Genomic DNA, 56902 nt, shown 5'->3' with positions numbered 1-56902 from the left:
TATTTCTGGGGATCCCTCAGATCGTAGGGTCGCCATTCATGACGACCATAACTTACAAACCCATTAAATCATCACGTTACATCACTATGTGAACCACAATCCAAAATTCAAAACTGTTCAATATTAAGCCAAAATTTATATTCGTGATCGCTAATTTATTAATTATGATTGGCCCTGTTTTTTTTAAATGGATATCAGTAACAGGGAGCAACAGAATGCAATCAGCTAGCTTTCATACAGGTATTTTTGGTTCACATAGCACCTGTCCCCATTCCATACAAACCCTCATCAGAGGAAGATGAACTGCTAGTACGACAATATCATCGCGACGATCTGACTAAACAGCAGCGCAACGCCTTGGGTTCGGCGCTGAACGTGATTAAAAAGGGGCTGAGACATGACTGAACGCGATATTTTCAGTGAACTGATGACGGGAATGCAGGAGCTGAAAGATTATAAGGACGGAAAAATCACGCTCAAGACCTACAAGGTCAGCAAGCGCGCGCCCGTTACCATCGCGCCACAGGAGCTGCGTGATGTACGCGAAAAACTCAACCTTTCTCAGGCCGTTTTTGCGCACTACCTTCACACGGGTGAAACCACCTATCAAAACTGGGAGCAAGGCAGGTCCAGGCCTAACGCCCAGGCTGTTTTGCTTATACGCATGGTTCAGCAGAATCCTGAAACCCTGAAAACGCTCGCACAGCTTTAACGCACGCGGTTGGTACTCATCGTACCGTCAAAGTTTGAACCTATTGCACGAGGCAAAAAAGCGTTTGAATAATGACTACCATTACGAATAAAAGATAAATCCGGGCCAATAGTCAGGCCCGGATTTATTAATTTTTACTTCTTATCCAGCGACCAGGTCGCGCTGCGCACATCCACTTTCACTGGCAACAGACCCACGCGCGTAAAGGTATCTGCTAACGCCTGCTGCTCATCAAATACCTGTGGCGACATGCGCGACGCGCCATAAGGCAGACGTTTAATAGTGGTTTGCCAGATGGCTTTATCCAGGCCGGTCGATTTCGACAGAATCGCTGCCGCGTCATCCGGGTTCTTGTTGGCCCAATCGCTGAGTTTACTCAACTCATCAACAACCTGTTTCGCGGTATCAGGATGGCCTTCGGCAAACGGACGGCTGGCGAGATAGAAGGTGTAATGCGGCACCAATCCTTCCGCATTGCGGATTTCACGCGCTCCGGCGTTGGCTTCCACTTCTGCCAGGTAAGGATCCCAAATCACCCACGCATCAATCGCGCCTTTCTGGAAGGCCGCGCGTGCATCGGCGGGCGGCAGATACACCGGCGTCACGTCTTTGTAGTTAAGTCCCGCATCTTCCAGCGCTTTTACCAGCAGATAGTTAACGTCAGAACCTTTGTTCAGACCGACGCGTTTACCTTTCAAATCCGCCACGCTCTTAATCGTGGAATCTTTCGGCACCACGATGGCTTCGGTTTTTGGGTTAGCCGGGGAATGACCGAGATAAATCAAATCGGCTTTCGCTGCCTGCGCGAAGGCCGGCGGCGCATCGCCGGTTGCCGCCAAATCAATGCTGCCGACGTTTAAGCCTTCCAGCATCTGCGGACCCGCCGGGAACTCCACCCAGCGGATAGCGATGCCTTCCTTCTTAAAGGTTTCATCCAGCGTGCCGCGATATTTCAGCAGGGCAAAGATGTTGGCTTTCTGATAGCCGATGGTGACGGTTTCTGGGTTAGCGGCAAAGGCGTATGTGGAGAGCAGGCCAAAGCTGAGAGCTAAAGCGCTCAGGACAGGAAGTTTTGCTTTCATGATGATTCTCGCGTGGTTTTTTTGCCACCTTAGCAAAGCCCTTATATAACCAATAAATAACTAATTTCGATCGCTTATAACTATTATCTATGTGATCTGGATCATTCACTGTAATCAGCAATCGCGATCGGAATTTCCATAGATGCCCATATAATTAGCACGGTAATAATTTGTATAACAAATCAAAATGCCATTGCCAAAAGCTTCTGTCAGGATAAGCAATTCCGCTGCCTGCATAAGGTTTTACCCGTTCTATGAAGTGGTTTTCACGAAGCGCAGTGCTGTTTTCTGCCAAAACCTGTCTTGCTGCCTTTCTGGCTTTTTACATTGCTCTGGAACTCAATCTCGATAAACCGGCCTGGTCACTGACTACAGTGTACGTTGCCTCGCAGCTCTATTCGGGATCGACGGTATCGAAATCGGTTTTCCGTTTCTTCGGCACCCTGCTGGGCGGGCTGTTTACCTTGCTGATCTATCCCGCCACGGTGCAGGATCCGCTGCTGTTCAGCCTGTGCATCTCGCTGTGGGTCGCGGTTTGTCTTTATCTGTCGCTGCACGACCGCACGCCGAAGAGCTATGTGTTTATGCTGGCGGGCTACAGCGCGGCGATCATGGGTTTTCCCGATGTGGTATCGCCCTCGGCCATCACCTACACGGTGATCTCGCGTGTTGAGGAGATCACCGTCGCCATCGTCTGCAGCAGCCTGGTGCATCGCCTGCTGTGGCCGGTCTCGATGCGCAATCTGTTAGAGCAGAGTGTGAACCTGTGGTATCAGAACGCGCGCAAGCTGTGTAGCGAACTGGTCACGGCGATGCCCGCTGAGAAGTCGGTGGAGCGCGAAGATATCCTGATTCAGATGGCCAACTATCCGCTGAACGTCGAAACGCTCATCACGCACTGCGTGTATGAAGGCGATGCTGCACGGCGTCTGGTGCGCTTAGTCAGCGTGCAGTATCAGCATCTCTCCTATTTCATCCCGACGCTGACGGCAATCGAATCGCGCCTCAATCTGCTGGCGCAGCAGCAAATCCGTTTTCCCGACTATATCGCCGAGGTGTTTCAGCAATTTTTGCTGTGGCTAAACGGTGAAGAGCAACTGCCGGTGCGCGACCAGCTCAGCCACGCGCAAGAGCAGCTGAAACGGGCGTGGCAACAGGGCAGGCTCAACAGCGAAGAGAGCATTCTGCTGATGGGATTGCTGGAGCGCTTGCTCAATTTTGTGCGCATCGTCGATGCCTATCAAAGCGTTAGCGAACGCGTCAGTGAATGGACGCCCGCGGTCAAAGCCGGAAAAATGGCGCGCGCGCATAAACACGTCGATAAGGGTTTGTTGCTGCTGTCGTCGTTTACCGCGTTTATCGCCACCTTCGTCACCTGCGTATTTTGGATTGGTAGCGGCTGGGTAGATGGCGCCACCGCGCCGATGATGGCGGCGGTGCTGTGTTCCTTCTTTGCTGGCATGGACAGCCCGATTGCGCCGATGAAACTGTTCCTGAAAGGTGTGCTGATCTCCGTGGTGATCAGCCTGCTGTATATCACCTTGCTGATTCCGCAGGCGGTGACCTTCGAAGCTCTGGTGATCTGCCTTGCGCCGGGCTTGCTGGCGTTGGGATTGGTTATCGCCAATCCGTCGACTAACCTGATTGGCCTGATTGTCGCCACGCAGATTCCCGGTCTGATTGGCATGAGCCACAACTTCAAGCCCGATCTACAGCTTATAGTGAACGCTATTCTCTCGACGCTGGTGGGCATTACCTTCGCGGTGGTGATTACGGCGCTGATCCGCAACAAGCGTCCGTCGTGGACCGCCAAACGCGCGGTGCGCAAAGGTATCCGCGAGCTGCTGCAGTTTATCGCGACGGTGCGGCTCAACAGCGTCACGCTCACCGCGCGTCAGCAGTTTGTTTCGCGCACGCTGGATAAGGTCAACATTATTCTGCCGCGTAAGCGTGTCGATCCGGTGCCGGAGTTGGTCTCCGGCGGCAATCTGATTGCGGAAGCCTGGCTGGGTGCAAACTGCTATGACTATTACACGCGTCATCGTCAGCTGCTGCTGGCGCATCACATCGAAAGCGCGGCGATGTTTCATGAGCTGAGCCAGTTTCTTAAGCGTCGGTTAAAATCGCTGCAAACCACGCCGCAGCCGGAATTGCTGGCGGAACTGAATACATTGTTGCTGCGGCTGGAAGCGGCGGCGATGCAGGAAAATACGCTGTTTGCGCCGATGTTCCACCTGTTCAATATCCGCTTATCGCTGTTTCCTGCGGCGCGCTGGCCGGAAAAGTTTGCGCAATAAATTGCGCCACTACACGAACATTGCGCGTTTCCGTAGCGGCGCGATTTATCGCGCGGTTTAGCGTTTTCGCTTACAGTGCTGAGCAGCATGTTTAAAACGGAGTTAAGCAGATGAAAATGATCGGTTTGATTGGCGGGATGAGCTGGGAATCCACTGCGCTCTATTACCGTATTATCAATGAGCAGGTAAAGCAGCAGCTGGGCGGTTTGCACTCCGCGCGCAGCCTGATGTACAGCGTTGATTTCCATGAAATCGAAAAGCTACAGGCCGCAGGCGAGTGGCAAAAAGCGGGCGAAATTCTGGCAGAAGCGGCTGTAAGTCTGGAAAAAGGCGGCGCGGATTTTATCGTGCTCTGTACCAACACCATGCACAAAGTCGCGCAGCAGATCATCGATGCGGTCAGCATTCCGCTGCTGCATATCGCCGATGCCACCGCGCAGCGCATTCGTCAGGCGGGCGTGAAAAAAGTCGGTTTGCTGGCGACGGCGTTCACCATGGAGCAGGAATTCTACAAAGGCCGACTTAATCAGTCTGAGATTGAGGTGCTGGTGCCCGATGCAGCCGGTCGCAAAGTGGTGCACGACATCATCTATCAGGAACTCTGTCTTGGCGTGATCCGCGATGAATCACGCGCGCAATACCGCAAGATTATTGCCGAACTGGTGGAGCAGGGCGCAGAGGCGATCATTCTCGGCTGCACCGAAATCACCTTGCTGGTGAAGGCGGAAGATGCCAGCGTGCCGCTGTTCGATACCACCTTGATCCACGCAGAAGACGCGGTAAAACTCGCTCTGTCGTAGGGTCGCCATTCATGGCGACCAATGGCGCACCTCGCCTAATTTATGAGGTGCGCTTCAACTTGCGCGCCAAAACCTGCAACTGCTGCGCAATCTCTGCCACATCCACCTCATCCTGCTGCGGTGCCGCGGTGGTTTCCCGCAACACCAACTCGGTTTCCAGCGTCTTCTCGGCGACATCGCCGCCTTCCAGCTGCGCCAGCAAGCGATCAACGCTCACCGCGCCCAACTGCTGCAGATCCTGACGCACGGTGGTTAACGGCGGCTGATACCACGCGCTTTCCGCCGTATCGTCGTAGCCAATCAGCGATATCTCCGCCGGGATCTTCACGCCGTGCTGATGCAGCGCACGCATCGCGCCGAGCGCCATCTGATCGTTAGCCACCAGCAGCGCCTGCGGCAGATTGTTGGGCAACTGCGTCAGCAGCGCCTGATAACCCGAAGCCGCGCTCCAGTCGCCGCTCAGCACGCAGAATGGCTTGAGCTGATGCGCCGCCAGCGCCTGTTGCCACGCGGCGAAACGCGCGCGCGCCGACGCAGAACTTGCCGGACCATTTAACACGCCAATCTGACGATGGCCGAGCGCCACCAGATGATCAACCGCCTGCTGCGCACCGGATTCGCTCTGATACTGGCATTGCGCCACTTCAGCGCTGCGCTCCACATCGAGAAACAGCACCGGCTTGTTGTCGCACTGTTGCTGAATCTGCGCGGCCTGCGCCGCATCCAGCGGCAGGTTAATCAGCAGCGCATCCACGCGCTGCGCCAGCAGTTCATTCACTGTATCCTGCGGCGCGCTGTCGGGATTCGCCATGGCGATCACCAGATGATAACCCTGCGCCGCCGCCCGTTGCTGAATCGCCGAAGCGATCTGCGCCGGCGCCATCAAGGCTAAATCGCTGGTGGCGAGACCGAGCGTGCGGGTGTTTTTGCCCGCCAGCTGCTGCGCCACGCGATTCGGCACATAGTTGAGCTGCTGCATCGCGGCTTCTACTTTGGCGCGGGTGCGCGGCGAAACCTGTTCGGAATGGTTGAGGACGCGGGAAACGGTTTGATAAGAAACCCCAGCCAGATGAGCAACATCGTCGAGGGTTACGGAGCGCGCAGTCATGAATCTCTCCTGAAGATTAAGCTGCGAGTGTAGCAAATTTTTCCCTGCCGACACGCACTTAAGCCGCTACACTGCCAAAGGTAAAAAGAGGAGAACCGGATGCAGCTCAATAACCATCAGATTCAGGATATCAATACTTTGGCGGCCTGGCTGGCGCTGGATCAGATGCCACAAGATGGCACGCTCGACATCGATTTAGCCATTCTCGCTGGTCACGCGGTACTGCCGAATGTGGAAGCGGTGATTGCCGTGGCGAAAAAGTATCAGCTGCCGTTATTGATCAGCGGCGGCATCGGTCACTCAACCTCGCTGCTGGTGGAGATGCTCGCCGCGCATCCGCTGTATCGACAAATCGACAGTAAAGGCAAAAGCGAAGCCGAGTTGTTAGGCGATGTCGCCCGCGTATTTGCCGCGCTGCCGGACGATCTGCTGCTGCTGGAAACCGCCTCACGCAACTGCGGGGAAAACGCCGCCTTCAGCCAAAAGCTGCTGGATGAGCACAGCTGGCAGCCGCAGCGCGTGCTGCTGGTGCAGGATCCGCTGATGCAGCGTCGCACCTGGGAAACTTTCCGCTATCAATGGCGCGAGCGTGCGGATGCACCGGAATTTATTAGCTGGCCGGTGTTTGTGCCGCAGGTGAAGATGGACGCGGGCATGCTGCGCATCATCGGCGCACCGCCGCAGGGTTTGTGGTCGATGGAGCGTTTTCTGTCGTTGCTGATGGGTGAAATCCAGCGCCTGCGCGACGATGAAAACGGCTACGGCCCGCGCGGCAAAGGTTTCCTCGGCCACGTCGAGGTGCCAGAAGCGGTGGAAGCCGGCTGGCAACGCCTGAAGCAGTTGCCAGGCGTGCAGTCACGATTGTAACAAACGCCGCTAACCTGTAGCGGCGCAATTTATTGCGCCATCTCTGTGCCGCCATGGATATGCGCGATAAATCGCGCCGCTACGATAGGTGCCTTTTTACGTAATGGCGATCAACCTTATCGATTCTGCACATACACCTGCAAATTGACATACACCGCGTTCAGCAACGGCGTCACCACGCCGCTGCGTGCGCCGCGCACCAGCAGATCGCCAATCACCTGATCGGCCTCAATCTCAAAGCCCTGGGTTAAATCGCGATACATCGACGAGGTCATCGCCGCTTGAGGATTGTTCAGCGTCTCATAAATCTTCGCCGTCACCGCCGGACGCTGCTGGTAACCTTCCGCACTCAGCACCGCCAACACTTCACCAAAAACGCTTTGCAGCAGCGCTTCGCCACCTTGTGACGTCAGCACCTGTTGCGTATTGCCGCGTGCGATACAACACACCGCACCCAACGTGCTGAGCAGCAACCATTTTTCCCACAGTTCGCTGATGATGTTGTCAGCAAACACCGTATCAAACTGCGCCGCACTCAGCGCTTCATCCACCCGCTGCAAACGCGCATCGTTGTGAGCGTCCAGCGCGCCGTAATAGAGAATATGCAGCGGCGTCATCTGCATCACTTCGCCGTTTTCACCCAGCGTGGCGTTGATTTTGCACAAGCCGCCAATCACTTTGTCGCCAAAGCGCGCGCGCAGCGTATCGATATGCCGCATGCCGTTGAGGATCGGCATGATCAGCGTGTCCGGACCGACAGCGGGCGCGATGTCGTTCATCGCCTGATCCAGCGCGAAGCTTTTCACCGTCAAAATAATCAGATCGTAATGGCCATCAAGCGAACCGGTCTGTGCCAATTGCGGCTGAATCACTTCGCTGCCGGTGGGGGTTTTCAACACCAGACCGGTTTGCTGCAACTGCTGAAAGCGGCGCTCGCGCACCAGAAAAGTCACATCACGTCCTGCTTGCGCCAGACGCGCACCGAAATAGCCGCCGGTGGCGCCGGCGCCGACTACCAGAATACGCATGGTCAATTTTCCCGTTGAGAGTGAAAGCCTTACCTTAAAGTGACCGGCGACGGCTTTCCAGCCCGTAAATGCTGAATCACATACAAGATTTTAACGATGTTTAAAAAAGGCTCAAACTGTTCGTATTTACTCGTACAATAGGTTTAGGCTGTTGCGCAGCGGCGGGCAATGGTGCGCGCCGCATAATCAGTCGAATGACTAAGGACGCATCATGCCCCGAACCCTCCCCATCGAACGTTATCGCAACATCGGCATCTCCGCGCACATCGATGCCGGTAAAACTACCACCACTGAGCGCATCCTGTTTTACACCGGAATGAGCCACAAGTTAGGTGAAGTGCACGATGGCGCGGCAACCACCGACTGGATGGCGCAGGAGCAGGAGCGTGGGATCACCATTACTTCGGCGGCGGTGAGCTGCTTCTGGCCAGGCATGGACGGCAGCTTTACGCCGCACCGTATCAACATCATCGATACGCCCGGACACGTCGATTTCACCATTGAAGTTGAGCGCTCAATGCGCGTGCTCGATGGCGCGGTGATGGTGTATGACGCGGTTGGCGGCGTGCAGCCGCAGTCAGAAACCGTGTGGCGCCAGGCCAACAAATATCATGTGCCGCGCATCGCCTTCGTCAACAAAATGGATCGTCAGGGCGCGGACTTCTTCCGCGTGGTGCAGATGATGAAAGATCGCCTGCACGCCAATCCGGTGCCGATTGTCATTCCCATCGGCGCGGAAGAGCACTTCAGCGGCGTGGTCGATCTCAACAAAATGCGCGCCATTTACTGGGATGACGCCAGCCAGGGCATGAGTTTCAGCTATGCGCCGATTCCTGCTGAGTTACAGGCACTCGCCGCCGAGTGGCGCGAGAACATGGTGGCAGCGGCGGCAGAAGCCAGCGAAGCATTGATGGATCGCTATCTGGAGCAGGGCGATCTCAGTGAAGAGGAGGTGGTTGCCGGATTGCGTCAGCGCACCTTGCTCGGTGAAATTCAGCCGATGCTGTGCGGCAGCGCGTTCAAAAACAAAGGCGTGCAGCGCATGCTCGACGCGGTGATTGAACTGATGCCTTCGCCGCTCGACGTACCGGCGGTGAGCGGCGTCAACGAGCAGGGCGAACACGATGAACGTCATGCGGATGACAGCGAGCCGTTTTCGGCGCTGGCGTTCAAGCTGATGAGCGATCCTTACGTGGGCCAGCTGACTTTCGTGCGCGTCTATTCCGGCGTGCTGCGCAAAGGCGATAGCGTGTGGAATGCGGTTAAAGGGCGCAAGGAGCGCATCGGTCGCATCGTACAGATGCAGGCCAATGACCGTATCGAGATCGAAGAGATTCGTGCCGGCGATATCGCCGCCTGCGTGGGTTTGAAAGAGGTCACCACCGGCGAAACGCTGTGCGATCCCAATGCGGTGATCACGCTGGAGCGCATGGAGTTTCCCGATCCGGTGATTTCGCTGTCGATTGAGCCGAAAACCAAGAGCGATCAGGAGAAAATGGGTCTGGCGCTGCAGCGGCTGGCGGCCGAAGATCCGTCGTTCCGTCTGCACACCGATGAGGAATCGGGCCAGACGATTATTTCCGGCATGGGCGAGCTGCATCTGGAGATTATCGTGGATCGCATGAAGCGTGAGTTTGGCGTGGAAGCCAACATCGGTCGGCCGCAGGTTACCTATCGCGAAACTATCCGCAAAACGGTGCGCGACGTGGAAGGCAAGTTTGTGCGCCAGTCGGGCGGTAAAGGTCAGTACGGCCATGTGGTGCTGACGCTGGAACCGCAGCAGGCGGGTGGCGGATTTGCCTTTGAAGACGCCACCAAAGGCGGCGTGGTACCGCGCGAGTTCATTCCTTCGGTGGAGAAGGGGATTCGTGAAGCGCTGAACAGCGGCGTGCTGGCCGGTTATCCGGCGGTGGACATCAAAGCCACGCTGACGTTTGGTTCGTACCACGATGTCGATTCGTCGGAAATGGCATTCCGTATGGCGGCGATCTTTGGCTTTAAAGCCGCCGCGAAACTGGCCGATCCGGTGATCCTCGAACCGCTGATGCAGGTGGAAGTGGAAACGCCGGAAGAGTATGCCGGTGGCGTGATGGGCGATTTGTCGGCGCGGCGCGGTACGCTGCAAGGCATGGATGAACGCTTTGGTGCGCGCATTATTCGCGCCGAAGTGCCGTTGTCCGAGATGTTTGGTTACGCCACCACGCTGCGATCGATGTCGCAAGGCCGCGCCACCTACAGCATGGAGTTTGCACATTACGCGGAAGCTCCACGCAACGTGGCTGAAAGCATCATCGCCGCGCGCGCCTAGGTTGTAGAGTGAAATCAGACCGGGCACAGAGGTAACACTTTGTGCCCGATCTACGTTTAAATCGACCTGTCGATCGCGTGAGTCATTTAGCACCAAAAATGGACAGTTAATTTCCGCCAGGAAGCCGATAGTATTCGCAGAATCAGGGATATTTATCGGAAATTAATCATGGATGTCATTTATCTGGATCAGTCTTGCTATCACCAGCAGGGCTTAATTGCGCTTCTGCAACATTCAAATCTCACTTGCTGTAATACGCTTCGTGAAATGAAGACGCTGATGAGTGACAGGGAAAAAACCGCCAGTCTTTCACCGATCATTATTTTTGATTTGCCGGAAAACTTCCGCACGGCGCTGGCTCAGATAGATTATCTGACCAGACTAAAAATCACCCGCAATGCGACGCTGATTTTCTTTACGGATTCAGTGAAAAACAAGATTAACTACAGCAGCCATGCCATTACAGCCGATTGTTTTATCGATAAAAAATCTCCAGTTGGCACCATCAGCACCAAGCTGGCGATGATGCTGTGCCAGCATAAAAACGGCCAGCTGTTGGCTGCTCCCGCAGTCAACAACCATTTAACCAGGAAGGAGTTTAATTTCCTGCGATGTTTATTCACTTACGAATCGATTGAAGACGTGGCGAAAATAACCGGGATAAATAAAAAAACGCTCTATAGCCATCAGAATAAGATCGTTAAAAAACTCAATCTGAAAAACAGCCTGCATCTCTATCAGCGTTTTACCAATAATTTTTAAACCACCAATCTATACCGTAATGCCGATAATTTGATAATCGCATCAAATTATTGCACATTCCGTAGCGGCGCGATTTATCGCGCAATAAATTGCGCCGCTACCGTGTGTGCGCTCGGTAATTTCGGTTTTTATGACATCACTACTGGCGCCATTACTGCGTCGTCGGGGTATAAATAATTCTCAACGTACCCTGATAACGGCCCGCTGTTTTTGATGATAACGTGAAGGCCGGTGTAATAAGCTGCATCGGCGCGGGAACGCACAGCACCGAATTGCTCTGGCCCGGCAACACCACACGCCTTAGCACTCCTCTGTTGGTGCCGCTCCAGATAATTTCACTGCCATTCTCAACCACCTGGCGCGCTTTGGTCAGCGGGTTGATCACTTCGACCGCATAATCGAGACGATTTTGTGCCAGATTTTTGTCCGCGCCTGTGCGATATAACGAAAACAATCCCGTGGATCTGTTGGGCGCGGCTGCGCCTTCGTCCTGAAACAACAGGCTCACCCGGTTGCTGTCAGAGTTATTGCCGTCGTACAGGCACATATCCAGCGAACGGCTGCCGCTGACGCTGGTGGTGGCGCGCGCACCGGGGAAGGTTTTTAAACCGAGATCCACAGTGGCGGCCGCATTGCCAAACTCTGGCAGATAGATCTGCTGATTGCCGTAATCCGTTACCTTAAAGGTCATGTTGGCGATCCAGTCACCCATCTTCGTCACGTTGGTACAACCCACGTTCACGTTTTGCGAATTTCCGGTACAGGAGGTCACGGGCCACTGCATCAGCGACATTTTCAGCGTTGCGCTCCAGGTGCCCGCCGACGGGAATTTACTCAGCTCGGAAGAGGGAAGATAGGCCGAATAATCGGTGCCATCGCCACGCGGCGTGACGGCACCGCCAAAGGCATTCATCGGCACCTGGTTGGTCGCCACCACCACATTATTCAGCGAGCGCCTTTTGGTAAGATAGACATTCAGTACCAGCGTCTGTTTGGTGCTGCTTTCGGTAAACAACAGCGGCACGGGATAGGGTGACGGCGACGCTTCCAGCCAGACCGGTAATGTCAGGCAGGCACCATATTGATTGCTGGTGCGCGACTGGCAAACCAGCGTGTTGCGGCCCCATTTTGCCGCATCGTTGGTATCATAACCGCCGTTTTCATTGGTCCAGATCGGCAATTGCGCCGGCACTGACATGCGGTCAAAGCTCACGGCAACGCTGGTATTGCGCCCTGAAGGCGTGAGCATGGCGGCCTGCACCTGCATGCCCGCTAACATCCCTAGCAGCGTCAGCGCGCTAAGAAATCTACTTTTCATCCAAAATCCCTATTGTTGTTGCGGCGAAGAAGGCGCGGTGCGTGCCAGCGGAACTTTATCCGCCTGGCGGGTGACAATCAGCATTTTTGCCCGCTGCTGCACCTCCTGCGGCACTGAAGCCAGTTCGATGGGTTGGCAGTCGCTGTCGCCAACGTAACGCACCACGTCATGGGTGCTTTTCACCTTCATTTCACAGCGGTACATCTGCATGCCGCGCACCATGTACAGATTTTTTATGCGGTGATCGGTCTCGGCGCTGAATCCGCCCTGGCCTAAACCGGACCAGCTGGCGACATTCAGCGGCGTGGCGCCTTCCAGTGGAAGCTGTTGATTGATCATCAGCCTGCCAAGCCAGGTGTAGCGCGAGACAATATTCACCTTGCTGACCAGCATGCGGCCAGGCGCGATAAACAGCGTGCGTCGTCCGGCACCTTGGGTGATTTCACTGCGCATGCCGTCGGTGGATTCGATGGAATCGTTGATGCTGATCGCGCTCTGGGTGTAAGCCGGTACGCTGAATAACGTGCGGCCGGTGCCGCGCAGGCTGGCGCTGCCTGCGCCATCGACAGAAACATCCACGCGGGTATCGCGGCTTTCATCGCTGCTTGCCACATGCAGACCCACCGCCGCACCGGGCAGGCCGTTGCCCCATTTGCCCCAGTAGAGGCCGGAACGCGCCACGGCCAATGAGGAGTTGTAGCTGCCGCTGCTGCTGAAGCGTTGAGCGGATGAACCTGACGATGCCGAACTGAATGCCAGGCTGCCGCTGCCGTATTCGCCGCCGGTTTTGCCATAAACCGAGGCATTCAGTGTGTTTTCCTGATTACCGTTGAGGTTCACGCCAATTTCCTGCTGATTCTGCGCATCGAAATACCAGTTTTGCGCCACGTTATAGCCAATTTGATCCTTGTTGTTGCGATCGGTTTGGTAGGTCATACCGATCGAACTGTAACTCGAAGTTGAATTGACGGTCGGCGTGCTTACGCGCGAGAGTGAGACTGAGAGGAAGCCGCCGTTATCGCGCTGAGTTCCGCTGCTGCTGGTGCGGGTAAAGAGATTGGCGCTGGTATTAATATTGATGCCGTTGACGCTGAAGCCGCGCCCCAGGCCAGCCTGCCAGGTGGTGGTCTGCGTTTTGCTGTAGAGGTTACGCCGCGCCCACTGCGGCACGACCGCATTATCATCCAGCTGCACCGGAAGCACATTGCGGCCCTCATTCTTGCTGGCGCTGTAACCGGCATTCAGATACCAGCTTTTCACCGGCACGCTGAACATCAGGCTGCTGCTCTGGTAGCATCCGCTAAAGCCGTATTGCCCATCGTTGTTGCTGTAGCAATCCTGCGCATACAGGGCGCTGCGATAAAAACTGAGGGAGAATCCGTCGTTATAAGCAACCTGCTGGATATTGCCGCGCGAGCCTTCGCTGCCTTTCAGGTAGCTAAAGCGGGTAGTGAGGATGCCGTCGAGCAGCGGATTATCAAATCCGTGGCTCCAGTCGAGCGCGCTTTCGATAAAGCGGTTGCGGTTGGTCACGGCGATACCGCCGGTCAGCGCAGCGTCTTGCATCACCGGCACTTTGATGCCCGCCTGCATCACACGGCGGTCTGCGCCCTGTTGCGACGCTGCGCCGTTGCCCTGCATCTCGCGATCGGGAATGGAGCCGCCTTGCACAAACCATTCAATGTTCTGGCTGGTGGCATTGCCGGTACGGCTAAAAGGAACCTGTTCGGTACGCGACAACTGATTATCTTCATAGATGCGCAACGTCACGCTGTAGCTGCCATTAGGAAAGGCGCTGGTATCGAGGTTTTGCGTGCCGGCATTGAGGTAAAAGGTGCCAAGCAGTTGCTGCCCACGATAAGCATCTATACGCGACGGACGCGTAATAAACACCGTCACCGGCGTGCCTTGCGCCGCCTGTGCACGGTTCATCCAGGCGAGCGTCGAACCGACGCGCGCACCTTCGATGGTGCTGAGTGGCAGTTGGCTTAAGGTAATGTTGCCGCCGGCGTTACTGAAGATATCGCGCGAATCCATGCGTCCGGCCTGCACGTAATAGCGTTTGCCGAGATCGCGGCGCAGAAAGACATTGTTAAAGCGCACTTCCTGATGACTCTGCTGACGGTATTTTTGCGCGAGATAGTCCCAGTCGATACCGGCATAGCTGTTTTCAGTCAATCCAAGCGCGCCCGCACCCTGCAGCGATAACGTCTGGTCATCGCGATTGGTGACGAAATTAATATTCTGCTGATGAATAAACGCCGCTTCCGTTTCGGCGGTCTGCTGGTAATAGGGCGATGCGTTGTCTGCGGCAAGCGGCACAAATTCCGGGCCGAGAAACAGCGCCACTTTGGCATTATTTTCGTCATAGATCAGCGCGAGGGAATCGGTTTCCAGATAGTCGCAGCCCGCTGCACCACCGTTGCTGCTGCATGCCTTGTTGCCGTTGCGTGCCAAAGGTTCACTGATCAGATGGTCTAAGCGCTTTTCCTGCTGCGGGTTCTTTTGATAATGCTTCATCACCGCCCGCGCAACCTGATGCGGTTTTAAGAACGTGACGGTATCCAGCGAAACAGAGGCTTCAAACAGGCCGAGCGATTGCCCGTAAACAGAAAGGTTGACCCACAGCGTCTGGCCGGTAACCAGCGATTCAAATCCAGGCGGAACCTGCGTGGCAGCGCGAGGTGCAAGAGAGGGGATCAGGGTAATGAAAGAGGTTATTAAGACGACGCGAATATTGACCTTCATTACAGCATCCTGCTGAAAAAGAATAATAAGGGGGGCGAATGGCCTAATGCCGCTCACTTAAGCAATAAATTGCCTGGGTATATAGGTGCGCATGAATGCGCACCCTACGAAAACCTCGCCAACTGCGGTAGGGTCGCCATTCATGGCGACCGATTTACGCTTAATTGACGTGCATTAGGGGCGAGCGCCCCCGAAATAATTGATCAGTCAATGCCGACAAATTAGCTCTGCGTGGTGGCCTGAGTAATTAACAGACTTACTACGCCGGAATAGGTGCCGGTTGCCAGCACGCCCGGCGTGGTCTGCGAGATTTTCAGTGGCAAAACTGATGAACCGTTGGCGGTGCCCGCCGGGAACAGCGAGGCGTAAGTCAGCGCCGTGTTAGTGGTGGTGATCGGTTTTAAATCCGCACCCAGCGTGACGGTCAAAGGTACCGCAGTACCGGTAACGGTTTCGTTTAACTGGGCGGCACTCACCAGCGCCACGTTAATATTTGCGGTTTGCGAGTTCGACCAGATTTTGGTGTCCAGTGAATAGGTAGACAAACCACGGCCCGGAATATATTGCATATTAATGGTGCCCGGTAATGCGGTTCCGTCCGCCTGCGTCATATCCACCGTCGAATCGACATTCGCATTCACCGTAATATCTTTCTGCACCGCCTGTGCATTAAATACAGCCGTTAACGCAGCAGCGATGACAAGTGGTTTGATTAATTTTTGCATTTGTAGCTCCGTGAAAATCCTTGTACTGGCCGTAAATGACCGTCTCATGGTAGTGAACTGCTTTATAACAAACAGGTTGTTATTCCTTTAATATCTGTTGATCACTGTCCGATAACGTACTCAGCGATATTCCGCGTGTTGAGATCAACATATTTTATTCTGACTTCCTGAGCAGCGATTAATTCTGCCGAACTCCAGGCTTTAAAGCGCAGCGCCTCATCCGGATAAACCGTGGCGTGTTCTTTTTTCCACTGACAGCTGCTGCTGATATGTTGTTTTGAACAAACCGCGACCTCACGAATCACTACGCGAACCGTGCCTGAGTTTTTGACTTCGCCCGATGCGGATGAACTGAGCGATAATCTGGCATTGCGCGGCGGAATATGCACCAGCACGCCCCAGACTAAATTGATGCCGACCTGGTTGCTGATGTTATTATTCGTTGGCGATTTATCTTTCAATTCATCCGGCGCAGCCACGGCCTCAAAGTAGACGCGCCAGGCGGTCTCTTTTTCCGGCGGTTGTAATGAAATCAGCCGAATAATGCGTTGTGAACCGGAAGCGAGCGCGAACTTATCCGGTGTGGCGATAAGCGAGCGCGAAACGGCATCTTCAACCAATATTTCTTTTTCAAACGGTGTCGCAGGGCGTTCAATTCGCTTGATGCTGACGCGAATAAACTGCGCTTCACCGCTCTGCGATAATGTCTGCACCTGTGCCGCACCCTGATTATTCAGGGTGACTTCCATTGGATAGACACTCATATTTGCCCACGCTGATGGGATAGCGATAAACCCCATTATTATCAGTGGGTAAATGAGTTTTTTTACAAGATGGTTACTGGAGAAAATACCCAGCGAAAAGCCGTGGTGCAGCGTCTTTTGCGGTGAATCGTCCATGATAAATCCTTATGAAATCCATTAAAAACGTGGCGGATATTCCCTTTAAAAGTCGGCATGTCTATAAGCCAGCATGGCTTTATCAACCGGAATAACCGTTCGTTAAGAAAGTTCTCATGGGGGCTTTGTTAAGTCACTGTCCATTTTTGTGGTTAATTTTTTTAAGCAATGTTACAAAGCGAATACTTGCTAAAATGTCGCAAGCTAACTTAATGAAATAACTATAAAAAAAATAAATAAATTTACAGGCTTTGCAATGAATTTGTCAGGTCAGAATAAAATCAGTCTTTACAATAAATAGTCCATTGATGGTAAGATCGTGCTCAGAAGGGCAAAAAGACCCCTATTGATACTGAAAGTATTAACCTCAGAAATAATGCCTCCATAAAGCATCATCAACCGCTTCTCAACAAGCTTTAAATTAACAAATGAGAAGGTGGGTGGTTTTTTGAAAGTTTATAATTGATAACCAGGCACACAACACAGCAATATGAAAAGCAAACAGCAACTCACAGCATTACTTTATCATCGTGCAGCAGAGATTAAGTCAAATAAAAATATCGCGTTAGTTATGCAGAAGCATTACAAACTGTTGTTCAGACTGTATCTGACTAAGCCGCTCTATTTTAAAGTCATTTTCAAAGCTAATCGCTTTATTATCGGCTCGGCCATCATGGCGTACTCCTTCACATCAGCAAACCCAACGCTGCGTGAGGTAAAAGACTTTTGTAAGAAAACCGGCCTGATTAGCGATAACACCATTGACTCTTTTCTGCTCTTTGTTCGGGTAGGTGGACGTATGGAGGTTAAAAAGGACGCGCAGGATAAACGAAAGTTAACCTACACGGTGACCCACAAAGCGCTGGATGAAACCAGGGCTTTAATTAATACCATGATGATCCCTTACGGCATGTTGTATGACGATTTCGACGTTTCGGCTTGCCTGAAAATGGAAAATTTCCATGCCGAATACTTCAAAAAATACGCTGAAATCACCCTCAAACATGTCTACTTGTTTGAGATGGTGCCAGAGAGTAAAGCCTTCATTTTCAGGGATGCCGGGCATATGCTGCTGATGGATCTATACATCGAAAGTCTGCAACAAAAAACCCGCGTTATTGAGTACAACTACCTGAAAGCGTCAGTGAAATGTGGGGTTTCGCGTTCACACATAAAACGCTGCCTGCAGGACGCTGAAGCGGCGGGATTGCTGACGCTGGATAAAGCCAGCAACACGCTCATTTTGCATCTCTCCTTTATGCATATGGCGCTGGATTATTTTGCGGTTTATATGGCAATGGTCGAGTACGGGTTGCGCGGTTTATCGGGCGTGCCTCCGCTACCGGCAAGCCTGTCACGATAATCTGTTTTTTCGCTTATTCGTGAATTGCCAAATTCAACAAATCGATTGCCACTATTGTCGTTTTACATTTATTTGTCCGGGTTTTAATAATTCAGCGGGAATTAATACAGGCCAGATTAAGGTCATACATAATATTTACCTGCAATCACCAAGGACAATATGAAATTAACTTCAATAGCTTTGGCATTAGGTTTTAGCCTCCTGGGAAGCGCGATTAACGCCGTGGCCGCCGATCAACCGGTTAGCGGCGGCACTCTGACGGTCGGTGTTGAAACCGAACCGACCACTTTTAACCCGCAGCTTAATGGTCAGGACAAAGCGGAAATCACGCTGCGTAACTTTTGGGAATCGCTGCTGGCGCGCCGTCCGGACGGCAGCTTTGTGCCGTGGCTGGCGCAAAGTTATGAGGCCAGCCAGGATGGCAAAGTGATTCGCTTTAATCTGCGTCAGGACGTCACCTTCTCCAACGGCGAGAAGTTTGATGCCAACGCGGTGGCTGATAACTTCCGTCAAACTCAGGTCGCGCAATATTGCGCCGGCACCAGTTTGTGCCTGATGGGTTCGCACATCGAGAAGATTGAAACGCCGGACGATCACACCGTGGTGATCACCCTGAAAGAGGTTTACTCACCGTTCCTGTCCTTCGCTGCGGGCTTGCAGATTCTGGCACCGGCCAGCTGGAAATCACCGCAGCTGAAATCGGGCGGCAAAGATCTGGCGGGCACCGGGCCGTTTATTCTCGAAAGCTATGAGAAAGGCCAGCAGGTGACCTACGTTAAAAACCCGAAATACAACTGGGCACCGGCAACCGCGAAGCATCAGGGACCGGCATATCTCGATCGCGTGACCTATCGCTTCCTGTCGGAATCTTCGGTGCGTACTGGCGCGCTGCTGTCTGGTCAGGTTGATGCCATTGAAGGCATATCCGGTAACGATGCCGGTGAATTCAAAGACAATCCCGACTTTACCTATCAGCATGCGCTGAATACCGGTACGCCATATTCGCTGTTCCTCAACGTGGAATATGGTCCGACGCAGGATGTAAAAGTGCGCCAGGCGTTACTGCAAGGTCTGGATATCGATCCGCTGCTGAAGTCGGTGTATCGCGGCGAGCGTACCCGCGCGTGGGGCATCACTTCGCCCATCGATCCGCTTTACAACAAAGAGCTGGAAGGCAAATACGGCAACAATCCGGCTGCGGCCAACAAGCTGCTGGATGAAGCGGGCTGGAAAACCCGCGATGGCGAAGGCTTCCGCACCAAAGAGGGTCAGCGTCTGCGCATTGAGCTGATTCAGGCACAGGCGACGGTGCGCGACCAGCGCGATGTGCTGCTGCAGGCGATTCAGGCGCAGGCGCGTCAGCGTCTTGGCGTGGATCTTAAACTGAACTATGTCGATTCCGGTACGTATGCCGATGTGCGTAAAAGCGGCAAGTTCGGCACCATCGCCAACTCCAACACGCCAACCGATGGCGTGGATATCGAAAACCACTATCGTCCGATCGCCCAGGGCGGCGCAATTAACTACAGCCGCGTCAACGATGAGAAGATCAATGGCTTGCTGGATAAAGCCGCCAGCACGCTGGATCTTAAGCAGCGCCGCGATTTCTACAGCCAACTGCAGCAAGTCGCGTTACCGCAGCTGGCATTGGCAGTGCCGCTCTACGAACCGGAAGATCAGTTAGCCACCGCCAGCTACGTGCATGGCTACGGTTTCCGCAGCTATAAGCAGATGCCAGAAAGCGTTTACGATGTGTGGGTGAGCAAGCACTAAAAAACCGCACATATCCGTAGCGGCGCGATTTATCGCGCTCAATTGATTTAAAAAGTCAAAACAGCGCAATTAATTGCGCCGCTACGATATGTGCATTAATTAAATACTTTCATCTCCCGCTAATTATTGCATTGCCATATTCAACAAATCGATTGCCGTTATTCTCGGTTTACTTTAATCCGCCGGATTTTAATACTTTCGGCAGGATTGAATAAGGAAACGGTCACCATGAGTCAGCTAATTGAAGTTGCCAAGCCCGACGATGCGGAAGAAATATTTGCGCTGTTGCAACGCGCCTATGCTGCGTTGGTGGCGCTGGATGTGCATTTCACCATTTCACAGGGCAACGTCGAGCAGGTGCGCCGCGTCATCGAGCAGGAAACCGTGCTGGTGCTGCGCAAATGGAAACGCGCGGTGGCGACCGTCACGGTGCGTTTTCCGTGGCAGCAGGATGAACACGCGCCTTCGTCGCTGCCGTTTATCCACTGGTTCGCCGTCGATCCTGATTACAAAGGGCAGGGCTACGGCCGCGACATCATTACCTACGCCGAAGAAACCCTGCTGAAAGAGACGCTGAAAGCGCCGGGCGTCTATCTCGCCACCGCCATCAAGCATCCGTGGCTGAGCGAGCTCTATCTGCGTCGTGGTTATCAACCGTTCCATCACCGCACCAATCCATTAGGCGAAGCGCTGGTGTTTCTGAAAAAGGAATTCAACCCGCCAGCCGATCAACCCATCGCCAAAATCGCCTGAACAACTAAAAAAGCACCTGCAACCACCAAGGATCTTATGAAAGCGAATTCAATCACTCTCGCGCTGGGTGTGACCTGCCTGCTGGGAAGCGCATCACTATTGGCCGCTGAGGAACCGCGCAGCGGCGGCAGCTTAACCTTCGGCGTCGAAACCGAACCCGTGCCGTTTAACCCGCAGCTGAATGGGCAATCCAAAGCGGAAGTGACGCTGCGCAACGTGTGGGAATCGCTGCTGGCGCGCCGTACCGACGGCAGCTTCGTGCCGTGGCTAGCGGAGAGCTATCAGGTCAGCCCGGACGGCAAAGCGTATCGCTTTAACCTGCGCCGCGATGTCACCTTCTCCAACGGCGAGAAGCTGGATGCCAACGCGGTGGCCGAGAATTTCCGCCATGTGCAGGATGCGAAGTATTGCGCTGGCAGCAGCATCTGCGCGTTGGGCGCGAGAATTGCCAGCGTGGCGACGCCGGACGATCACACCGTCACCATCACGCTGAAACAGGGCTATTCGCCGTTCCTGTCGTTCGCCGCAAAATTGCAGATTCTGGCACCAGCCAGCTGGAACTCACCGCAACTCAAAGCCGGTGGCAAAGAGATTGCGGGCACCGGGCCGTTTATTATCGAGAGCTACGAAAAAGGCCAGCAGGTGACATTGGTACGTAACCCGCACTACAACTGGGCGCCCGCCACCGCCAAGCATCAGGGTCCGGCGTATCTGGAACGCGTGACCTATCGCTTCCTGCCGGAATCCTCGGTGCGCACCGGCGCGCTGCTGTCCGGGCAGCTGGATGCGATTGAAGGGATTTCTGGCAATGACGCCGGTGAATTCAAAGACAATCCCGACTTCACTTATCAGCACGCGCTGAACACCGGCACGCCATATTCGCTGTTCCTTAATGTGGAATACGGCCCGACGCAGGATGTGAAAGTGCGTCAGGCGTTACTGCAAGGTCTGGACATCGATCCGCTGCTGAAATCAGTGTATCGCGGTGAACGCACCCGCGCGTGGGGCATTACCTCGCCGGTTGATCCGCTCTACAACAACGATCTCGAAGGCCAGTACGGTAACAATCCCGCTGCCGCCAACACGCTGCTGGATGAAGCGGGCTGGCAAACGCGCGACAGCGACGGTTTCCGCACTAAAGACGGTCAGCGTCTGAGCATTGAGGTGATTCAGGCGCAGGCAACGGTGCGCGATCAGCGCGATGTGCTGCTGCAAGCGGTTCAGGCGCAGGCGCGCCAGCGTCTTGGCGTGGACATCAAACTGCGCTACGTCGATTCTGGCACCTACACCGATGTGCGCAACACCGGCCACTTCGGCTCGATTGCCAACTCGAATACCGAAACCGACGGCATCGATATCGAAAACCACTATCGCCCGGTGAAAGCTGGCGGGCCGATTAACTACAGCCGCGTCAACAGCCCGCAAATCAACGGCTGGCTCGATCAGGCGGCAGCGACGCTGGATATCAATCAGCGCCGTAAATTCTACAGCCAGCTGCAGCAATACGCGCTGCCACAGCAGGCGCTGGCGATCCCGCTGTATGAACCAGAGGACCAGATCGCTACCGCCAGCTACGTGCACGGTGCCGGTTTCCGCAGTTTTAAACAGATGCCGGAGAACGCGTACGACATCTGGCTCAGCGACCACTAATCAGGAGGCGAAGATGAGTCTGGAAAGCATTGTCACCCGCACGCCACGCGCGCGTCGGCCATCGGTGTGGCGCAGCGACCTGACGCGCCGCATCGTCAGCCGCTTGCTGGGCGGCGTACTGGTGCTGTGGGCGGCGGTTTCGCTGGCCTTTCTTGGCGTGCATCTGGCGCCGGGCGATATCGTCAGCCTGCTGATCGGTGAGCAGCTGCGCACGCCAGCCATTGAGGCGGCGATCCGCGCCGAATGGGGCCTGAACGAACCGCTGTGGTGGCAATATCTGCACTATATGTGGCGCGTGCTGCACGGCGATTTTGGTCGTTCTTACATGCTTAACACCGAAGTCAGCCATCTGCTGGCCACGCAGCTGTGGCCAACCATCAAACTGACGCTGGCGGCGCTGCTGGTCAGCATTATTTTTGCGGTGGTGATTGCCGTCGGCACCGCGCATCGTCGCATTGGTCGCCGCGTGGCTAACGGCGTCGAGCTGCTGCTGGCCTCCACGCCCTCTTTCTGGATGGGCATCGTGCTGCTGTTTATTTTCAGCTTCACGCTGCGTTGGTTCCCGGTGGCGGGCGATCGCTCGCTGTCGTCGCTGGTGCTACCGGCGCTGGCGCTCGGTCTGGCGCAGGGCGCGGTGATCGCTCAACTGCTGCGCCGCGAGCTGGAGCGCGCGCTGGATGCGCCATTCACCCTCACGCTGCGCGCGTGGGGCGTAGGGGAAACCACCATTCGTCTGCGCCACGCGCTGCGTCATGCGGCGCTGCCCGCCGTCACCTTAACCGGCTGGCTGGTGGGTGGATTGCTGAGCGGCGCGGTGATTACTGAACAGGTATTTGGTCGTCCCGGCCTTGGCAAACTCACCGTCGATGCGGTGCTGGCGCAGGATCTGCCGGTGGTGCTGGCGGTGGCGATTCTCTCGGCGCTGATCTACGTGGTGATGAGCACCTTAGTTGACATCCTGTCGCTGTGGATTGATCCGCGTCTGCGCGGGGAGAGCAAATCATGATTGCCGCACTGCAACGTCTTCCAGTTGCGCTGCCCGCCGCGGTGTGGGCAGCGATTCTGTTTCTCATTGTATTGGCTATCGCGGTGATCGCGCCGCAGTGGCTGGCGCACAGCGATCCGCTGCTGGCCGATCCGGTTAATGCGCAGCTGCCGCCGTCAGCGCAGCACTGGCTGGGCACCGATCAGCTGGGACGCGATCTGCTGACGCGCGTGATCTACGGCAGCCGCTATTCGCTGCTGATCAGCGTGGCGGCGATGGCGCTGGCGGTGGTGTTTGGCACTTTGCTGGGATTGGCGGCGGCGCTGGCACGTGGCGTGATGGATGAGCTGTTGAGCCGCGCGGTGGATGTGATCTCCGCCTTTCCCGATCTGCTGCTGGCGCTGATGCTGATCGCCTTTACCGGGCCCGGCACCAATAACCTGATTATCGCGCTCGGCGTCGCGTCGGTGCCGCGTTTTGCCCGCGTGGTGCGGGCACAAACCTACAGCGTGATGACCTCCGGCTACGTTGAGCAGGCGCGTACGTTTGGCCTGTCACGCTTTACGCTGATCACGCGCCACATTCTGCCGCACGCCATTGCGCAGGTGCCGGCGCTGGCCACGCTGGGGCTCGGCACCGCGATTATCGGCACCGCCGGATTGAGTTTCCTCGGCATGGGGCCGCAGCCGCCGACCGCCGAATGGGGCCTGATGCTGGCGGAAGGACGCAATTATCTGCGTAACGCGTGGTGGATCGCCGTGTGGCCGGGCGTGTTTATCACGCTGACGGTGATTGCGGTGAATACGCTGGGTCGTTACTGGCAGGCACGTTTTGAAGGACGATCCGCATGAGCCAGCCGTTTATTGATATCCAGAATCTCTCGATCCGTTTCGGGCCGCAGCAGGTGGTGAAAAACCTCAACCTGCAGGTCGCGGCCGGCGAATCGGTGGCGCTGGTCGGGGAATCCGGTTCCGGCAAAACCCTGACCGCGCGCAGCCTGCTTGGCCTGCTGCCGGAAGGCGCGGTGTTAACCGCCGACCGTTTCACCATCGATGGCCGCGATATGCGCCACGCCAGCCGCAGCGACTGGCGTGCGCTGCGCGGTCGCCGCATTGGCTATGTGTTGCAGGACGCGCTGGTGTCGCTTGATCCGCTGCGCCGCATTGGTCAGCAGCTGAGTGATGCCCTAAGCGCTGCCGGTCATCGCGGCAATTTGCAGGACAAAAGCCTCGCACTGCTGAAGGCGGCGGGCATTCACGATGCCGAAAGTCGCCTCGAACGCTATCCGCATCAACTTTCGGGCGGCCAGCGCCAGCGTGCGTTAATTGCTACCGCGCTGGCCGGTACGCCAACCTTATTGATCGCCGATGAACCGACCACCGCGCTGGATATGACGGTACAGCGCCAGATCCTGCAACTGCTGGCGCAGCGCCGCCGCGACGGCCACGGCCTGCTGCTGATCAGCCACGATTTGGCGGTGGTGGCGGAACTGGCGGATCGCGTGCTGGTGATGCGCGATGGCGAAGTGGTGGAGCAGGGCAACAGCGGCCCGCTGCTCAATCGTCCGCAGCACGCCTGGACGCAGCGCCTGCTGCGCGCGGTGCCAACGCCCGCCACGCGCGGTTTGCGCCTTAGCGCGGCTGAACCGACGCCGCTGCCGCCGCGCCCGACTCGCAGCAGCGCACCGCTGCTGGAAGGCATCGGCCTGCATAAAGCCTACGGCGATCGTCTGGTGCTCAACGACATCAACTTCACGCTGCACGCCGGGGAAACGCTTGGCGTGGTCGGCGAATCCGGCTCCGGCAAAACCTCGCTGGTGAAAGTAGTGATGGGCTTAACCGAACCGGACAGCGGCACGCTGCTGCTGGAAGGCGAGCGCTGGGATCGTCTGCCGGAGAAAGCGCGCCGCGCCCGGCGTGCGCGTTTGCAGCTGATCGCGCAGGATCCGTTCAGCTCATTCGATCCGCGCTACACGGTAGAGAAAATTATCGGCGAAAGCCTCGATAGCGCCGGAATTTACGGCGATGCGCGACGTCAGCGCGTGCGTCAACTGCTGGATGAAGTGCAGCTCGGCGACCGCTTCCTGCAGCGCTATCCGCAACAGCTGTCTGGCGGCCAGCGTCAACGCGTGGCGATTGCGCGCGCCTTTGCACCGAATCCGGCGCTGCTGGTGGCCGATGAACCGGTTAGCGCGCTCGATGTATCGGTGCAGGCGCAGGTGCTGGATCTGCTGGCCGATATGCAGGCCGAACACGGCACCGCGCTGCTGTTTATCTCTCACGATCTCGGCGTGATCCAGCATCTGGCGGATCGCGTGCTGGTGATGCAGAACGGGCAAGTGGTGGAGAGCGGGGCGCTGCAGCAGGTGTTCGCCGCGCCGCAGCATCCGTGGACGCAAAAACTGTTACAGGCGCTGCCGGTCATTCCCGACTGGCAGCCCGCGAACGCATACTAAGGAGAGCAGAATGAGTCAGACACAACGCCAGCTGCGGCTGGGCGCGATTATTCAGGGCGTATCCGGCAACATGTCGGCATGGCGTCATCCCGATGCGGTGGCGGATGCCAGCATCAACATCGATTACGTGCTGGATCTGGCGCGCAAAGCTGAGCAGGCGAAGATCGATTTCCTGTTTGTCGCCGATGGTTTGTACATCACGCCGCAGTCGATTCCGCACTTCCTCAACCGTTTTGAGCCAATTACCTTGCTGTCGGCGCTGTCGCTGGTGACCCAAAAAATCGGTCTGGTCGCCACGCTTTCAACCTCCTACAGCGAGCCGTTTACCGTGGCGCGCCAGTTCGCCAGCCTCGATCATCTGAGTGGCGGTCGCGTTGGCTGGAATGTGGTGACGTCGCCGCTGGAAGGTTCGGCGAAAAACTTCTCGCGCAGCAGCCATCCAGAGCACGACGAGCGTTACCGCGTTGCCAGCGAGTATTTGCAGGTGGTGAAAGGGCTGTGGGATTCGTGGGAAGGCGATGCCTTTGTGCGTGACAAACAGAGCGGAGAATTCTTCGCCGCCGACAAGCTGCATACGTTGAATCATAAAGGACACTACTTCTCGGTGCAGGGACCGCTCAACGTGGGCCGCTCGCCGCAGGGTCGTCCGATTGTGTTCCAGGCGGGCGCTTCGGAAGCGGGCAAAGCCTTCGCCGCTGAAGCCGCCGATGCCATTTATACACGCCAGGAAACGCTGGAGCAGGCGCGCGAGTTCCGTGAAGACGTGCGTCGCAGGCTGGTGGTACGCGGCCGCGATGCCGATGATATTCGTGTGTTCCAGGGCATCAGCGTGATTATCGGCGAAACGGAACAGGATGCTGAGCGCCGTTATCAGCAAACCGCCGAGCTGGTGACCATCGATAAAGCGCTGGAGTATCTTGGACGCTACTTCGAGCATCACGATTTCAGCCAGTACGCGCTGGATGAAGCTTTCCCGGACATTGGCGAGCTGGGCAGCAACAGCTTCCGCAGCACCACCGACAAGATCAAACAGAACGCGCGCGAACGTGGCTTAACGCTCCGCCAGGCGGCGCTGGAAGAAGCCACGCCGCGCCCGAGTTTCCTGGGTACGGCGGAGCAGGTTGCCGAAGGGCTGGCAAACTGGTTCCTGCAGGGCGCAACCGACGGTTTTATCGTGCGCGGCGGTACGCCAATGGCGTTTGATGATTTTGTGGTGCAGGTGATCCCGCTGTTACAGGCGCGGGGGATTTATCGCAAAGAGTATGAAGGCGAGACGCTGCGCGAGAATCTCGGGTTGGCCGAGCCGGAGAACCAGTTCGCGGCAGAGCGTAGTCGTCAGCAGGTGGCGTAAAGGTCAAAAGAGCGCGATGAATCGCGCCGCTACGGATAGATGCACATGTTCGTAGCGGCGCAATTTATTGCGCATGGTTGAATATCACAGGCTTGTCACGCCCAGCGCGGCGGCGCGGTCTTTCCACTCCCGCACTTCGTCATAAAACGCCCGATCGCTCACGCTGAATCCGCTAATCAAACTCTCCGCCAGCAGATCCCGATAACGCTTATCGCTGGTCAGTTCACTCAACGCACTGCGCAGTTTTTCAAGGGTTGATGCATCGGTTTTAGCCGACGTAATCAGCGGCAACGCGGCGCACAGCGGCGTTTCGCCGATGATCTCCAGCCCCGCCAGCTCCTGCGGGAAATTGCGGCGCAGCAGCGCCCAGGTGATGCAATCAATCGCCGCGATATCCGCATCGCCCGCACGCAATGCCGCCAGCGACTGACGATGGCTGCCGCTAAAAAGGGTTTCACTGAAGAATTTCCCGGCCTGCGCCAGCGGCGCAATCACGTAGCGCAGCGAGTTGAAGCCGGAGTGGGAATCGTTGCTGTTGCACACCGCGCGCCGTCCACGGAAATCGCTCAGCGTCAGGTTTTCATCTGCGCTGCGCGCTACCAGCCAGCTGCGATAACGCTGGCCGTCGCAGCCCTGGGCGCTGGAGTGAAAGGTGCCGACCAACTGCACATCGGGCAGCAGTTCCACCAGCGGATAACCGCAGGTTTGGCTCAGCAGCAGCTGGTCATCGCGCCAGTGCGGCAGTAAATCCTGCGGCCAGCTAACCTCAGCTTGCACGCCGCGTTGTTGCAACAGCGTCGTTAGCGCTAAGGTCAGGCCTAAAGTCGCCTGATGATTGATGTCGTACATCGGTAACGAAAGCGTGAGCATCCTGTGCATCCTTTTGCGTACCCGGATGGGCATTAACCTCGACCGATTTGCGCCAGAAGCGGGTTATCCACTCGCCATAACCGGCGACGCGAAAACCGTGGTTACGCTGATGATAACCATCGCGATACAGCAAATAGACTTTGCGTAATCCGTACCACGGCAAACTGGGCAGATCGTGATGTACAGAATGATAGTTGAGATTGAGGAACAGCAAGCGCCACGGCAAGGCGGCTTCGTTATTGACCGAGCGCGCCAGCGGTTCTTCTTCGGCGCGATGCTCGTAGAACGATCGTACTTTGGTCAGCATCAGCGCCGGATAACTCACCGTCAGCACGAACCACAGCGGCGAGAAGCCGTGCAGCGTCATCCAGTAAAACAGCCCGCTCAGTAAGGTCAGATGAATAATCCACATCGCCATCGCCGGTTTATCGCGCTGGATAAAGGCATGCACCAACGTTTTGAGAGTGGCGGCCATATCCAGCAGCGGGCCGATCAGCAAGCGGCCGGGAAAAGTGTTGCGCAGATGAATCACCTGCTGCTGCCAAGGTTTGAGTTGCGCCCAGCGCTCCGGCGAAAGGTAGTAGGTTTCCGGATCTTCATCGGGATCGGTCAGCGTGTGATTGCGATGATGCGCCAGATGCGAGTCGCGGTATAAGCCATACGGATACCACACCGCCAGCGGCAACGTGCCGAACAGCTGGTTGAGCCGGGGAAAACGCGTCGGGTGGCCGTGAATCAACTCATGCTGTAGCGACATATACCAGGTGGTAAACAGGATCAGCAGCAGCGTGCTCAGCGTTAATCCCAGCGTTTGCCAGAAGACAACGCTGGCGAACCAGCCGCCGTACACCGCTACCATCAATAGCCACGTCGGCAATTCGCTGCGCCACAGCCAGCTGCGCGCCAGTTGATGCACCACGTCACGCTGTTGCGCACTGAGATAGGCGGATGTCCCTTTACTCATGGTGAAGCCGAACCTGTAAACAGTGATTAGGCTCTTGACGATGATTGATCACCGTGATGAACACAAAGAATCTCTTTTTCTTACTTATGCAAAAAAGTTGATGAAGCGCGCGAAATCTATTGGCTATCAGTCACCTCGTCTGTGGCGTAACCTTGCTGCATTGAAAACGTTTGAGCCTGCGCGGCTCACGAGGAGAATTTCAGCATGAAAAATATCGGCTTCTTATCCTTTGGTCACTGGACCCCATCATCACAATCTGCCACCCGTTCGGCGCAGGATGTGCTGCTGCAATCGATTGATTTAGCGGTCGCCGCCGAAGAGTTGGGTGCCGATGGCGCCTACTTCCGCGTGCACCATTTTGCGCGTCAGTTGAGCTCGCCGTTCCCGCTGCTGGCGGCGGTTGGTGCGCGCACCAAAAAGATTGAAATTGGTACCGGCGTGATCGACATGCGTTACGAAAACCCGCTGTATATGGCGGAAGATGCCGGTGCGGCGGACCTGATTTCCAACGGTCGCCTGCAGCTCGGCCTGAGCCGTGGCTCGCCGGAGCAGGTTATCGAAGGCTATCGCTACTTTGGCTTTGACCCACAGAACGGTGAAAGCGATGCCGATATGGGCCGTCGCCATACCGAGGAACTGCTGGAAGTACTGCGCGGTGAAGGTTTTGCTAAACCGAATCCGCAGCCAATGTTCCCCAATCCACCGGGCTTGCTGCGTCTTGAGCCGTTCTCGGCCGGTTTGCGTGAGCGTATCTGGTGGGGATCGGGTTCCAACGCGACATCTATCTGGGCGGCGCAACAGGGCATGAACCTGCAAAGCTCAACTTTGAAAGATGATGAAACTGGCGAACCGTTCCACGTGCAGCAGGCGAAGCAGATTCGTGCTTATCGTCAGGCGTGGGAAGCGGCGGGACATCAGCGTACACCGCGTGTTTCGGTGAGCCGCAGCATCTTTGCGCTGACCAACGACACCGACCGCGCGTACTTTGGTCGCAGTGGGCAGGATCAGGATTCGGTGGGTTTCCTCGACGAGAAAACCCGCGCTATCTTTGGTCGCAGCTACGCCGCGGAGCCGGAGCAGTTGATCAAACAGCTGGCGCAGGATGAAGGGATTGCCGAAGCGGATACGCTGTTGCTGACCATCCCGAACCAGTTAGGCGTGGATTATTGTGCGCACGTGATTGAGAGCATTTTGACCCACGTTGCACCGGAGTTAGGTTGGCGCTGATGTAATAAATTGCGTCGCTACAACATGTGCACAATTCTGTAGCGGCGCGATTAATCGCGCAATAAATTGCGCCGCTACGAACACGGATTATTTATCCATCAAAAAGCTGTTTCCAGTGAATCTGTGACGCAATAATCATCATCCACCAGCGGCAAATAGCGCCATTTATCAAAGGCGGTACATGGATGCGAAATACCGCAGCCAACCCAATCGCCCACCTGCAGCGGCTCATCATCCGGCAATAACAAATAAGCATGCTGATCGTTCACATCACTGATACGCAAATGCGTCGCCTTGCGTGGCGCGCTGCCATCGGCGTTGCGGATCCACAGCGGATTCGGCAGATCCTGATCGAACGGCACATCGCGGCGGCCAAAATCTACAAACGCCAATCCCGGCTCCGGACGCGATAACACGCGGCCCCAAATCTCCAGCGCGGCAGCAAAATGATGCGTCGCGCCGGGCTGGGCAAAGGGCGCGATGCGCGCATAGAGTCCGCTGTCGTGCGCCATATAGGCCCCGGAACGGATCAGCGGCGTCATCGGCAGCGGCAGTTTCGCTGCGGTGAAGCATGCCGTCACCACATCAAACCAGGCACCGCCACCGGCGCTGAGGATGATGTGATCGCTGGCAAACAGCTGCTTTTCCGCCAGCAATTCAGCGGTAGCGATCATCATCTGGCAGTAATCCTTCACGCGCTGAATGCCGCTTTCATCGCGGCCTGCGCCGAGCGCACCTTCATAACCGGCCACGCCCACCAGCTTGAGCGCCGGGCAGGCGGCGATCGCTTCGGCAATCTCCAGCGCATCTTGCTGAGAACGACAGCCGGTGCGGCCGCCGCTCACTGACATCTCCAGCAGCACCGAAATCTGGCTGTCGCCGAGGTTCTGCGCCAGTAGCTTCACGCCCTGCAGCGAATCGACGTAACACAGGAAGCCGTGATCGGGATGCTGCTGCTGCCACTGCGCAATCCAGCGAATGCCAGCCGGATCGACCAACTCGTTGGCGAGAAACACATTGCGGATACCGAACTGACGCAGCGCGCGCACCTGCGCGGGCGTGGCGGCACCCAAACCCCACGCGCCGCCTTCGCTAATCGCGCGGCGCAGAATGGCGGGTGACATCGAGGTTTTCCCGTGCGCGGCCAGCATCACGCCGTTTTCGCGGCAGAAGTCCGCCAGCTGACGCAGGTTATTCTCCAGCGCCGACTGTTTCATGATCATCAGCGGCGAAAACACCTGATCGCTGCTCAGCACCGCCGTGCCGAGAGCCAGCGGCGACTCACCGGCACCGGCAACCGATTTAAAACGTGGCGCGGTTTGCTGCGCATCCAGTAATCCATCCGCCTGCAGCGGAAAGCGAATCGACATAGATCCTCCTGTTAGTGCTCAAGTACGCGTGATAAGAACTGCTGAGTGCGCGGGTTCTGTGGATTGACGAAAATCTGTTCGGGCGAACCTTGTTCGGCAATCACGCCCTGATCCATAAACACCACGCGGTCAGCGGTTTTACGCGCGAAGCCCATTTCGTGCGTCACCACCACCATCGTCATGCCTTCACGCGCCAGGCTACGCATCACTTCCATGACTTCGCCTACCAGTTCTGGATCCAGCGCCGAGGTGGCTTCATCGAAGAACATGATTTTCGGTTCCACCGCCAGCGCACGGGCAATCGCCACACGCTGCTGCTGACCACCGGAAAGCTGCGCCGGATAGTGATGCGCGCGCTCGGCAAGTCCGACGCGCGTCAGCGCCGCCATGCCGCGTTTATTGGCTTCGGCTTCCGACAGCTTTTGCGCTTTGATCAGCGCCAGCGTGACGTTGCCAAGCGCGGTTTTGTGCGGAAACAGGTTGAACTGCTGGAACACCATGCCAACGTGACCGCAAATTTCACTGGCGCGCTTGCGTTGGTGCAGCGGTACGTCGTTGACCCACACTTCACCGCCGTCGGCCACTTCCAGCCCGCTCATGATGCGCAGCACGGTACTTTTGCCAGAGCCGGAGGCGCCAATCAGCACCAGCACTTCGCCAGGTGAAACATCCAGGCTGATCTCTTTCAGCACCTGGGTTGCGCCAAACGATTTGGTTATCCGGCTTAAGGTAATGGCGGATTTGCTCATGAGATTTGGCTCCTGGTTTGATGATGTTGAACCCAACGGGAAAGCGGGAAGCAGACGGCGAAGTAGAGCAGAGCGACCAAACCGTAAACCACCACCGGTTGACCGATGCGATCGACGATCGCCTGGCCCTGATGCATCAATTCAGACATGCCGATCATGCTGACGATCGAGGTGTCTTTGATCAGGGAAAGATACTGGCCCGCCAGCGGCGGCAGCACGATGCCGCGCGTTTGCGGCAGGATCACGCTCATAAAGGTCTGACGCTTCGACAGGCCTAAAATCCATGACACTTCCCACTGGCCTTTCGGCACCGCTTCGATGCCGGCGCGGAACACTTCGGCGATATACGCGCCCTGATAGATGCTCAGGCCAAGAATACCGGCGGCAAACAGGTTGATGTCATAGCCGAAATAGGCGACGCCGAAGTAGATGAACATCAGCGTGATCAGCACCGGCGTGCCGCGAAACAGTTCGGTGTAGATCACCGCAATCTGCTTCAGGACCGGCAAACGGCTGGTGCGCAACACCGCCGCCAGCAAGCCCAGCAGCGTGCTGCCAATGATCGCGGCCACTGATAGCAACAGCGTGATACCGAGCCCTTTCAGCAGAATCGGTAACGAACTGATGATTAACTCGTTCATAGCGCGTTCTCCCGTTTCACTGGATTAGTCAGCCATTTTCTTGCCCACCACCAGGCGGACTTTTTTACCGGGGTCACCAGCGGCGGGTGGAACATGCGCCGTCCTGCAATCGTACCCAGCCAGGAGAACAGGTTGCTCAGCACCAGATAGACCAGGGCGACTACGCTAAATGTCTGGATATACAGCAGCGTGCGCGCGTTAATCACCGTGGCGGTGCCGGTCAGTTCGGGCAGCGCAATCGCTGACAGCAAAGAGGTGCCAAGCAGCAGCTGAATCAGGTTGTTGATAATGGCGGGCCACACCGCGCGCGCCGCCTGCGGCAGCACTACGGTGAGAAACACCTGACGGCGTGGAATGCCCAGCACCCACGCGGCTTCAAGCTGGCCTTTCGCTACCGATTGAATCCCCGCGCGGAAGGTTTCGGACAAATAGGCACCGACGTTAATCCCCAGCGCCAGTACGCCAGCGGTAAAGGCGCTCATGGTGATGCCGAGCGACGGCAGACCAAAGAAGATGATGAAGATCTGCAGCAGCACCGGCGTGTTGCGGATGAACTCAACGTAGCAGTGACTGATCCAGCGCAGCGGGGCCAGCGGCGACGCTTTCGCCAGCGCCGAGAGCAAACCGAGCGCCACCGCCAGCGCAAACGCCAGCAATGTCACCTGCAAGGTGAGCCACGCGGCGGCAAGAAAAGTGTCGGCGTAGCGCCACAGGGTTAGCCATTGATAACTCATGGTTCTGCTCCTTCGGGCGGCGCAGCAGCAGCTGCCGCGCCGCGTGGGGATCAATATTGCGGATTCAGCGGGTAACGCGGTTTATTGCCGAACCATTTCTGATACAGCTGGGCGTTTTCGCCGGAGGCGTTAATTTCAAACAGGAATTCGTTGAGGTAGTTGGTCCAGACCTGATCGCCCTGTTTCACGCCGAAGGCGTTGTATTCCAGCGGCACCAGTGCTTCGTTGGTCACGGTCAATGTCGGGTCGAGCTTGGCTTGATAGGCGAGGAAGTTGTTATCCTCGATCATCGCATCAGCCTGGCCCTGTTTCACCGCGAGGATGGCTGCCTGCGATGAGTCGTACTCCTGAATCTTCACGTCAATGCCCAGGTTGCGCACTTCGTCACCGTTGGTCGAGCCTTTCACCGTGGCGATGGTTTTGCCGCCCATATCGTGTGCGGACTGGATGCCGCTGTTCTTGCGCACCAGCATCGCTTCACTCGCCACCACATACGGGTTGGTGAAGCCGATCTCTTTGGCGCGTTCCAGATTGCGGGTGAAGTTGCAGAACACCACATCCACTTTATTGGTTTGCAGGTTAGGGATGCGGTTGGCGCTGGTGGTGTTGACCATTTCCAGCTTCACGCCCATCTCTTTGGCCAGCGCTTTGGCAAGATCAACATCGTAACCGTCCGGGTTGCCGTCTTTATCGTAAAAACCGAACGGGGCGAAACTCAGGCAGTCACCGACGCGCAGCGTGCCGCGTTGCAACACGGTTTGCAGCGCTGACTGCGGCGCAGCGCCCGCTTCTTTTTTCTCTTCGGTTGGCGTACAGCCCGCCAGCGTCAGTAATACCAGCGCGCCGGCTAGCGCGTTGAGGCTCACTTTTAGCGATGTTGTCTTCATTGTTATGCTCTCTTTAGAAATTTTGACGAGACGGTGTAATACCGTTATTTCACAGCAAAATAGAAAGGCATCAATTAATAACAGGCTGTCCTGGTGTGGGCGGAGAAAGTAAACATTCGCCAGCCTGTTTTAACCGTAATATTTATTTACGATCGGCGCGGAAGCATTTCATATCGACTTCGACTTTGCAGTCGACGACTAAATCCTGCACGCTACAAATACGCGCCGGTGGATTTCCGCTGAATATCTCACTGAATACTTTATTAAATGAACTGAAATATCGTGCGTCGGTTAATACCGCCGTGACATGCACCACATCCTCCACGCGATAACCGGCTTCGCGCATGATGGTGAGACAGTTTTCGAACGCCAACTGCGTCTGTTCGATGATGCCGCCTTCTACCACTTCGCCGTCGCGCATCGGCGTTTGGCCGGAGATGTAGAGCCAGCCATCGGCTTCAACCGCGCGGGCAAACGGCAGTTTCTGCCCGCCGGTACCGGTTCCGCCTTCTACGCCATAACGTTTAATCGTCATCCCTTTCTGCTCCTGTTGCAGCGAAAATCTGCTTACTGTGTTGTCTGATATACCAGACTGCTATCTGCAATACTGGATAGGGCAAGATTTGCACAGGAATTTTTCTTTTGCAATATGTGCACAGCTATTTAATTTTTTGTGATGTCGTCGGGATCGCAAAATAAAATTAACTTGAGCGTGAGTTTATATTGGAGTGTGATCGCTATCGTAGTTTTATAAAAGTTGAGTGAGCGTCATGCGCCATAATGAGGCGCCAAAATTGATCGTGCTAATAAAAGGCAGGTGATTAATATTTATTTAATCCGGGATGGGTAAAAGCCAATGCGCGGTGTATCATGCCCTTCTTTCATTGCCTTTACCTTTTGTACCCATGCCACCAAGGAGTGAGTTTATGCCGGATGAAAAACCCTCGCGGGCGCGCGGCGTTGACCGGGTTATAGATATCTTTCGGCAGTTGCACAGCGCACGTCAGCCGATGTCGATGCGCGCGTTAATCGACGCCACCGGCGCACCCCGTTCCAGCATTTATGAATTAGTCAGCCTGTTGAGTGAAGCCGGTTTGGTGGAGCTGGATGCCGAAGGTGCGGTGTTCTTTGGCCGTGAAATGCACTATTACGGTGCGGATTATATGGCGCATAACGATCTGATCCGGCGGGCACATCAGCTGATGGTGGAGATTGTGGCGCGCCACGGCGAAACCGTGCAGCTTTGCATGCTGGAAGGCAATAAATACACCGTGGTGCTCTCTGAGAGTAATGCGCATCCGTTTAAAATCACTTCGGATATCGGCGTGCGTGTGCCGATTACCTGGACCGCAACCGGCCGCTTGCTGCTGAGTAACTGGTCGGACAGCGCGATTCTGGACTTGATCCCGGAGGAGGATTATCGCCTCGCCAGCGGCCAAATCCTCGATAAGCAGGCGTTTCTTGATGAAATTCATCATGCCGGAAAACTCGGTTACTGCATGACGGAAGGATTATCGGAAAGCTTCACCTGCTGCATGGCGGCGCCGATCCGTTCGCGCAGTGGTCAGGCCGTGGCGGCGATCTGCTTTATGGTCAGCCGCGATACGCCGCAGGAGCGTCGCCAGATGCTGCTGCAGGAACTGATCACCTCCGGACAAAAACTCTCTGATTTCACCTAATCGCGCCCGCATAAAACTCTGTTACAACTGATTGAAGTGGCGTTTATTTTCGCCACTTAAGGTTGTGTTAAGGTAATTGATAATAATAACTATTCTTTTTACCACGGAGTTTTGGCATGAAAACGCGCCTGCTTTTGGCATTGGGATTACTGGCTTCAACGGCGGCTGCCGCCTCCACGTATCCGCTGACCGTCACTGATATGGACGGCAACACGCAAACCATCAACAAAGAACCCCAACACATCATTTTGCAGGATGGCCGCGACATTTTGACGCTAGCGCTGCTGGATCGCGACGATCCGTTTAAGCGCGTAGTGGCGTGGAATAATCTGCCGAAAAAACAGGACACGCAAACCTGGGATGTGCTGAAAGGGCGCTGGCCGGAAGCGACGAAAATCGTCGATATGGGCTTTAACGATCAGGGCCAGGTCAATCTCGAAAGCGTGCTGGCACAGAAACCCGATTTGATGATTGCGCAGCTGCGCGCCAAACCGGCGTTACAGCAATCGGGCGTGCTTGGCACCTTACAGAATCTGCATATCCCGGTGGTGTTCGTGGATTATGAACTGCATCCGGCGCAGAACACCGCGCCGAGCGTGACGCTGCTCGGCAAAGTGCTGAACCGCGAAAGCCAGGCCAAGGCTTATACCGATTTTTATCAGCAAAAATTCGCGCGCATCACCCAAGGCGTGGCGCAAGTAAAAGACAAACCAACGGTGTTTATCGAGCCGATCGCCGGCAATAGCGACAACTGCTGCTTCACGCACAGCCACAATGGCTGGGGCGGATTGGTGGAAGCGGTGGGCGGCAAAAATATTGGTTCTGAACTGCTGCCGGGCAACGCCGGATTTGTCGCGCTGGAAAAAATCATCGCCATGAAACCGGATGTCTACATCATGACCGGATCGAAGCGTCCAAACGCCAATGTGTTGCCGTTTGGTTATGGCGTGCAACCGCAGGAAGTGAAAGCCACCTTCCAGACGCTGCTGAAGCGCACCGGCCTGGCGCAGATCGAGCCGGTGAAACAGGGCCGCGTGTACGGCGTGTATCACCACTTCTATAACCATCCGTACAACATTATCGGCATGGAAATTCTGGCTAAAGATCTTTATCCGCAACAGTTTGCCGATCTGAAGCCGAACGCGGATTTCCGCACCATCGTTAAAAACTTCACCACATTGCCGGATAACGCGATCGATTTGAGTTACCCGAACAATCAGTAATCGCGGGTTTTCCCACTTCGCCATATTGATCGCCGTTTATGGCGTAATGTCGCTCTATGTATGCAGGTGCGCATGAATGCGCACCCTACGAAACCCTTGCCAAACCAATCGATCAACATTCCTCAATGACAAGGTTAATTGTTATGTTATAACATAACTAAAAACAACGTTGCGCGTATGCCTATACGCCTTGTGAACCTTGTCATTCAGAGGAGTTGCTATGTCAGCATTAATCCAAAACCATGATGGTTTTAAAAAACTGCCCGTCACCGTGCTTTCCGGCTTTCTCGGCGCCGGCAAAACTACGCTGCTCAATCATATTCTCAACAACCGCGAAGGCCGTCGTGTGGCGGTGATCGTCAATGATATGTCGGAAGTGAATATTGATGCCGCGCTGGTGCGCGAGGGCGGGGCAGAGCTGTCGCGCACCGACGAAAAGCTGGTGGAAATGAGTAATGGCTGCATCTGCTGCACATTGCGTGAAGATTTGCTGCTGGAGGTGAATCGTCTGGCGAAAGATGGCCGCTTCGATAATCTCGTGATCGAATCGACCGGCATTTCTGAACCGCTGCCGGTAGCGGAGACCTTCACCTTTGCCGATGAAGAGGGGCAAAGTCTGTCTGCAGTCGCCTCGCTCGACACCATGGTGACGGTGGTCGATGGCTTTAACTTCCTGCGTGACTATGAATCGAATGAGAGCATTCAGTCGCGCGGAGAATCGTTGGGCGCTGAGGATGAGCGCACGGTGGTGGATTTGCTGGTCGACCAAATTGAGTTCTGCGATGTGCTGATCCTCAACAAAACCGATCTGATCAATGAGACGGAAAAAGCGCGGCTGATGGCCATCCTGACGTCGCTCAATCCGCGCGCCAACATCATCACCTCTGAATTCGGCAAAGTGGGATTGGATCAGGTGCTCAATACCGGTTTGTTTGATTTTGATGCCGCCGCACAAGCGCCGGGCTGGCTGCAAGAGTTGCGTGGCGAACACACGCCCGAGACCGAAGAGTATGGTATTCGCAACTTCGTATTCCGCGCGCGTCGCCCGTTCCATCCAATGCGTTTTTCTGACGTTATTGAAAACGAGATGCACGGCGTGGTGCGTTCCAAAGGCTACTTCTGGCTCGCCAGCCGTCCGCGTCATGCCGGTTCCTGGTCGCAGGCGGGCGGCGTATCGCGTCAGGGTTTAGCCGGCATGTGGTGGGCCAGCGTGCCAAAAGATCGCTGGCCAGAAGATGCGGAAAACCTTGGCTACATCTTAGAGAATTGGGTTGACGGTAGCGGCGATGCGCGACAGGAACTGGTGTTTATCGGCATCGAAATGGATGAAACCGCGCTGCGTAGCAAACTGGAAGAGGCGCTGTTAACCGATGAGGAAATGGCGCTCGGGCCCGATAACTGGGTGGAATTCCCCGACCCGTTCCAGCCATGGTTTAACTGATTGTAGGGTCGCCATTCATGGCGACCTTCTTAATTACGCCTTCCCCAGCCACATCGACACCTCAACCCCATCATTAAACGGCAGCGACATAAAACCACGATTACTGTGCACCAGCTCCAGATATTCCGGGCTGAAGTCGGCATCGTCGGCAACAATCAGCGCGCCGGGACGCAAAAACGGCTGCACCAACGTCACAATCTCCGGGTAAATCGCTTTTGCGCCGTCCAGCACCAGCATGTCGATGGAGGCGGGAAGATCGCGACTCAGTGTTTGTAACGCATCGCCCACGCGCACCTCGATCAAATCGCTTACGCCCGCATCGGCGAAATGGTTACGGGCTAACGCCACTTTCCCCGGTTCAAACTCGCAGGTGATGATATTACCGCCGCCATTATCGCGTACCGCCGCCGCCAGATGCAGCGTGGAAATGCCGAACGAGGTGCCAAACTCAACGATGGTTTTGGCATTGCTGCTGCGCGCCAGCATATACAGCAGCTTGCCGGTTTCACGCGATACCGCCAACGGAACCTCTTTTAGATGTCCATAAAGTTCCAGGTAATCGGTTTTGCTGTGCAGCAGGCGATGTTGTTCGGCGTCAGACATTGTTCTGAAGGCGTCATTGGTTGGATGCGCCATATTATCGGCCAGCTCAAACAGGTAATTCAGCAGCGGCGCCAGTGGCGCAGAAGTTAAGGTATTCATGTTGTTCTCCGTGCAGACAAATTGGATTTTGCCGTGCCAACAGAATACGATGAATCATTCGCATTTCACTATTCGTGTTCAGGAGATGATAGTGACTGAACCACGTAACACTAAGATTTCAGAGAGAAAAAGACCCAAGCAGGCGCGCTCCAGCGAGCTGGTGTCCGCCATTTTGCAGGCGGCTACTCAGGTTTTAGAGCTGGAAGGTGCCGCGCGTTTCACCACGGCGCGAGTGGCGGAACGCGCGGGCGTCAGTATTGGATCGCTGTATCAATATTTTCCCAATAAGGCGGCTATTCTTTTCCGGTTACAAAGCGAAGAGTGGCAGCGTACCGGCGATTTGTTAGGCGCGATTCTGCGCAATACCGCCAACACGCCGCGTCAGCGGTTGCACGATCTCACGCTGGCGTTTTTGCACTCGGAATGTGAAGAGGCGGCAATGCGCACCGCGCTGAATGACGCCGCGCCTCTGTATCGTGATGCGCCGGAGGTGCAGGAAGCGCGCGCGGCGGGAGAAAACGTCATCAGTGATTTTCTGCGGGAAGTGTTACCGCAGTCAGAGGATGACGAACGGGCGCGCGCCACAGATTTATTGAATAGTACGCTGGGCAATGTTGGGAAACATTTTTCCGAATCGCCGCGTACGCCAGCAGAGATTCAGGCTTACGCGCAAGAGATGGCGGCGATGTTTTGTGCCTGGATCAGGGAAAAAGGCGCTGATTTACAGTAAAAGATGGACTGGAAATCTCTGAAAGCGGTTAACAAACTCATTATTCACATTCTCAATAATCCACACCGCGAGTAAGCTTAACAAAACCTTTATTGAGCCGAATGAGCAAACGGGAGAGCAAAATGGCAGTGAAGATGATTGCGGTGGATATGGATGGCACTTTTCTCGATGACAACAAACAGTACAACGCGCAGCGCTTTGCGCGTCAGTATGCGTTGCTGAAAGAGAAGGGCATTCGTTTCGTGGTCGCCAGCGGCAATCAGTATTATCAGTTGCTGCGCTACTTTCCTGACATCAAAGATGAGATAGCTTTTGTCGCGGAAAACGGCGCCTGGGTTTCTGACAGTAATGAAGAGATCTTCTGCGGCGAACTGGCGCAGGAACGCGTGCATCAAATCCTCGATATTCTCGCCAAAGAGCCGGACATCAGCACTGTGGTTTGTGGCCGTAACGGCGCGTACGTGCATACCTCAATGTCCGACGAAGTGATTGCTATGCTGGCAAATCACTATCATCGTCTGGAAAAGCGCGACAATCTCTATGATATCGACGACACCATCTTTAAGTTCTCGCTGAATCTGGCGCACGAAGGCGTTGATGCCTTGATGGAACGTCTGCACGCTGAGTTGGGTGCGATTGAAAACATCATGCATCCGGTTTCCAGCGGGTTTGGTTTTGTTGATTTGATCATTCCCGGCTGCCACAAAGCGCATGGCATCGCGTTGCTGCAGGAAAAATGGGGCATCGATGATTGTGAAGTGGTGGCGGTTGGCGACAGCGCCAACGACATCGAAATGCTGCGTCAGGCGTGCTACAGCTTCTCGATGGCGAACGCCGCCGCGCCGGTCAGCGCTGTGTCGCGTTACAGAACCGAAAGCAACAATGACGAAGGCGCACTTAACGTGATCGCCCGCATTCTGGCGCGCGAAGTGCCGTTTGGTTGATGTTTTTAGGTGCCGACAACGTTCAAAGTTGTGATTGTAAAAGGCCATCGCGAGAACTAAAATAGGTATTAATCGGTACGATTTGACCAAAATAGGTGGAGTTATGCATAGCTTTACAGCCAGCGAAGCCAAAATCCAGTTTGGCGAAGTTCTCAGCAAAGCGACACGCGAGCCTGTCGGTATTACCAAAAATGGCAATCCAAAATTTGTCATTATGTCAGTGGACGATTACAACGCGCTGGAAGCACACAAGCTGGCGAATCTCCGCAATATGCTAACGGAGTCCATTGCTGCTTCCGAGCGAGGCGATGTTTACTCTATGGAAGATGTTTTTAGCCCACTGACTGCTGAAGAAATCAAATCTGCCGGGGAGTAAATCCAGGGATGACCGTCATTTTTACCGGACCAGCTAGAAAGCAGGTCCGAGACATCAGTGCACATTCGCATAAAACGTATGGGCCAATGACAGCGCAAATCTATGTTCAGGGCATGCAGAACACCTTGAGTCATTTGGATAAAAATCCGGGCACAGGCCGTAAACGTGACGAACTTGGCCCGAATATTGTGAGTTTCCCTAGCGGCTCCCACATGATTTTCTATCGTGTGGTGCCCGGTGGAATTGAAGTGCTCGCTGTTATTCATCAGCGTGACGATGTGGGTAAGTATTTCTCTTAGCGTTTTAAGTTAATGATCTTGAGAACTCATCACGGGTTCATTAATCAAAATATCCCGCCTCTCGCATATCCTGCAATAACCCCGGCCCGCTCGGCTGCCAGTTAAACGTCTGACGCGTCCACGCGCTGGAGGAGGGATTATCGGTAGATGCGAAAAATGCCATCCAGCCTAACCACGCTTTAGCTTCTTCCAGCGTCAGGCTTTTCACCGGCAGTGATAATCCGGCGCCGATGGTTTCGGCAATCTGCCGGAACGGCACGCCTTCTTCCTGCACCGCATGCAGAATCGCGCCTGGCTCAGCTTTTTCAGCCGCGAGGCAAAACAGTTCAGCGGCATCATCGCGATGTACCGCAGGCCAGCGATTATCGCCCTCGCCGACATACACCGCCGCGCCTTTCTCCTTCGCCATATTGATGATCATCGGAATAAATCCGTGATCGCCTGCGCCATGTACGGTTGGCGGTAAGCGCACTAGCGCCACGCGCACGCCGCTTTCGGCCAGTGCCAGCGCGGCGACGTTGGAGTTGGAACGGGGATGCGCGCCCGCTGCCGGTCGAATCTGTTCGGTGGCGAGACGTCCCGGCGACACTAGCGCGGTGCCAGTGGTGACAATCAGTGGACGATCTGAACCTGCCAATACGTCACCCATCGCCAGAATCGCACGCTGATCGACCTCGGCGGCATGATCCATGCGGCTGAAATCGTGGATATACCCGGCGTGGATAACGCCATCGCTCTGTTCTACCGCCTTGCGCAGGCCGTCGAGATCTTGCAGATCGCCGCGAATCACCTGCACACCTTGCTGCTGTAGTTTTTCTGCGGAAGCCTCGCTGCGCGCCAAACCTTGCACCTGATAACCGCGTGCCTGCAGTTTTTTCACAATGGCGGAACCGATAAAGCCGCTCGCCCCGGTCACAAAAATTCGCATATTGGTACTCCACTTTTTCAAAGTTGAAGCACTATCATAAAAGTCTGCGACGCGACGAAAAGTCGTGAGCTTATACAGGTATACGCACTAACAGGATAAAGGCATGACTCAGCAAGATGACAACCTGCTCGGAAACTATCTGCGTGAACGTCGCCAGCGGTTGGATGCGGCGAAACTCGGCTACACCTTATTGCGTCGCCGCACGCCGGGCCTGCGTCGGGAGGAAGTGGCGGTGCGCGCGTGTGTCAGCACCACATGGTATACGTGGCTGGAGCAGGGCAGAGGCGGCGCGCCATCGGAAGAAGTGCTGGAACGCTTAGCTCGCGCGTTGGAACTGAGCGCCGCCGAGCGCGATCACCTGTTTTTGCTGGCACAAAATCGTCTGCCGGGCGTGACATGGCAAGCGGGCGTGGATGTTTCGCCATCGCTGCAGCGCGTGCTCGACAGCATGGAGAACACGCCTGCGCTGGTCAAAACCGCAGAGTGGCAAGTGGTGGCGTGGAACCGTGCGGCGACCAAAGTGTTTGTCGATTACGCCGAGCTGCCGCCGGCCCAGCGCAATATCCTGCTGATGATGTTCCGTAATGAAGAGATGAAAAAGCGTCTGCCGGACTGGCACAAAGTGACGCGCGGCATGGTGGCGAATTTCCGTGCGGATGTGGCGCGCACTGGCGCCAGCGAGCATGTGCGTGCGCTGGTGGATGAGTTGTGCGAGATGAGCGACACCTTCCGCCAGCTGTGGCAATCGCAGGAAGTTAGCCAGCATGGCGAAGGCATCAAACAGCTGTGGCTGCCGGACGAAGGCGTGCTGGAGCTGGAATACAGCACCTTCGCGGTTGAAGGCAAACCGGGTTTAAGTCTGGTGGTATTTAATCCGCGTCAGCAGCACGATCGGGATTGTGTGGCGCGGCTGATGGCGCGTCCGTAGCGGCGCGATAGTGGGCTTCCATCTCATCCAGCGCCGCCTGATTCTCCAGCCCCCATTGATACATCTGCTCAATCGGTGCCGCGAACGTCATGCCGAGCGGGGTTAAACGGTAATCGACTTTCGGCGGCACCACATCATAAACGTGACGCGCAATCAGCCCGCGCTGCTCCAGCTCTTTTAACGTCTGAAATAGCATCTTCTTCGAAATTCCCTGCAGGCTGCGCTGCAACTCGCCGGTGCGCGCGCGATGGTTCGGCCAGTGGTAAAGCGCATGCAGAACCATGCTGCTCCATTTGACCGAGAACAGATCCATCAGCCGTCGCGGCGGCGAATCCGCATAAAAAAACAGTTTACCGTCAACAATCGCGGGCATAATTCGCGCCTCCATTATGGTTACCAAAAGGTAACTACTATCAATTTTGCACCATGTTCACTATAGTCTGCCGCCTTCAGCTAGCCAAAGCCAGTTCATTTCGGAGGCACTTTGAAAATCAATGCATTAGTCGCACACGACGCGGCAAAACCGCTCTCTTCCAGCCAGATTGCGCTACGTCCGCTGCAGCAGCAGGATGTCAAAATTGAAATTCTGTACTGCGGCGTGTGCCATTCAGACTTGCACATGGCACGTAACGAGTGGGCGGTCAGCCGCTATCCGCTGGTGCCGGGACATGAAATCGTCGGACGCGTAGTAGAAACCGGCGCGGACGTTACGAATTTCAAAGCCGGCGATATGGTTGGCGTCGGCGTAATGGTCGATTCCTGCCGCGAATGCCATTTCTGCCAGCAGAAAGAAGAGCAGTATTGTGAATCCGGCTTTGTTGCGACCTACAACGGCATCGACAAATACACCGGCGACAGCACGTGGGGCGGCTATGCGCAGAATGTGGTGGTCGATCAGCACTTTGTGGTGTCCGTACCGCAAACCTTGCCGTTAGCGGGCGTTGCGCCGTTGCTGTGTGCGGGCGTCACCGTGTGGTCGCCGCTACGGCACTTTAACGTGCAAGCGGGAGATAAAGTTGGCGTGGTCGGTTTGGGCGGTTTAGGTCACATGGCGGTAAAACTGGCGAGCGCGATGGGCGCGGAAGTCACGCTGTTTACCACTTCACCGGCCAAAGGCGAAGATGCGCTGCGCTTGGGTGCGACGCGCGTGGTGGTTTCACGTGACGCCGGGCAGATGGCCGCCGCGCAAACTTCACTGGATTTCATCGTAGACTGCGTTTCAGCACCGCACGATCTCGATCCTTACCTTGCCACGCTGAAAACCAACGGTCGCTTAGTGCTGGTTGGTATTCCTGAGCAGCCGCACCAGTCTCCAAATGTCACGCCGATGGTAAATCGTCGTTTGAGCATTAGTGGCTCATCAATTGGCAGCATTCAGGAAACTCAGGAGATGCTGGATTTCTGCGGCAAGCACAATATCACTGCCGATATTGAACTGATTGCCGGTCAAGAGATCGAAACGGCGTTCGCCCGGATGTTGAAGGGTGATGTGAAGTATCGTTTCGTTATCGATATGCAAGCGACCCGCTGGTAAAGCGTTTCTGCCCGCACGTTGTTGCGGGCGATTTCATGCTGAAATCGCCTGGGTAAACAAATTCATGATATTGATATAATTGATTTTATCCCTTAGCCCGCTGTACCCGCTCGCCAGAGAAAAATAGCGCATATAGTTACAACATACTTTTACATTTTTACATAACAACACTCGGGTTCAACTCTCTTGCAGCCTGCTGGTCGAACAGCAAAAATTGAGATTTTTATGCCCGACTGAGGCAATCCATCCATTCACAATTCGCCGCATCAATCCTTTCCGCTTAAATGGAAGTGTCACTTCCGCAAAACCCATGGCTTTCGTCTATCTTATTGAAATTAAGTATTTATTTTTGTGGCATGTAAATTGCTACGTTTGGGTTTAACTTTTTAAATCGATATCAAACCAATGAAAAAAATCATCACCTTCGGCACCTTCGATGTGTTCCATGTGGGGCACTTACATATCTTAAAGCGAGCAAAAAAGCTGGGTGACTGGTTAGCTGTCGGGGTTTCTTCTGACGCCTTAAACTTCCATAAAAAAGGGCGCAACCCGGTTTACGATGAAAGTGACAGAATGTCGATTATCGCGGGCATCAAATATGTCGATGAAGTGTTTCTGGAAGAATCGCTGGAATTGAAGGCTGACTATATTAAAAAATATAATGCCGATACGCTGGTAATGGGCGATGACTGGAAAGGGAAGTTTGATAAGTTTTCTTCACTGGCTGAAGTCATTTACCTTGAGCGCACGCCCACCATCTCGACCACATCTTTAATAGAAATAATTAAGAAACGTTAATACCCTCAGCCCGCGTTCAAGGCTGAGGGCAGTTTTGCGGCTACTTTATCGCATCAACGATAACCTGCGCGGCACGCTTACCGGCTTTGCCGTCATTAAATGCATCGCAATACTCGGTTTTGATGTGCTGCATCATCTCCGCTTGTTCACTCCATGGATAATCATCAGACAAATAATTTCTGATATCGACCATATCCCGTGCAACCGGTAAAAACTTGCGGACCTGCTGTTCTGGACTTTCATGCGTGCTGAATGAGTTATTATCTTTCAGCAGATTTTCCATGCCGTCCCAATCCAGCAAGATGATTTTTTTATCGGCGTTGATAGCATCAAAAATAAAGCCGCTGTTGTCGCTAATAGCATAATCCGCCTGTTTCAGCAGCGTAAACGTGGACGTCTCAGGCTGGACGATTTTTTTCAGGAAGCGTTTTGCCGTTTTAAGAGCTTGTCGCTCGCTCTTTTTATACAGCGTTCCATGATGAAGCTTAGCAATAACATTAAACTCATTGCTAAGCCGACTCAGTTTCTCTGCCCAGTGAATGATTGAGCTCAACTCGCCAAAGGTTGGCGCATAGAGCAGAGTCGGTTTTGTCGGCGATAACTTTAAGTAATCGGGGCAATCCAGCATGTATGCGTTGTTATGCCAGTCATCAAAACGCGGGTTACCCACCACCTTCGTGCGGTCGGCCAGATTCAGCGATTTTTCCGTGTAGTGGCTGTAGCATAAAATGTGTTGATACTTATTATTCCATTCAGCATGGTTCCACTCGTTTTTAGCCAGACCATAAACCGTACGAATATGCACCTTCGCAACATCCACCGCATAAGGAAGATGATAAGGACTCACCAGACAGGCGTATTTTTTGGACTCTTGCAAAACGGTGGAGAGCAGACTGAAGCGTAATCCAGCAACATTTAGGGTGCGGAGATAGCTAACCATATTATTAACGAAGTCATCTTCAATTAAATTATTGATGATGATTTCGCAAGGTATTTTCTGATTCATCAGCTCGAGAATAATATTTCGGTAAACATCATAATGAAATGATGTTTCCATAAAAAATCCTACAACCTGTTCGTTGTTTATTGCGTTTGCCGACACGGTTTTTCCAATCCTGTACAAAGAGATACTGAATTACTAGCAAAAACCATGCCAGGCGGTTTTAGTCGGTTTTTAAAGGGATTTAGCGAACTCGCGGAAATATAATTTCCATTTGCGGAAAGGATGATGCCTAACATTAATACAGCAATCGTCACGTTCCACGTCGTCGCGGCGCGTCACATCCTGCAATCACTTTTTGCACAATCCTGAATAAACATTTCCCGCACCGCTCCGATAACTCCCTTACAAACCATACAAAAATAATCAACGCAGGAGCAGGGAACATGGGGCTGGTATCCCGATTACGTAATGTGCGCATCACGCGTAAGCTGTCGGCAGGATTCGGCATTGTGCTGCTGTTAGTGGCACTGGCAACCGGATTGAGTGTGCAGCGCTTCAACGCCATTCATGACATCTATCAGAAAACTAACCTGATTTATGACATCAACATTGAAGTGTTTCAGGCCAAAATTAACCGCCTCAAATATTTGTATGGTGATGACAAATCCGGTCAGGTGATGGCGAATTATGTCACGCACGCGCAGCAGCTCACCAACGACGCGAAACAGCTTTCATGGTCGGATGGCGCCAGAGCGCGGGTGGATGAACTGGCTACGCACCTCGCCAGTTTCCAGAACAGCATTGGCGCCATGACGCAAGCCACGCAGCAACTCAATAGCTTGCGCGCGCAGCTTGATTCCTTAAGCCAGCAAGACATGACTTCGCGCTACACCCAACTGATTCGCACTCCTGTTACCAATCCCGAACTTACCAATCAAATTTACGAGCAGCTGTTCGCTATCAGCAATGTGCGCGAAGAAGCCTGGGCGCTGCGTTTTAACGTCAGCGATGCGCTGCGTAAAACGCTGGAGAATCATTTCCAGCAGGCGGATCAAGGCATGAAAGCGCTGCTGGCGCAGTTGCCGCCGGAACAGCAAGGCGAATTCACCGCACTGTGGCAGGACACCGAGAAATTCAAAAGCCTGAGTCTGCAAGCGGCAGATGCCTATGGTCAGCTGCGTGCGGCGGAAGATACCGTCAAAGTGGCGGGCGATAAGAGCAGTGCGGCGATTAAACAGATCATCACCATCGTAAAAGCGCGTAACGATGAGCTGGCCAATGGCTCGGCGGCGATTTCGCTGCTGATTGGTGGTCTGGCGATTCTGTTCGGCGTGCTGGTGGCGTGGTACATCATTCGCCAGATTACGCGTCCGGTATTCCATAACCTGGAACTGGCCGAGCGCATCGCCAATGGCGATCTCAGCTCGCAATTTGCCACCGATCGGCATGATGAACTCGGCAAGCTGACTTCAGCGATGGGACGCATGAACGAACGGCTGCGCAGCATGATCGGCGATGTGCTGAGCAGCGTTAACAGCGTGTCGCAGGCGGCCAGCGCCATTAATCAGGGCAACCTCGATTTGTCTTCGCGCACCGAACAACAAGCAGCGGCGGTGGTGGAAACCGCTGCCAGCATGGAGCAGCTCACCGCCACAGTGAAAAACAACGCCGCCAATGCGCGCCAGGCGAGTCAGATTGCGGCGGAAGCCTCGCACAACGCCAATAAAGGCGGCATCGCGGTGCGGGATGTGGTGAACACCATGGGCGAAATTTCTGATAGCTCGAAGAAGATTGCCGATATCACCGCCGTGATTAACAGCATCGCGTTCCAGACCAATATCCTCGCGCTGAACGCGGCGGTAGAAGCCGCGCGTGCCGGTGAGCAGGGACGCGGTTTTGCCGTGGTCGCCAGCGAAGTGCGCAATCTGGCACAGCGCAGCGCCGGTGCGGCGAAAGATATCGAACAGTTGATCAGTGAATCGGTCGGACGCATCAGCAATGGCCACCAGCAGGTGGCGCGCGCCGGTGAAACCATGGATCAGATTCTCGGCAGCATTGCGCGCGTGAATGAAATCATGGAAGAGATTTCAGCGGCGTCGGATGAACAGAGTCGCGGCATCGAGCAAATTGCCCGTGCGGTGGGCGAGCTGGATACCACCACGCAGCAGAACGCCACGCTGGTCAGCGCCTCTTCGCACTCGGCGAATTCGCTGGAAGAGCAGGCGCTGATGCTGGAGCGATTAGTGTCGCAATTCCGCCTGCAAGGTGCTGCACGTTAAAAACACAGAGTGGAAGTAGATCCAGATTTACTTCCACTGCCTCTCTTTTGGTCAGAATGCGACAATTTTGTGCGGTTGCAGAACTACAAGGTAAATATTCTTAAAATAAAGCGACCTGCCGCCAATTTTTCCCGTTAAACTGCAATTCTTGTCGTCCTGATACTTCCCGTGCATGAACTACTACTCACCTGACGATAGCCATTTGAAGCGGCGCTCCCAACGCTTCGTCCGCCGCATGTTTATCATGCGTCAGCTCGGCACGATTTTATGTTTTTTCCCGATTCTCTCGGTACTGATGGAGAGGGATCGTGGCCTGGCGTTTAGCGCCCTGTTATTTGTGAATGCGTTTCTATGGCCGTGGCTGGCTTATCGCCGCGCGCTGCGTGCCGAAGATTCCACCACTACCGAGCGGCACAATTTAACCCTCGATGCCGCCTTCGGTGGCATTTGGGTGGCGCTAATGGCGCTGAGTCCGCTGCCTTCATTTGTCATCATGGCGGTGCTGGCCTCGGACCGCTATGCGGCGGGCGGTGCATCGCAGCTTATCGCAGCGATGCAGGCATTTCTCTGCGCATTTGTGCTGGTATGGCTGGTGGATGGCGCGGGCGTTGATTTGGCATTCAGCACGCGAACCGTCTGGCTAAGCTTGCCGCTGGCAACCTGCTACATGCTGGTGCTCAGCGTCACCTCGTACAATCTCACCTGGCAACTGCGCAAACGTAACCGCGAGCTGGAGCGCATTGCGCTGATGGATCCCGGCCTGGAAATCCCCAATCGTCGCTTGTTTGAACGTCGGCTGGAGAGCGAATTTCTCAGTACGCGCCGTGGCGATAGCGCCGGCTATTTGCTGCTGATGGACCTCGATTATTTCAAATCGGTAAACGATACGTGGGGACACGAAGCGGGCGATTTTCTGCTGGCGGAGATCTCTGCGCTGTTGCGAAATCATGTGGGATTGCAGGATATTCCAGCGCGTTTTGGCGGCGATGAGCTGGGCGTGATTGTGCATCATGCCAGCGACGAATCGGTAGTGGCGCTGGCCCAACGATTGCAGGAAAAGATCGCGCAGGTGCGCTTACCGGCGTCGGCGGAGTTTCGTTGTTCGGTGAGTATTGGTATTGCATCGGCAGCGCATGCAGAATCCATTCGTCACTGGCTGCGGCATGCCGATGAAGCGCTGTATGAGGTGAAACGCGCCGGACGCAACGGCGTGCGCTTGTGGCAACCGTCGCTGGCCGGCGCGGCCTGATTTACACGAACTCGGGTTCGCAGTTCACCGGAAAGTTAAGCGAGTTAGCAATAAAGCAGGCTTCGTGAGCTTGATGATGCAATTCACGCGCGCGGTCCGCATCCGCCGGATCGCGCAGCGCAATGCGCGGTTTCAGCGTGATTTGCGTGAATCGCCCGCGCGTGCCCTCAATCATTGTCCCTTCCGCGGCATCTTCATAAGCTTCCACCACAATTCCGGCATCAGAACAGAGATGCAAATACCACAATTTGTGGCATGCCGAGGCCGAAGCCAGCAATAACTCTTCCGGATTCCAGCGCGCCGCATCCCCGCGAAACGCCGGATCGGCGCTCAGTGCAACCGTCTCTTTACCAGCGGCAATCAGCTCCGCGTTACGGTCATAAGCGGCATAAGATGCGGTACCGTTGCCGCGGTTGCCGGTCCAGCGCACCGTGACCTGATAATGGTGTTCCTTTGCTGCCATGTAAAAACCTCCTTTTTAAATCGTAGGGTCGCCATTTATGACGACCAGGAATCAAACCTGTGCGGTAAATCCTCATTATGCAACTTTCCGCTAGACAACAATAAACGCATAAAAAATAAAGTTACACAAAATATTGCCGATAACTCTTTTCGTATTTATCAAAAGAGTATTCCTTCCTATATTGGTTGAACTTCACTCTTATGTTTCTGTTATTAGATTTAATATTAAATAAGGATATTACATGAAGTATTTTAGCGCCTTGTTAATCCCTGCGGTACTGAGCCTTTCAGGATGCACTAATTTATTCCCTAAGCCAGAACAATTCACACCGCCATCTGAAAGTTCCGATGTGGCAAAAATTCGTCTTATCGGTGCTCCAATGAGTTATGCATTGTATCAGACTGACAGTTCAGGTAAAAAAACCGGTGGATGGGTCTTAAAGCATAATGCATATCTTAATCCCTTTTTAGGTTCTACAAAGGATATCGGATTACCAAAAATAACAGGCAAGAAATATCAGGACGATTATGTCGAGACATTGCTTGTTCCTGATGAAAAAACCATCATTCATCACTCATTATATCAGGGATGTCACGTGAATCTGCCGTTTGTCCCTGAAAAGAAAAAAATCTACGAAGCTCATATCAGCTATGGCGATAAGACAGGATATTGTGTTCTATACCTCAAGGAAGTTGTGCTTGATAGCGTAAATGGAATCTACGTTGAAAAGGAACTTTCAAAATGAAATGGGGGCGATTAATTCTCACAGGATGGATTTGCGTGCTCATCTCTTCATGTGCAGCTAACGTTGATCGTACAAAAGAGACTCGGCTTTCAGACTATTCAGAGAAAGAAATCAAGCAGAAACTCGTCCCTGAAGTGACGAGTCGTAAAGAAGTACTGCTCACTTTTGGCACTCCGATAAATTCAGTGAATTATAATAATGCTAAGCATTGGGAATATTACTCTAAAATTGTTGATAGACGCATCTATTTCCTCATCCCATTAATCAATGACAGAGAGCAATCTCTCACTGTCGATTTTTCAGATAAAGGAATAATCACAGCTTATCACTATGATGAAAAGTGATTGCAAAGTTTGAACTACCAACATTCCGTAACAAAGCCATTTATTGCGCAATAACCTGCCAAATAATTGTTGGGTCGCCATTCATGGCGTATTGCTCGTCAGTTAAAACATGAAAACTCCTAATTACCGAGAGCACACATTGTAGCGGCGCAATTCATTGCGCGATAAATCGCGCCGCTACGGAAGGTGCGGTGATTTGATACGGCGGTTAGCTGATCGGCATTACGCCATTCATGGCGACCGTTTCAAGCATTACTCACTCATTGGCATCGCTAAAGTGTATGCGCTTGATGACATCAATTTTCATCGATGCAGATGGTCTTTCCGATGCGCTATTAGGTAAGATCAGGGAATCGTTAGCGTTTTTTAAGGTGAATTTAAAATGTTAGAGACAAGCCGCCTGATCCTCCGACAATGGCAGGAAAAGGACTTACAACCTTTTGCCGAACTCAACGCCGATCCTGAAGTAATGAAGTATTTCCCAAAAGCGCTGAATCGCCAGGAAAGTGACAACGTAGTTGCAAGGTTCATGGCGATGATTATTGCAAACCAGGGTTGGGGTTTTTGGGCCGTTGAAATGAAAACTACCGGTGAATTTGTTGGGAGCGTAGGGTTAGCACATCAGCCAGATCGCTTCGACTTTTCTCCCTGCACGGAAATTGGCTGGCGTATCAATAAAAAATTCTGGGTAAGGGAATTGCCAAAGAAGCCGCCGAAGCTTCGCTGGCTTATGCGTTTAATGTTTTGCATCTGCCCGAGGTTGTTTCGTTTACCAGCATTCATAACACGCCATCTGCGAAACTGATGCAGCGATTGGGGATGCAGAAACAAACTACCTTTCTCCATCCCGCGTTAATTGCCGATCACGCTCTTGCTGAGCATGTGCTGTATAAGATTTCCCACGAGAACTTTATAGACTCGCCTCTCTAACCCCCGCATCAGTCAATGTTGCCCGCACATGAGGAAGACTCTGCGGATAATTTTGCTGAATAAACTCAATCATCTTTTCCCGCACGTAACAGCGTAAATCCCAGGCGGTGGGGGAATTCTGCGCCGTCATTAATAATCTGATGGTCATGGTTTTATCGGTGGTATCCGTAACCTGTAGCACCTGAGTTTGTTGATCCCAAAGTTTGGTTTCACTGAGGACTTTTTCAAAATGCTTGCGCAAAGGATCTAATGGCATTGAATAATCGAGGTAGAGAAAAACCGAGCCTAATATTTGGGCGTTATTGCGCGTCCAGTTCTGGAAGGCATTTTCGGTAAAGTAGGTAATGGGCAGAACCAAACGGCGCAGATCCCAGATACGCACCACAACATAAGTCAGGTTGATCTCTTCAATCCAGCCCCATTCATTTTCCACCACCACAGCATCATCAATTTTTATCGGTTGGGTAAAGGCGATCTGAATCCCGGCAAACAAGTTAACCAGTGATTTCTGCAGGGCAAAGCCAATGATTATACCGGCAACGCCAGCACCGGCGAGAATGGTGGTGCCAAATTTTCGCACGCCAGGGAAACTGAGCAGAATCAGTGAAAGACATAATGTCACCAGTACGACAATCGCGACTTTTTTCACATACATTATCTGCGTGCGAATTTTTCGGGCACGAAGGTTATTCGAGAGGTTAATGTCATAGCGAATAAATAGCATATCCTGCGCTACATTAATCAATCGAATAAGCACCGAGCAGAAGGATAAGATAATAAATATATTAACGGTGGTGGTAATAAAACTCAGGGATCCCGGTTGGATGTTAACATAATTAAGTCCAGCACTGATTAACAGTAAAGGAATAAACAGAAACATCGAACCGCGCAGATGCTTTTCCAGTGACTTGAATAGCTTTCTGTCACGATTTTGCCAGTAGCGGATAAATCTAAGGAGAATAAATCGCGCCAGAAATCCTATTGCGAGGGAGAGAGTGACAAGCAAAACAGCAGGCACCCATGTTGGAGCACCAGATAACTCATCAAATAATAATGGCATTACTTTCCCTTTTATTAAGCCAACAACCTGGGTTGTCAGATAAGTCAAAAAAATCAGTAACCATTCTGTTATCGGTTATCTGCGGATTATTTATTCATGCATATCAGTATAGACGCTGTGACAGGAGGGGATGAATGGTAAGTGCATCGGTCGCCATAAATGGCGACCCTACGGCAGTTTGGCGAGGTTTTCGTAGGGTGCGCATTGATGCGCACCTGTTACGATAGTCGGTAAATCAATCACTTTGAAACTACAGCTTTAGCTGGCTGCCTAAAATAGCATCGGCTTCCTGCAATGTCACATCGAGTCCGGCAGAAGGCGTAAATGTCAATTCGCCAAAAATAACCTTTCCGTTGAGAAGGTAGAAGTCAGCGCGCACAAATTTAAAATCAGCTGCCAGCTTAACTGCATACTCTTGCATTTTATTGAAACCTTCCGGCATTTTTGGATAGCTGTTGGTATTGATCAATTCAACAGTATCTTCAAAGGGAAGCGGGTTCCAGTTCATATCAAAATAATAGAATTTAGGTGTGCCTTTCTCTCGCTCCATGCAAACCATTACCGCATAAGGTTTTCCATTGAAACAGTAGAATTTGTAATCCTCTGGAAAGCCACCACGTTCATTCTCAATGTATTTTTCGCATAAGATTTTTCGGTCTATTTTCTTATACTGCGGTTCAATGAAATGGGTTGAGAAATCCTGCTTCAACCATTTATTGAGTTGCTTGTTGGTTTTTTCAATGTCCAGTGATGCTTTGCTATCACAGATTATGTTGTAGCCTGCGCCATGGTTACATTTAAGCGCGAATTTATCGGGTAATGCGCGGTAGTCAATATCCTGTGGATCATCATACACGCCGTACAGTTCATTCAGGATTTCACCACAGCCTTTCGCTATCACATACTCCCGAACCTTATACTTATCCGCGCATAAGGTATAAATATCACCATTGAACTCATTGAATTTGAGCCACTGAATTTTTTCATTGAAATTAATTGGGTTGGTTAAGTCCAGCTTTTTCTTGAACTTGATATAGTAATGTGTTTTAGCGCAAAATTCTGGGTACATGTATGCGCTGATTTTTAACGCTGATTTGACTGTGTGTTTTATCATTTTCATTAAAATTATCTCAGTTTGAAAATGTTAAGATGCATTTTGATGATTGTTTTATTTCTGAAAAAGTAATTGAGTAAAGTGCAGGACGTAATCTCAACGATCAAAAAACAGTATGCAGCCCCATTAATGCCGAAGGAATTAATCATTAGCCAGGATAGCGGTATGGTTAAGATACAGCATAAAAACATCTTTTTAGCCAGGTAACTGTATCCGGACTCTTTGATCATATAGCGATAACAAATTGTGCCTAATGCAGAAAACATGGTGCCAATGATAATGATGGGAATGATGGTGACGGAATCCATATACTTATCGCCATACAGTAAATGGATGAAGTATTCACCAAAAAAATAAAATCCAGCTAACGCAATAAGCGAACACAGGATGACAATTCGATTGATTTTAATGAGTAGCATTTCAACGGTGATTTGATCTTTTTCACTGTATATCTTTGAGAAGAAGCTTGTAATTAATGCCAATACGATAAATGACCAGGCACCTCCTATGGTTAACGCGACGCTATACACGCCCAGGTTTGAGTAAGAAAGGATTTTTGCCAAAAAAATGCTCGATATCTGCGTATAGATGTCAGCCGATAGACTCGACAAAATCAACGCTCCCCCGGTGAATAACATATGGCGGTTATACATTCCGGCGCCCTTGCGACTCGCATTTATTTTTGTGGTGTATTTAAAATAGATAAGCCGCAGGATATAAGGTATGAGCGGGATGATAATTATAGGAATCGTGAAGTAGTACACGGGCATTTTAAAGTATGAAATCGAGAATCGAATCAACAAGGCAACAGATAAACCAATCACATTGGTGATGGTGTTTATTTTTGATTTTAACTGGGTGTTGTTGTAGATGGAAAAGAAATCCATCACGATGTAGTAAGTGGCAATGCAGTTGGCCAAACCAAATAGAAACACAATTATGTCAGTGAAGAAGTAGAGGTAGATCAACACCGCGCTTGATGACAGGAGGAAGAAGAACCGCCGTTGATTTTGCGTGTGCATCGCTAATGCGATTCCGGACTTACTATTTTCACTCATGCGTTTAAAAATGATGTTCTGACCGCCAAACCACGATAGCGTTTGCACAAATATAAACAGAGAAGTTGAAATGTTGATTTTGCCAAAGTCTTCAGGGCCAATGTATTTTGCCATCAGCGCGTTAATATATATTAGCCCGATGATATTGACCGATTTTTCTAACATGATCCATATTGAGTTAGAGTACATTGCATGTCTCTCATCTACATAGCTGTGTTGATAGCGTTAAGGACTGTTTATAAGCCATCCGCAAAAAATGAAGCTTTCTTCTATATGCATTAATGTTGTGTTTTATTGCTAAATATTCATATAAGAAACACCCAACATCACTGCTTATTCTGCAGGCTAAATTAATTTGGTTGACAGTGTGGCTGCTGATATCCAATTAGTGAAGGTTTTTTTTATTAATCAGATTAATGACGTGTTTTTTTCAAATATTGAGTCCATTATTTAATCGTGCTCTACTCTATATAATGTGATGATGATCATGATTTTCTTTAAGGGACAAATACTCACTATTGAGGGATGCGGATGATATTGACTATAACGCTGGAACTGCGGAGAAAATAAATGGAGATGTTAATAAGAGATTTGGATGGAGCGGATTATGCGTAATGGAAAGCTTTGTGGTTTGGCTATCTGGATTCTTACGTGAGTGAACACCGTAGGGGCGCCATTCACGGTGACCAGGTGCGCATGAAGGTATGAC

At 53.6% G+C, this 56902-nt stretch carries 52 protein-coding genes and 1 pseudogene; 30 read left to right on the top strand and 23 right to left on the bottom strand.

The features are described from left to right. Positions 1 to 397 precede the first annotated feature (397 nt). Positions 398 to 712 (top strand): DNA-binding transcriptional regulator, encoded by a 315-nt coding sequence (locus HX773_RS21855; protein WP_176973306.1) that lies wholly within the window; start codon positions 398 to 400, stop codon positions 710 to 712. 134 nt (positions 713 to 846) lie between these two features. Here HX773_RS21855 and HX773_RS21850 read toward each other — a convergent pair whose 3' ends face one another. After that, a complete protein-coding gene (locus HX773_RS21850) occupies positions 847 to 1794 on the bottom strand; it encodes a sulfonate ABC transporter substrate-binding protein (protein ID WP_176973305.1) in 948 nt (315 codons plus the stop codon). A gap of 254 nt (positions 1795 to 2048) precedes the next feature. Between HX773_RS21850 and HX773_RS21845 the strand changes: the two genes are divergently transcribed. Continuing rightward, entirely contained in the window at positions 2049 to 4091 is a 2043-nt protein-coding gene (locus HX773_RS21845) for an FUSC family protein (protein ID WP_176973304.1), read from the top strand. A gap of 110 nt (positions 4092 to 4201) precedes the next feature. Continuing rightward, a complete protein-coding gene (locus HX773_RS21840) occupies positions 4202 to 4891 on the top strand; it encodes an aspartate/glutamate racemase family protein (RefSeq protein WP_176973303.1) in 690 nt (229 codons plus the stop codon). A gap of 40 nt (positions 4892 to 4931) precedes the next feature. On the opposite strand, the gene HX773_RS21835 is transcribed toward HX773_RS21840, so the two are convergent. Beyond that, positions 4932 to 5999 (bottom strand): LacI family DNA-binding transcriptional regulator, encoded by a 1068-nt coding sequence (locus HX773_RS21835; protein WP_176973302.1) that lies wholly within the window; start codon positions 5997 to 5999, stop codon positions 4932 to 4934. Positions 6000 to 6098: 99 nt separating this feature from the next. On the opposite strand from HX773_RS21835, the gene HX773_RS21830 reads away from it, so the two are divergent. After that, a complete protein-coding gene (locus tag HX773_RS21830) occupies positions 6099 to 6866 on the top strand; it encodes a YdcF family protein (protein ID WP_176973301.1) in 768 nt (255 codons plus the stop codon). Positions 6867 to 6982: 116 nt separating this feature from the next. Here HX773_RS21830 and HX773_RS21825 read toward each other — a convergent pair whose 3' ends face one another. Continuing rightward, entirely contained in the window at positions 6983 to 7894 is a 912-nt protein-coding gene (locus tag HX773_RS21825) for a ketopantoate reductase family protein (RefSeq protein ID WP_176973300.1), read from the bottom strand. 211 nt (positions 7895 to 8105) lie between these two features. Between HX773_RS21825 and fusA the strand changes: the two genes are divergently transcribed. Next, on the top strand, positions 8106 to 10202 hold the full coding sequence (gene fusA, locus HX773_RS21820) for an elongation factor G (protein ID WP_176973299.1): 2097 nt from the start codon (positions 8106 to 8108) through the stop codon (positions 10200 to 10202). Positions 10203 to 10370: 168 nt separating this feature from the next. Further along, the gene (locus HX773_RS21815) at positions 10371 to 10964 is read left to right on the top strand and encodes a LuxR C-terminal-related transcriptional regulator (RefSeq protein WP_176973298.1); all 594 of its coding nucleotides are present in this window, start codon (positions 10371 to 10373) and stop codon (positions 10962 to 10964) included. A 151-nt stretch (positions 10965 to 11115) separates the two neighbouring features. Here HX773_RS21815 and HX773_RS21810 read toward each other — a convergent pair whose 3' ends face one another. From HX773_RS21810 to HX773_RS21795, 4 genes are all read right to left on the bottom strand, one after another. Then, complete coding sequence (locus HX773_RS21810) at positions 11116 to 12282, bottom strand: CfaE/CblD family pilus tip adhesin (RefSeq protein WP_176973297.1); 1167 nt, start codon at positions 12280 to 12282, stop codon at positions 11116 to 11118. Positions 12283 to 12291: 9 nt separating this feature from the next. Next, the gene (locus HX773_RS21805; protein ID WP_176973296.1) at positions 12292 to 15030 is read right to left on the bottom strand and encodes a TcfC E-set like domain-containing protein; all 2739 of its coding nucleotides are present in this window, start codon (positions 15028 to 15030) and stop codon (positions 12292 to 12294) included. A 221-nt stretch (positions 15031 to 15251) separates the two neighbouring features. Next, positions 15252 to 15755, bottom strand: a complete 504-nt coding sequence (locus HX773_RS21800; protein ID WP_176973295.1) for a CS1 type fimbrial major subunit — start codon at positions 15753 to 15755, stop codon at positions 15252 to 15254. A 101-nt stretch (positions 15756 to 15856) separates the two neighbouring features. Continuing rightward, on the bottom strand, positions 15857 to 16519 hold the full coding sequence (locus tag HX773_RS21795; protein ID WP_255433298.1) for a fimbrial protein: 663 nt from the start codon (positions 16517 to 16519) through the stop codon (positions 15857 to 15859). 625 nt (positions 16520 to 17144) lie between these two features. Here HX773_RS21795 and HX773_RS21790 point away from each other — a divergent pair. From HX773_RS21790 to HX773_RS21755, 8 genes are all read left to right on the top strand, one after another. Then, a complete protein-coding gene (locus tag HX773_RS21790; protein ID WP_176973293.1) occupies positions 17145 to 18017 on the top strand; it encodes a hypothetical protein in 873 nt (290 codons plus the stop codon). Positions 18018 to 18176: 159 nt separating this feature from the next. Continuing rightward, a complete protein-coding gene (locus HX773_RS21785) occupies positions 18177 to 19790 on the top strand; it encodes an ABC transporter substrate-binding protein (protein WP_176973292.1) in 1614 nt (537 codons plus the stop codon). 228 nt (positions 19791 to 20018) lie between these two features. Further along, positions 20019 to 20543, top strand: a complete 525-nt coding sequence (locus HX773_RS21780) for a GNAT family N-acetyltransferase (protein WP_101761768.1) — start codon at positions 20019 to 20021, stop codon at positions 20541 to 20543. Between the two features lie 36 nt (positions 20544 to 20579). After that, positions 20580 to 22193, top strand: a complete 1614-nt coding sequence (locus HX773_RS21775; protein WP_176973291.1) for an ABC transporter substrate-binding protein — start codon at positions 20580 to 20582, stop codon at positions 22191 to 22193. 13 nt (positions 22194 to 22206) lie between these two features. Beyond that, complete coding sequence (locus HX773_RS21770; RefSeq protein WP_061717675.1) at positions 22207 to 23199, top strand: ABC transporter permease; 993 nt, start codon at positions 22207 to 22209, stop codon at positions 23197 to 23199. Next, complete coding sequence (locus tag HX773_RS21765; RefSeq protein ID WP_176973290.1) at positions 23196 to 24029, top strand: ABC transporter permease; 834 nt, start codon at positions 23196 to 23198, stop codon at positions 24027 to 24029. Before HX773_RS21770 ends, HX773_RS21765 begins: the two co-directional genes overlap by 4 nt. After that, entirely contained in the window at positions 24026 to 25633 is a 1608-nt protein-coding gene (locus HX773_RS21760) for an ABC transporter ATP-binding protein (RefSeq protein WP_176973289.1), read from the top strand. Before HX773_RS21765 ends, HX773_RS21760 begins: the two co-directional genes overlap by 4 nt. 10 nt (positions 25634 to 25643) lie before the next feature. After that, complete coding sequence (locus HX773_RS21755; RefSeq protein ID WP_176973288.1) at positions 25644 to 26984, top strand: LLM class flavin-dependent oxidoreductase; 1341 nt, start codon at positions 25644 to 25646, stop codon at positions 26982 to 26984. A gap of 84 nt (positions 26985 to 27068) precedes the next feature. On the opposite strand, the gene HX773_RS21750 is transcribed toward HX773_RS21755, so the two are convergent. Then, a complete protein-coding gene (locus HX773_RS21750; protein ID WP_370463632.1) occupies positions 27069 to 27854 on the bottom strand; it encodes a phosphate/phosphite/phosphonate ABC transporter substrate-binding protein in 786 nt (261 codons plus the stop codon). Next, positions 27751 to 28818 (bottom strand): fatty acid desaturase, encoded by a 1068-nt coding sequence (locus HX773_RS21745; RefSeq protein WP_176973286.1) that lies wholly within the window; start codon positions 28816 to 28818, stop codon positions 27751 to 27753. Before HX773_RS21745 ends, HX773_RS21750 begins: the two co-directional genes overlap by 104 nt. A gap of 204 nt (positions 28819 to 29022) precedes the next feature. Here HX773_RS21745 and HX773_RS21740 point away from each other — a divergent pair, with 204 nt between their 5' ends. Beyond that, complete coding sequence (locus HX773_RS21740; protein ID WP_176973285.1) at positions 29023 to 30045, top strand: LLM class flavin-dependent oxidoreductase; 1023 nt, start codon at positions 29023 to 29025, stop codon at positions 30043 to 30045. A gap of 98 nt (positions 30046 to 30143) precedes the next feature. On the opposite strand, the gene HX773_RS21735 is transcribed toward HX773_RS21740, so the two are convergent. The 6 genes from HX773_RS21735 to HX773_RS21710 all read right to left on the bottom strand — a co-directional run bounded on the left by HX773_RS21735 (position 30144) and on the right by HX773_RS21710 (position 34961). Continuing rightward, entirely contained in the window at positions 30144 to 31415 is a 1272-nt protein-coding gene (locus HX773_RS21735) for an alanine racemase (protein WP_176973284.1), read from the bottom strand. A gap of 11 nt (positions 31416 to 31426) precedes the next feature. Next, positions 31427 to 32164 (bottom strand): amino acid ABC transporter ATP-binding protein, encoded by a 738-nt coding sequence (locus HX773_RS21730; protein ID WP_008109157.1) that lies wholly within the window; start codon positions 32162 to 32164, stop codon positions 31427 to 31429. Beyond that, entirely contained in the window at positions 32161 to 32805 is a 645-nt protein-coding gene (locus HX773_RS21725; protein ID WP_154156654.1) for an amino acid ABC transporter permease, read from the bottom strand. The genes HX773_RS21730 and HX773_RS21725 overlap by 4 nt, the downstream gene beginning before the upstream one ends. Next, entirely contained in the window at positions 32802 to 33539 is a 738-nt protein-coding gene (locus HX773_RS21720) for an amino acid ABC transporter permease (RefSeq protein WP_176973283.1), read from the bottom strand. The genes HX773_RS21725 and HX773_RS21720 overlap by 4 nt, the downstream gene beginning before the upstream one ends. 50 nt (positions 33540 to 33589) lie before the next feature. Then, the gene (locus HX773_RS21715; RefSeq protein ID WP_008109152.1) at positions 33590 to 34426 is read right to left on the bottom strand and encodes a transporter substrate-binding domain-containing protein; all 837 of its coding nucleotides are present in this window, start codon (positions 34424 to 34426) and stop codon (positions 33590 to 33592) included. 142 nt (positions 34427 to 34568) lie between these two features. Then, on the bottom strand, positions 34569 to 34961 hold the full coding sequence (locus HX773_RS21710; protein WP_008109150.1) for a RidA family protein: 393 nt from the start codon (positions 34959 to 34961) through the stop codon (positions 34569 to 34571). 391 nt (positions 34962 to 35352) lie between these two features. Between HX773_RS21710 and HX773_RS21705 the strand changes: the two genes are divergently transcribed. From HX773_RS21705 to zigA, 3 genes are all read left to right on the top strand, one after another. Continuing rightward, on the top strand, positions 35353 to 36105 hold the full coding sequence (locus HX773_RS21705) for an IclR family transcriptional regulator (RefSeq protein WP_176973282.1): 753 nt from the start codon (positions 35353 to 35355) through the stop codon (positions 36103 to 36105). Positions 36106 to 36221: 116 nt separating this feature from the next. Continuing rightward, positions 36222 to 37328, top strand: coding sequence for an ABC transporter substrate-binding protein (locus HX773_RS21700; protein ID WP_176973281.1), 1107 nt, complete (start codon positions 36222 to 36224; stop codon positions 37326 to 37328). A 220-nt stretch (positions 37329 to 37548) separates the two neighbouring features. Beyond that, the gene (gene zigA, locus HX773_RS21695; protein WP_176973280.1) at positions 37549 to 38769 is read left to right on the top strand and encodes a zinc metallochaperone GTPase ZigA; all 1221 of its coding nucleotides are present in this window, start codon (positions 37549 to 37551) and stop codon (positions 38767 to 38769) included. Between the two features lie 33 nt (positions 38770 to 38802). On the opposite strand, the gene HX773_RS21690 is transcribed toward zigA, so the two are convergent. Next, entirely contained in the window at positions 38803 to 39471 is a 669-nt protein-coding gene (locus tag HX773_RS21690) for an O-methyltransferase (protein ID WP_176973279.1), read from the bottom strand. Between the two features lie 91 nt (positions 39472 to 39562). Between HX773_RS21690 and HX773_RS21685 the strand changes: the two genes are divergently transcribed. The 4 genes from HX773_RS21685 (at position 39563) to HX773_RS21670 (ending at position 41820) form a co-directional block, all read left to right on the top strand. Further along, positions 39563 to 40201, top strand: coding sequence for a TetR family transcriptional regulator (locus tag HX773_RS21685; protein ID WP_370463631.1), 639 nt, complete (start codon positions 39563 to 39565; stop codon positions 40199 to 40201). A 122-nt stretch (positions 40202 to 40323) separates the two neighbouring features. Continuing rightward, positions 40324 to 41145 carry a Cof-type HAD-IIB family hydrolase gene (locus tag HX773_RS21680; protein WP_008109141.1) on the top strand — a complete coding sequence of 274 codons (822 nt, stop codon included), beginning with the start codon at positions 40324 to 40326 and terminating at the stop codon, positions 41143 to 41145. Positions 41146 to 41248: 103 nt separating this feature from the next. Continuing rightward, positions 41249 to 41521: a type II toxin-antitoxin system Phd/YefM family antitoxin gene (locus tag HX773_RS21675; RefSeq protein WP_061718980.1), complete on the top strand. Its 273-nt coding sequence runs from the start codon at positions 41249 to 41251 to the stop codon at positions 41519 to 41521. An 8-nt stretch (positions 41522 to 41529) separates the two neighbouring features. Then, positions 41530 to 41820 (top strand): type II toxin-antitoxin system RelE/ParE family toxin, encoded by a 291-nt coding sequence (locus HX773_RS21670; RefSeq protein WP_176973277.1) that lies wholly within the window; start codon positions 41530 to 41532, stop codon positions 41818 to 41820. Between the two features lie 40 nt (positions 41821 to 41860). Here HX773_RS21670 and HX773_RS21665 read toward each other — a convergent pair whose 3' ends face one another. After that, a complete protein-coding gene (locus HX773_RS21665) occupies positions 41861 to 42748 on the bottom strand; it encodes an SDR family oxidoreductase (protein ID WP_176973276.1) in 888 nt (295 codons plus the stop codon). A 103-nt stretch (positions 42749 to 42851) separates the two neighbouring features. Here HX773_RS21665 and HX773_RS21660 point away from each other — a divergent pair, with 103 nt between their 5' ends. Beyond that, complete coding sequence (locus HX773_RS21660; protein ID WP_176973275.1) at positions 42852 to 43676, top strand: helix-turn-helix transcriptional regulator; 825 nt, start codon at positions 42852 to 42854, stop codon at positions 43674 to 43676. On the opposite strand, the gene HX773_RS21655 is transcribed toward HX773_RS21660, so the two are convergent. Further along, positions 43618 to 44049 (bottom strand): helix-turn-helix domain-containing protein, encoded by a 432-nt coding sequence (locus HX773_RS21655; RefSeq protein WP_176973274.1) that lies wholly within the window; start codon positions 44047 to 44049, stop codon positions 43618 to 43620. The two genes, HX773_RS21660 and HX773_RS21655, sit on opposite strands and share 59 nt — an antisense overlap. A 111-nt stretch (positions 44050 to 44160) precedes the next feature. On the opposite strand from HX773_RS21655, the gene HX773_RS21650 reads away from it, so the two are divergent. Both HX773_RS21650 and HX773_RS21645 read left to right on the top strand, forming a co-directional pair. Continuing rightward, entirely contained in the window at positions 44161 to 45210 is a 1050-nt protein-coding gene (locus HX773_RS21650) for an NAD(P)-dependent alcohol dehydrogenase (RefSeq protein WP_176973273.1), read from the top strand. A gap of 405 nt (positions 45211 to 45615) precedes the next feature. After that, on the top strand, positions 45616 to 46008 hold the full coding sequence (locus HX773_RS21645; RefSeq protein WP_176973272.1) for an adenylyltransferase/cytidyltransferase family protein: 393 nt from the start codon (positions 45616 to 45618) through the stop codon (positions 46006 to 46008). Between the two features lie 40 nt (positions 46009 to 46048). On the opposite strand, the gene HX773_RS21640 is transcribed toward HX773_RS21645, so the two are convergent. Continuing rightward, on the bottom strand, positions 46049 to 47065 hold the full coding sequence (locus HX773_RS21640) for a CDP-glycerol glycerophosphotransferase family protein (RefSeq protein ID WP_176973271.1): 1017 nt from the start codon (positions 47063 to 47065) through the stop codon (positions 46049 to 46051). Positions 47066 to 47394: 329 nt separating this feature from the next. Between HX773_RS21640 and HX773_RS21635 the strand changes: the two genes are divergently transcribed. Beyond that, positions 47395 to 49230: a methyl-accepting chemotaxis protein gene (locus HX773_RS21635; RefSeq protein WP_176973270.1), complete on the top strand. Its 1836-nt coding sequence runs from the start codon at positions 47395 to 47397 to the stop codon at positions 49228 to 49230. Between the two features lie 172 nt (positions 49231 to 49402). After that, a complete protein-coding gene (locus tag HX773_RS21630) occupies positions 49403 to 50479 on the top strand; it encodes a diguanylate cyclase (RefSeq protein ID WP_176973269.1) in 1077 nt (358 codons plus the stop codon). Position 50480: 1 nt separating this feature from the next. On the opposite strand, the gene HX773_RS21625 is transcribed toward HX773_RS21630, so the two are convergent. Beyond that, positions 50481 to 50942: an OsmC family protein gene (locus tag HX773_RS21625; RefSeq protein ID WP_176973268.1), complete on the bottom strand. Its 462-nt coding sequence runs from the start codon at positions 50940 to 50942 to the stop codon at positions 50481 to 50483. Positions 50943 to 51183: 241 nt separating this feature from the next. Between HX773_RS21625 and HX773_RS21620 the strand changes: the two genes are divergently transcribed. The 3 genes and pseudogenes from HX773_RS21620 to HX773_RS21610 all read left to right on the top strand — a co-directional run bounded on the left by HX773_RS21620 (position 51184) and on the right by HX773_RS21610 (position 52961). Then, a complete protein-coding gene (locus tag HX773_RS21620) occupies positions 51184 to 51687 on the top strand; it encodes a hypothetical protein (RefSeq protein WP_176973267.1) in 504 nt (167 codons plus the stop codon). Then, positions 51684 to 52031, top strand: coding sequence for a hypothetical protein (locus HX773_RS21615; protein WP_176973266.1), 348 nt, complete (start codon positions 51684 to 51686; stop codon positions 52029 to 52031). The genes HX773_RS21620 and HX773_RS21615 overlap by 4 nt, the downstream gene beginning before the upstream one ends. 382 nt (positions 52032 to 52413) lie before the next feature. Then, positions 52414 to 52961: pseudogene (locus HX773_RS21610) on the top strand (GNAT family N-acetyltransferase). Here HX773_RS21610 and HX773_RS21605 read toward each other — a convergent pair. The 3 genes from HX773_RS21605 to HX773_RS21595 all read right to left on the bottom strand — a co-directional run bounded on the left by HX773_RS21605 (position 52942) and on the right by HX773_RS21595 (position 56382). Then, a complete protein-coding gene (locus tag HX773_RS21605) occupies positions 52942 to 54021 on the bottom strand; it encodes a mechanosensitive ion channel family protein (protein ID WP_176973265.1) in 1080 nt (359 codons plus the stop codon). The pseudogene HX773_RS21610 and the gene HX773_RS21605 sit on opposite strands and share 20 nt — an antisense overlap. Positions 54022 to 54271: 250 nt before the next feature. Next, the gene (locus HX773_RS21600) at positions 54272 to 55141 is read right to left on the bottom strand and encodes an ATP-grasp fold amidoligase family protein (protein ID WP_176973264.1); all 870 of its coding nucleotides are present in this window, start codon (positions 55139 to 55141) and stop codon (positions 54272 to 54274) included. A 5-nt stretch (positions 55142 to 55146) separates the two neighbouring features. After that, positions 55147 to 56382 carry an oligosaccharide flippase family protein gene (locus HX773_RS21595; RefSeq protein ID WP_176973263.1) on the bottom strand — a complete coding sequence of 412 codons (1236 nt, stop codon included), beginning with the start codon at positions 56380 to 56382 and terminating at the stop codon, positions 55147 to 55149. Positions 56383 to 56902 lie beyond the last annotated feature (520 nt).

Source organism: Pantoea sp. B9002, assembly GCF_013385945.1.
GTDB lineage: Bacteria > Pseudomonadota > Gammaproteobacteria > Enterobacterales > Enterobacteriaceae > Pantoea.
This window is presented reverse-complemented; position numbering and strand designations above follow the sequence as displayed.

Bases quoted from the DNA above. Each gene is read 5' to 3' on its own strand.
- HX773_RS21855 (WP_176973306.1), top strand. From the start codon at position 398: ATGACTGAACGCGATATTTTCAGTGAACTGATGACGGGAATGCAGGAG.
- HX773_RS21850 (WP_176973305.1), bottom strand. From the start codon at position 1,794: ATGAAAGCAAAACTTCCTGTCCTGAGCGCTTTAGCTCTCAGCTTTGGC.
- HX773_RS21845 (WP_176973304.1), top strand. From the start codon at position 2,049: ATGAAGTGGTTTTCACGAAGCGCAGTGCTGTTTTCTGCCAAAACCTGT.
- HX773_RS21840 (WP_176973303.1), top strand. From the start codon at position 4,202: ATGAAAATGATCGGTTTGATTGGCGGGATGAGCTGGGAATCCACTGCG.
- HX773_RS21835 (WP_176973302.1), bottom strand. From the start codon at position 5,999: ATGACTGCGCGCTCCGTAACCCTCGACGATGTTGCTCATCTGGCTGGG.
- HX773_RS21830 (WP_176973301.1), top strand. From the start codon at position 6,099: ATGCAGCTCAATAACCATCAGATTCAGGATATCAATACTTTGGCGGCC.
- HX773_RS21825 (WP_176973300.1), bottom strand. From the start codon at position 7,894: ATGCGTATTCTGGTAGTCGGCGCCGGCGCCACCGGCGGCTATTTCGGT.
- fusA (WP_176973299.1), top strand. From the start codon at position 8,106: ATGCCCCGAACCCTCCCCATCGAACGTTATCGCAACATCGGCATCTCC.
- HX773_RS21815 (WP_176973298.1), top strand. From the start codon at position 10,371: ATGGATGTCATTTATCTGGATCAGTCTTGCTATCACCAGCAGGGCTTA.
- HX773_RS21810 (WP_176973297.1), bottom strand. From the start codon at position 12,282: ATGAAAAGTAGATTTCTTAGCGCGCTGACGCTGCTAGGGATGTTAGCG.
- HX773_RS21805 (WP_176973296.1), bottom strand. From the start codon at position 15,030: ATGAAGGTCAATATTCGCGTCGTCTTAATAACCTCTTTCATTACCCTG.
- HX773_RS21800 (WP_176973295.1), bottom strand. From the start codon at position 15,755: ATGCAAAAATTAATCAAACCACTTGTCATCGCTGCTGCGTTAACGGCT.
- HX773_RS21795 (WP_255433298.1), bottom strand. From the start codon at position 16,519: ATGAGTGTCTATCCAATGGAAGTCACCCTGAATAATCAGGGTGCGGCA.
- HX773_RS21790 (WP_176973293.1), top strand. From the start codon at position 17,145: ATGAAAAGCAAACAGCAACTCACAGCATTACTTTATCATCGTGCAGCA.
- HX773_RS21785 (WP_176973292.1), top strand. From the start codon at position 18,177: ATGAAATTAACTTCAATAGCTTTGGCATTAGGTTTTAGCCTCCTGGGA.
- HX773_RS21780 (WP_101761768.1), top strand. From the start codon at position 20,019: ATGAGTCAGCTAATTGAAGTTGCCAAGCCCGACGATGCGGAAGAAATA.
- HX773_RS21775 (WP_176973291.1), top strand. From the start codon at position 20,580: ATGAAAGCGAATTCAATCACTCTCGCGCTGGGTGTGACCTGCCTGCTG.
- HX773_RS21770 (WP_061717675.1), top strand. From the start codon at position 22,207: ATGAGTCTGGAAAGCATTGTCACCCGCACGCCACGCGCGCGTCGGCCA.
- HX773_RS21765 (WP_176973290.1), top strand. From the start codon at position 23,196: ATGATTGCCGCACTGCAACGTCTTCCAGTTGCGCTGCCCGCCGCGGTG.
- HX773_RS21760 (WP_176973289.1), top strand. From the start codon at position 24,026: ATGAGCCAGCCGTTTATTGATATCCAGAATCTCTCGATCCGTTTCGGG.
- HX773_RS21755 (WP_176973288.1), top strand. From the start codon at position 25,644: ATGAGTCAGACACAACGCCAGCTGCGGCTGGGCGCGATTATTCAGGGC.
- HX773_RS21750 (WP_370463632.1), bottom strand. From the start codon at position 27,854: ATGCTCACGCTTTCGTTACCGATGTACGACATCAATCATCAGGCGACT.
- HX773_RS21745 (WP_176973286.1), bottom strand. From the start codon at position 28,818: ATGAGTAAAGGGACATCCGCCTATCTCAGTGCGCAACAGCGTGACGTG.
- HX773_RS21740 (WP_176973285.1), top strand. From the start codon at position 29,023: ATGAAAAATATCGGCTTCTTATCCTTTGGTCACTGGACCCCATCATCA.
- HX773_RS21735 (WP_176973284.1), bottom strand. From the start codon at position 31,415: ATGTCGATTCGCTTTCCGCTGCAGGCGGATGGATTACTGGATGCGCAG.
- HX773_RS21730 (WP_008109157.1), bottom strand. From the start codon at position 32,164: ATGAGCAAATCCGCCATTACCTTAAGCCGGATAACCAAATCGTTTGGC.
- HX773_RS21725 (WP_154156654.1), bottom strand. From the start codon at position 32,805: ATGAACGAGTTAATCATCAGTTCGTTACCGATTCTGCTGAAAGGGCTC.
- HX773_RS21720 (WP_176973283.1), bottom strand. From the start codon at position 33,539: ATGAGTTATCAATGGCTAACCCTGTGGCGCTACGCCGACACTTTTCTT.
- HX773_RS21715 (WP_008109152.1), bottom strand. From the start codon at position 34,426: ATGAAGACAACATCGCTAAAAGTGAGCCTCAACGCGCTAGCCGGCGCG.
- HX773_RS21710 (WP_008109150.1), bottom strand. From the start codon at position 34,961: ATGACGATTAAACGTTATGGCGTAGAAGGCGGAACCGGTACCGGCGGG.
- HX773_RS21705 (WP_176973282.1), top strand. From the start codon at position 35,353: ATGCCGGATGAAAAACCCTCGCGGGCGCGCGGCGTTGACCGGGTTATA.
- HX773_RS21700 (WP_176973281.1), top strand. From the start codon at position 36,222: ATGAAAACGCGCCTGCTTTTGGCATTGGGATTACTGGCTTCAACGGCG.
- zigA (WP_176973280.1), top strand. From the start codon at position 37,549: ATGTCAGCATTAATCCAAAACCATGATGGTTTTAAAAAACTGCCCGTC.
- HX773_RS21690 (WP_176973279.1), bottom strand. From the start codon at position 39,471: ATGAATACCTTAACTTCTGCGCCACTGGCGCCGCTGCTGAATTACCTG.
- HX773_RS21680 (WP_008109141.1), top strand. From the start codon at position 40,324: ATGGCAGTGAAGATGATTGCGGTGGATATGGATGGCACTTTTCTCGAT.
- HX773_RS21675 (WP_061718980.1), top strand. From the start codon at position 41,249: ATGCATAGCTTTACAGCCAGCGAAGCCAAAATCCAGTTTGGCGAAGTT.
- HX773_RS21670 (WP_176973277.1), top strand. From the start codon at position 41,530: ATGACCGTCATTTTTACCGGACCAGCTAGAAAGCAGGTCCGAGACATC.
- HX773_RS21665 (WP_176973276.1), bottom strand. From the start codon at position 42,748: ATGCGAATTTTTGTGACCGGGGCGAGCGGCTTTATCGGTTCCGCCATT.
- HX773_RS21660 (WP_176973275.1), top strand. From the start codon at position 42,852: ATGACTCAGCAAGATGACAACCTGCTCGGAAACTATCTGCGTGAACGT.
- HX773_RS21655 (WP_176973274.1), bottom strand. From the start codon at position 44,049: ATGCCCGCGATTGTTGACGGTAAACTGTTTTTTTATGCGGATTCGCCG.
- HX773_RS21645 (WP_176973272.1), top strand. From the start codon at position 45,616: ATGAAAAAAATCATCACCTTCGGCACCTTCGATGTGTTCCATGTGGGG.
- HX773_RS21640 (WP_176973271.1), bottom strand. From the start codon at position 47,065: ATGGAAACATCATTTCATTATGATGTTTACCGAAATATTATTCTCGAG.
- HX773_RS21635 (WP_176973270.1), top strand. From the start codon at position 47,395: ATGGGGCTGGTATCCCGATTACGTAATGTGCGCATCACGCGTAAGCTG.
- HX773_RS21630 (WP_176973269.1), top strand. From the start codon at position 49,403: ATGAACTACTACTCACCTGACGATAGCCATTTGAAGCGGCGCTCCCAA.
- HX773_RS21625 (WP_176973268.1), bottom strand. From the start codon at position 50,942: ATGGCAGCAAAGGAACACCATTATCAGGTCACGGTGCGCTGGACCGGC.
- HX773_RS21620 (WP_176973267.1), top strand. From the start codon at position 51,184: ATGAAGTATTTTAGCGCCTTGTTAATCCCTGCGGTACTGAGCCTTTCA.
- HX773_RS21615 (WP_176973266.1), top strand. From the start codon at position 51,684: ATGAAATGGGGGCGATTAATTCTCACAGGATGGATTTGCGTGCTCATC.
- HX773_RS21605 (WP_176973265.1), bottom strand. From the start codon at position 54,021: ATGCCATTATTATTTGATGAGTTATCTGGTGCTCCAACATGGGTGCCT.
- HX773_RS21600 (WP_176973264.1), bottom strand. From the start codon at position 55,141: ATGAAAATGATAAAACACACAGTCAAATCAGCGTTAAAAATCAGCGCA.
- HX773_RS21595 (WP_176973263.1), bottom strand. From the start codon at position 56,382: ATGTACTCTAACTCAATATGGATCATGTTAGAAAAATCGGTCAATATC.